Here is a 57,671-nt window from a genome sequence, read left to right on the forward strand (position 1 = left end):
CTACCGGCTCGCCAAGAATCTGAAAGGCTCGCGTTTCGACGTGCGCCACGTCGAGGTCGGCGACGCCGGCAAAGCGCGGCTGAAGAATGACCTTGCCATCGATTGCGTACCGGCGGACGCAGCACTCGACGGCGCCGATGTGGTCATTCTTGCCGTTCCGGATACGGCGATCGGCAAGGTCGCCGCCGGCATCGTCGACAAGCTCAAGCCAGGAACGATGGTCGTCGCTCTCGACGCCGCCGCCCCCTTTGCAGGCCATCTGCCGCAGCGCGAGGATCTCACTTATTTCGTCACCCATCCATGCCACCCGCCGATCTTCAACGACGAGACGGACATGCAGGCCAAGAAGGACCATTTCGGTGGCCTGTTTGCCAAGCAGCACATCGTCTCGGCCCTGATGCAGGGGCCGGAGACCGCCTATGCGCTCGGCGAGGAAATCGCCAAGGTCATCTGGGCACCCGTCATGCGCTCGCACCGCGTGACCGTCGAGCAGATGGCGATGCTGGAGCCGGGCCTTTCCGAGACGGTTTGCGCCTCGCTGCTCGTCGTCATGCGTCAGGCCATGGATGAATGTGTTTCCCGCGGCGTTCCGGCGGAAGCCGCCCGCGACTTCCTGCTCGGCCATATGAATGTTCTCGGTGCCGTGATCTTCAAGGAAGTCGACGGCGTCTTCTCCGACGCCTGCAACAAGGCAATCGAGTTCGGAATCCCCGCCCTGATGCGCGACGACTGGAAGAAGGTTTTCGAACCGCAGGAGATCGCCGAAAGCATCCGGCGTATTACCTGAGGAGATCCTGGGGAGGGCGTCAGTCCTCCCTTCATCACCTTGTCGGGAACGGTGTTTGTTTCGTATTTGGGAGGAGACCATGAAACTGAGTGACATTCATGCGAATGGCACAGGCTGGCTGAAATGACAGAGCTCGGGGGCGCGTTGATCGGTTGCGGCTTCTTCGCAATCAATCAGATGCACGCATGGCGAGACGTCAAAGGTGCCCATATCGTTGCGATCTGCGATCGCGATCCGGAGCGACTGAAGATCGTCGGCGAGCAGTTCGGCATCGAACGGCGCTATACGGATGCGGCCGCGCTCTTTGCCGACGGTGGCTTCGATTTCGTCGATATCGCGACGACGGTGCAGAGCCACCGTACCCTGGTCGAAATGGCAGCCGCGCACAAGATCCCGGCAATCTGCCAGAAACCCTTCGCAAAGACGCTTGATGATGCCAAGGCGATGGTCGATGCCTGCTCCCGAGCCGGTATTCCCCTCATGGTGCATGAGAATTTCCGCTGGCAGACACCCATTCAGGCCGTGAAGAACGTCCTGCTATCGGGCACGATCGGTGAGCCCTTCTGGGGCCGCTTTTCCTTCCGCTCAGGCTACGATGTCTTTTCCGGCCAACCCTATCTCGCCGAAGGCGAACGTTTCATCATCGAGGATCTCGGCATCCATACGCTCGATATCGCCCGCTTCATTCTCGGCGATGTCACTTCGCTCACAGCCCGCACGAAGCGGGTCAATCCGAAGATTAGGGGTGAGGATGTCGCGACCATCCTGTTAGACCACGAAAGCGGTGCGACATCGATCGTCGATGTCAGCTATGCTACCAGGCTCGCAATCGAACCCTTCCCGGAAACGCTGATCGAGCTCGACGGCCCGAAGGGAACGATCCGGCTTTCGCAAGGCTATCGCCTCGAAGTCAACGGCCCCGACGGCATGACCGTCTCTGATGCTTCGCCGCGGCTTTTATCCTGGGCTTCGCGCCCCTGGCACAACATCCAGGAGAGCGTGCTGGCGATCCAGCAGCACTGGGCCGACCGTCTGGCGGATGGCAGCGAGACCTCCACATCCGGGGCCGATAATCTCAAGACTTTCGCGCTTGTCGAGGCGGCCTATGAGAGTGCCGCCAGCGGTCGCGCCGTCGATATCCAGGCAATGCTGCGATGACGACCGGGATCGACCCGTTTCAGCTCTATGGAACGCGCGAGACGGACACGCCGCCGGTGCGGCTGACTGCCGGCAGGCTGGCTGTCGACTTCAAGGACGGCAATCTGCGTACCATCAAGTACGACGGCGCTGAAGTGCTGCGCGCGGTTTCCTATCTTGTCCGCGACCGCGATTGGGGCACTTACGCCCCGTCTATCAGCGACCTACAAATTGATCAGCGTCTGGACGCCTTCGCCGTCAGCTATGTCGCGCGCTGTGCCGGACCTGGCGACACGGAGCTTGCAATTGATGTGCGGATCACCGCTCAGGCGGGTGAACCTCTGATCTTCGAGGCCGAAGCCCTTTCTCGAACCGGCTTCGCGACGAACCGCTGCGGCTTCTGCATTCTCCATCCGATCGTCGGCGTCGCAGGCATGCCGGTTTCGATCGAGCATGTCGATGGCCCCAGCGAGGAGACGCAGTTTCCCGATCTCATCGCGCCGTGGCAGCCTTTCAAAGACATGCGCGCGATCACACACCGCGTGACCCCAAGCGTGACGGCAGAATGCCGCATGGAGGGCGACATCTTTGAAATGGAGGATCAGCGCAACTGGTCGGATGCGTCCTACAAGACTTATGTCCGTCCCCTCGCCTTGCCTTGGCCCTATCGCATATCGGTGGGTGAGCCCATTCGGCAGCGGATCGTTCTCAGTATCCGCGATAGGGGGCACCCATCGATCGCTCCAACATCGCGTTCCGCGGAAAATGGCTCCATCACACTTTCGAGCGGTAGCAGAAGCGGCGTCATGCCACCGATCGGGCTTATCATCACGCCGCAGGAAGCGAAGGCAACGCTTGCGGCCCGCGACAGGCTTGCCGAGATCGGCCCGCAGGAACTGCTGTTCCATTTCGATCCCGACGCCGGCCATGGTGCCGATGCCTTCAAATCCTTCGCTGCCGTCGCCGCGCTTCATTCCGGCGGCTCGACGCTGGAAATTGCATTACCCTGTCGACAAACACCGCTTGCCGAAGCAACGCAGATCGCGAGCCGGATGCAAGCGGCAGGTTTCAATCCCGATGCGATCGTCATTTCTCCTTCCGTCGACCGGCAATCGACACCACCGGGCAGCGAATGGCCGGAATGCCCACCGCTGGAAGAGGTCTATGCCGCCGCACATGCAGCCTTTCCCGGCATGCGTCTCGGCGGCGGCATGCTGAGCTATTTCACCGAGCTCAATCGCAAGCGGGTTCCAGCCGGTCCGCTCGATTTCATTACGCATTGCACCAATCCGATCGTGCATGCGGCTGATGATCTCAGCGTCATGCAGACGCTTGAAGCATTGCCGTTCATTACCCGCTCCGTGCGCGCCATCTACGGCAACAAGCCCTATCGCATCGGCCCTTCGACCATACCCATGCGCCAGAACCCCTATGGCAGCCGCACGATGGACAATCCGGATGGCGGACGCATCGCCATGGCCAACACCGATCCCCGGCACAGCGCCCGTTTCGGCGAAGCCTTCGCTTTCGGCTATGCCGCCCGCGTGCTCGATGTCGGATTGGAATGCCTGACGCTCTCCGCACTGACCGGACCTTTCGGCCTCATCGCCGGCAAGAGCGAACCGTCCCCGGCCGGCGCCACCCGCCCGATCTTCAACTCGGTCGCGACGCTGGCCCGCCTTGCCGGCAGCCAATGGCGCGAATGCATATCGTCCGAGCCGACCTCAGTGCTTGCTTTCGTCACCGCGCGAACCGGTGAGCGGCGGCAACTGCATCTGGTCAACGTCACCCCCGCACCGCGCCGGATCGAACTTGGACCCTTCCGTTCCGTTGACCAGCCCAAAAGCGATGCCCTCACGCTCGGAGCCTACGCGGTCACTTCGGCGACTTTGACGGATTGACGTGAACCCGCAGACGCGCATGTTAGTCCCAACAATCGCAGTGATTTGGGAGGACCGGCGTGAAGACGAAGAAACTGATCAACGAGGGTGCGGCCGCCGTCGACGAGATGCTGGCCGGCATTCTGGCAGCCCATCCCCGCCACCTTCGCGCTCTGGAAGGGTCGCCCCGTTCGATCGTCGCCAAGCATGGGCCGCGGCCCGGCAAGGTCGGCATGGTCATTGGCGGCGGCTCGGGACATGAGCCGAGCTTCCTTGGTTTCGTCGGCAAGGGACTTGCCGATGCAGCCGCGATCGGCAACGTCTTTGCCTCGCCGCCGCCCGACCCCATCATCGAATGCGCCAAGGCCGTCGACGGCGGCGTCGGCGTGCTGTTCCTCTATGGCAACTATGCCGGCGACGTCATGAATTTCGACATGGCGGCCGAGATGGTTGCCATGGATGATGTGGAGGTACGCACCGTCGTCACGACCGATGATATTGCTTCTGCCCCGCCGGAGCAGAAGGAGCGCCGGCGCGGTGTCGCCGGCAACGTCTTCGTCTTCAAGGCGGCAGGTGCGGCTTGCGATATGATGTATGGCTTCGACGAGGTCGAACGCGTTGCGCGATGGGCCAATGAGCGGACTTTTACGATGGGTGTCGCGCTTTCTCCCCCTGCTCCCTGCCGCAGACCCGGAAACCCAATTTCGAACTCGGGGCCGATGAAATGGAGATCGGCATGGGCATTCACGGCGAGCCGGGCGTTGCGCGCGGCCCGCTGAAGCCGGCGGATGAAGTAACGAGCGAGCTGGTTGGTAAGATCCTTCACGAAATGAAGCCCGCCCGCGGCGACCGCGTTGCCGTGCTCATCAATTCGCTGGGCTCGACGCCCCTCATGGAGCTCTACATCCTGATGCGCAAGGTGAAGATGATGCTCGATGAAGCGGGCCTAGTCATCCATTTGTCGCTGGTCGGCAATTACTGCACCTCGCTGGAAATGGCCGGCGCCTCGATCACGCTGATGCATCTCGATGACGAACTCCAGCGACTGATCGATCACCCCTGCGATTGCGCCATGTTCCGCTCCGGTGAGGCCCTGCAATGACGACTGTGACGGTTGAGGATCTGAAAGCGCTGTTTACCCGCATCGCCGAAGCGATGACGCGCGAAAAGGATCGCCTGTGCGAGCTGGACGGCTTAATCGGCGACGCCGACCATGGTATCGCCATGGAACTCGGATTTGCCGCTGCCGCCAAGGCAGTTTCAGGGCTGGATGCAACGACGGCCGATCCGACGCTCGTGTTCAACACGGCCGCCAAATCCTTTCTCAATGCTGTCGGCGCCTCTTCCGGACCGCTCTACGCAACCGCGCTGATGCGCGCCGGCGCATCAGCGAAGGGAAAGTCATCGCTGAACGACGACGATATGGTCGAGATCTTCACGGCTTTCGCCAAGGGGATTCAGGACAGAGGCAAGGCGGAGGTCGGCGAAAAGACGATGGTCGACGCATGGGCGCCTGCCGCGATAGCCTGCCGAGCCGCGCGTGACCGAGGCCAGCCGCTTGCCGCTTGCCTGACCGCCGCCTTGGAGGCTGGGAAAGCGGGAGCCGACGCAACCAAGGAGATGATCGCCGCCAAAGGCCGCTCGTCCCGGCTTGGCGATCGCGCCTTGGGACACATGGATCCTGGAGCCGCTTCGGCGGTGGTGATCATAGCGTGCCTTCATATTCATTTCACGTCATAATGATGATGAGCTCATCATACCAGTTGACATGCTGATATCTATTTGCCAAAACCGCCCTCAGCTTAGCTCGGAGGAGGATTGAAGATGGCTATCAGTTGGAAATATGCGCGTTGGTTCGGCGCGGCTACGATTGCCGCGGCAGCTCTGGTGGGGACCAATGCCGCCGCGGAAGACCTGACGCTGTGGACGCTGAACTTCGACAATGGCGGCGCCAACACCGCCCTCAAGAAGGTGGCAAGCGACTTCGAAGCCGCCAATCCCGGCACTCATATCCAGATCGTCCAGCGTGGGGTCGATGAACACAAGACCGCCCTTCGCGTGGCGGCCGGTTCCAGCAAGGGTCCGGATATCTATTTCAGCTGGGCCGGTCTCGGTCTTGGCGGCGAATATGTGAAGGCCGGCCTGTCGCTGCCGCTGGACAAATATTACACCCAGTACAAGTGGAGCGACGAACTGCTTCCTTCGGCGGCCGCCTTTGCCGACCTCTATCCGGGCGGCAAGCATGGCGTTCCCTTCACCTTCAAGGGTGAGGCCATCTACTACAACAAGAAGCTCTTCCAAAAGGCCGGTATCACTCAGGAGCCGAAGACCTACGAAGAGCTGCTCGCCGACGCGGAGAAGCTCAAGGCTGCCGGAATTCCTGCCTTCACCTTCGGCGGCTCCGTCAACTGGCATGTGATGCGCCTGATGGACGTACTGCTCGAAACCAAATGCGGCGCCGACAAGCATGACGCGCTAATGGCCATGAAGACCGACTGGAACAAGGAGCCTTGCGCCACCGACGCCTTCACCGAATTCGCCAAATGGACCAGCGATTATACGCTGAAACCCTTCATGGGGATCAGCAACCAGCAGTCTTACACGCTGTTTGTCGCCGGCCGCGCCGCGATGATGCTGGAAGGCGACTGGCTTGTCAGCCAGCTGAGCGGCAGCGGCGTCAATCTCGACGATTACGGCGTCGTGCCGTTCCCGACGAACACCAACCGGCTCTACGGCTTTGCCGAATACAACTACGTCAGCACCAAAAGCAAAAGCCCGGACCTTGCCGCCAAGTTCCTCGACTACTTCCTGTCGACCAAGGTCCAGCAGGATCTCGTCGGGCAGGTCAGCTCGATCTCGGTCAACAAGAACGTTCAGTATGCCAACCAAAAGCCGCTCGAAGCAAAATGGCTAGATATCTTCAAGACCTACGGCAAGGTCTACATGAACGGCGACCAGGCCTTCCCGCTCGATGTCACGACGGAGTATTTCCGGGTGATCAACGATGTCGCGGCCGGCAACATCAAGCCGGCGGATGCGGCCAAGCAGCTGCAGACCTTCATCTCGGGCCGCACCTAATCTTCGAGGGAGGCCGCCGCCCCGATCACCGATCGCGGCGGACGGCTTCCCTCACCTTCGTGCCATGCGCCAGCCGTCGCCGGGAGCAATCAGAATGTCACTCCGAAACCGAACCCATGATCCCCGCGTCCAGGCGCTGATCCTGCTCGCTCCGGCCATGCTGATCTATGTGATCTTCGCACTGTATCCGATGCTGAACGTGGTGGTTCTGAGCTTCCAGAAGTGGAACGGGCTTGCCCCGCAACGCCCCTTCGTCGGTCTTGCAAATTATCAATATATCTTCACGCAGGATCCCGTCTTCTGGGTCGCCTTCAGGAACACGGTTATCTGGACGATCATGTGCGTGATCTTCCCGCCGATGGTGGGGCTTCTGCTGGCGCTCAGCCTCAACCAGAAGCTCTTCGCCCGCAACACATTTCGCGCCATCTTCTATTTGCCCGTCATCATCGCGCCGATCGCGGTCGCGACCATGTGGAAGTGGATGTATGATCCGTTCTTCGGCCTCTTCACCGAGATCCTGACCTCGTTGGGGCTGCAGAGCTGGATACAGGACTGGCTCGGAGACAAGAGCGTTGCGCTCTACTCCGTCTTCGTCGCTTATCTCTGGCAGTCGGTCGGTTTCTCCATGGTCCTGTTTCTCGCCGGCCTGCAGAACGTCTCGCAGACGCTGGTCGAAGCTGCACGCATCGACGGCGCAGGTCGTTGGAACATCTTCAGATACGTCACGCTTCCCGCACTTCGCACGACGATCACCATCGTGCTGGTGCTGTCCGTAATCTCATCGCTCAAGGCTTTCGACATCGTTTATGGCCTGACCGGCGGTGGACCGGCGCAATCTACACAGATGCTGGCGCTCTGGGCTTTCACGCAGGCGATGCAGATCTTCGATTTTGGCCGCGGCGCTGCGATCTCCGTCGTCCTGCTGCTGATCACCATCGCCGTCGTCATCCCCTATCTGCGCTGGACGCAAAAGCATGAGGAGGCCGAGCAATGACGGCAACATCGGCGACCTCCATGTCCGACGGCTTCGAGACCGTTGCTGTCGCAAAGCCCAAACGTGACCCTATCCTGATCGCGTTATGGATCACGCTGCTCGTCGTCGCGCTGATCTGGCTGGCGCCCTTCATTTTCATCCTCTTCACCTCGCTGAAGACGCAAGCAGCGGTTACCAGCACGGGGGCTTTCATGCCGCCGACCAATCCTGCCTTCGAGAATTATTCGAACGCCTGGGGACGCGGCAATTTCGCCGGCGCCTTCCTCAACAGCGCCATCATCACCGTCATCAAGGTGCCGCTCGGCCTCATCCTGTCGGCCATGGCGGCCTATGCTCTCGCCAAGATCCGCTTGCGATTTAGCAAACTGTTGCTGCTTCTCGTCGTCTTCGGGACCATGATCCCCTTTCAAGTCATGCTGGCGCCGCTGTTCACGCTCGTCAATTCGCTTGGCCTGATCGACACCTATCCCGGCGTCATCCTCCCCTATATCGCCTTTGGCGTGCCCTATCAGGTCTTCATCCTGCACGGCTTCTTCAAAGGCATCCCGAAGGAGCTGTCCGAGGCCGCACTGATCGATGGCGCCAGCCACTTCACCATTTTCCGCCGGATATTTCTGCCGGTCTGCCTGCCAGTGCTCGCGGCCCTGCTGATCCTGGATTTCGTCTCGACATGGAATGAATTCGCCATGGCGCTGGTGCTGCTGCAGGACCAGCACATGTGGACGCTGCCGCTCGGGCTCATGTCCTTCCAGGGGCAGTTCTCCAACGATTACGGGCAGTTGAACGCGGCAATCGTCATGACCGTGCTGCCGGCAACCATCGTTTATCTGATCTTCCAGCGCTACTTCGTCTCCGGGCTCACCTCCGGCGCGGTCAAGGGCTGAACGGTCAAATCATCCATACATATCGAGGAGAACATCATGTCCAACGCGTCCGTCGAAAAATGGGGTGTCTTCGAGGCGGCCTTCAACGGCCCTTCGGGCGGCAATCCCTATCTCGATGTGGCATTCGATGCCGTCTTCAGCCAGCACAGCCGCGAGATCCGCGTGCCGGGCTTCTATGACGGCGACGGCGTCTATCGCGTTCGCTTCATGCCGGACAATGAAGGCGAATGGTCGTTCCGCACGCGTTCGAAGAGTACAGAACTCGATGGCAAGACCGGCTCGTTCGTCGCCACCAAGCCTTCGGAGGGCAATCATGGCCCGGTGCGCGTGCGCAACAAATTCCATTTCGCCTATGCCGACGGCAAGCCTTTCCTGTCCTTCGGTACCACCTGCTATGCCTGGACGCACCAGCCGCTCGACATGCAGGCGCAAACGCTCGAGACCTTGAAGCAGGCCCGTTTCAACAAGATCCGCATGGGTGTGTTCCCCAAGGACTATCCCTACAACGTCAACGAACCGCTTTACCCCTGCTTCGAAAAGGGTACTGATGGCAAAGAAGATTTCGACAGGCCTAACCCGGTCCTCTTCCGCCATTTCGAAAAGCAAGTCGGAGCCCTGTGCGATCTCGGCATCGAAGCCGACATCATCATGTTCCATCCCTATGACCGCTGGGGCTATGCCGACATGTCGGCCGAGCAGGATTTCCGCTACGTCGCCTATCTCGCCGCCCGTCTTGCCGCCTATCGGAATGTCTGGTGGGCGCTTGCCAACGAATATGATTTCCTTCTCGACACCAAGCCGATGTCGCAGTGGGACCGCTACTTCCACATTCTCGAAGAGAACGATCCCTACGGTCACCTGAAATCTATCCACAACGGCGAGCAGACGATGAATTTCGATCATCGCAAGCCTTGGGTCACGCATACCTGCATCCAGAACTGGGATGTGAAGCGGACCCAGGAATGGCGCGACGCCTACGGCAAGCCCGTCGTCAACGACGAGCCGGAGTATGAAGGCAACATCATCCAGTCCTGGGGCAATCTGACCGCGCAGGAACTGGTCCATCGCTTCTGGATCACCATGACACGCGGCGGCTATGCCGGCCACGGCGAAACCTATTCGCATCCGGAAGACCTCATCTGGTGGGCCAAGGGCGGCGAGCTTCGCGGCGAGGCATGGAAGCGCATCGGCTTCCTGCGCGAGCTGCTGGAACAGGACGTCGTCAACGGCCTCGAGCCGATGGCGGGTGCCGGCGAATGGCCATGGACGCGCGTCTCCGGCGCTCGTGATGGCGATGTCAGCTACATCTATCTCGGTGAACACCAGCCGATCATCTGGTCGACGGGCCTGCCGAAGGACGGCACGGACTATGACGTCGACATCATCGACACATGGGAAATGACGATCAGGCCGGCCAAGAAGGTGGAGGCGCCGATCCCTCACCCGACACGGCACGGCGCGATCGTGCGCGGCGGCAAGGCGGATGCGGCTTTCGGCGTGGAATTACCGGGCAAGCCTTGTCAGGCGCTGCGTATCCGGAAGAAGCATTGATCCAAGGGAAGAATTTCATGTCCGGATTGACCATCAAGAACGTCAGGAAGTCCTACGGCGCCGTCAATATCATCCATGGCGTCGATGTCGAAATCTCGGACGGCGAATTCGTCATTCTTGTCGGGCCGTCGGGCTGTGGCAAGTCGACGCTGCTGCGCATGATCGCGGGACTCGAAGATATTACCGGCGGCGAGATCTCGATCGGCGGACGGGTCGTCAACGACCTGCCGCCGAAGGATCGCGACATCGCCATGGTGTTCCAGAACTACGCGCTCTACCCGCAGATGACGGTCGCGGAGAACATGGGCTTTGCGCTGCAGCTTGCCGGCGCCAAGCGCGCCGAGATCGACCGGAAGGTCGGCGAGGCCGCGAATATCCTCGGGTTGCAGCCGCTGCTGGGTCGCAAGCCGGCACATCTTTCCGGCGGTCAGCGCCAGCGCGTCGCCATGGGCCGCGCCATCGTGCGCGATCCGAAGGTCTTCCTCTTCGACGAACCGCTCTCCAATCTCGATGCCAAGCTGCGCGTGAAGATGCGCGCCGAGATCAAGGCCCTGCATCAACGCCTGAAGACAACGATCGTCTATGTCACGCACGACCAGATCGAAGCGATGACCATGGCCGACAAGATCGTCGTGCTGCAAGGCGGCAAGGTGGAACAGGTCGGCTCGCCGCTGGAGCTTTACGATCGTCCGAAAAATGTTTTTGTCGCGGGTTTTCTCGGCTCGCCGGCGATGAACTTCCTCGAAGGCCGGATCACCGGCGGCGCGACGCCGGCGCTCACCCTGCCGTCCGGAACCCGCATCCCGCTGGCGCACGTCCCGGCCCAGGCAGACGCCCGAGACATCATCCTCGGCATCCGTCCGGAAGACATAGCCTTTGCGAGCGATGAGGGCATCGCCGCGACCGTGAGCGTGATCGAGCCGACCGGTTCCGAGACCCATGTCGCGCTTGAGCTGGAAGGCAGGGAAATCACGTGGGTGATGAGGGAACGCGCCGAGCTTACGCCCGGCCAAGTCGTGCAGATTTCCCTGAAGTCGCCGAACCTTCACTTCTTCGACAAGGTCACCCAGCAGCGCTTGTGAACTATCTGGGCCACTGCGCGCGCATCATCGCGACGTGCGCTTGCGGGCGTCGCTCATGACCAGGAAGACCCGTTTGATGAACGCATCGCCGTCGAATTGCCGCGCAGCGCCCTCGGCAACATGTTCGGGGCGATCGAATATGAAGGCTTCGAGATTGACGACGGGCAATTTCAATCTGGTTCGCACCTCGCCGATCATTGCCGTATGCGTGATCACCAGCTGACAACCGTTCGGCTCGAACCATTCCTGGATACCGGTCGCCGGCATGGACGCCACCGTCAGCCCCTGCTCCGACAGAACAGAACCGATGCGGGAAGCAACCTGCTGATTATCCAGACAGATCAGCACATCGGTTTGGGACTGGGACGACGAATAGTCTGAAAGCATCGGGCGGCCTCTCGTTCAAGCTGAGGCGAATATACCGATTCGGATGTAACGCGGTATTATAAGTTGTTACATTTTGTTGCAGGACAGTGGCTGCCCTGAAAAGCGGTGTTTGTCCGCGAAAAATTACGCGGCAAATTTTAAAAATATGCCGCAACATAACCACACACACGCGATCCCGGAAGGCTGGTTTCCTACGCTCATCGAGATGGAAACAAAAAGGGCCTGCTTTGCGAGAGAACCGCGATGAGGAATCAAGCTGTGCCACAGGCGTGCGCGGCACGCTGATGGGTACGCGCCGCTTTCTCACCAGACGCCTCTGCATCTATGGGTCAGCTGTCTTGCCTGCAATGCCGCCTTCAGCCTCATCGGGGCCGGCCCCCGTCAGTTCATAATCTTCAATCTGCTGACATTGCCGGCATTTTCGGCGAGATCTTTTCAAGACACGTCCCTTCGGGCCGCTGAAAGCCGTCCGTCTCGCCACAAAGCGAGCCAATCAGCGGCAGCCTGTAGACCGCTGATCGGATATCTGATGGACTTGCTCGTCGCATGCTACGCCATGACCGTGTTCGTCGACAATCTGGCGACGGGATCGAGTGTGCTCGGCAGCTTGCGCTGATGCCAGAGAATGCGGCCGGGCTATCTGGAAAAACGCTCCGGCCGGAAATCGGCCAGAAGCGGGTGGCGCTTGCCGGTCGCGATCTCGTCGGCAAGCAACTCGCCGGCAATCAGGCCGAGGGTCGCGCCGCTATGGCTGAAGGCGACGAAATAGCCCGGCAGCGCCTGCAGCTCTCCGAAGACCGGCTCGCCGTCGCCGGGAATGGGCTTGGGGCCGACGCCGTAATCGCCGATTTCGAGCTTAGGATTGCCCTCCAGCACCTTGGAGGCTTCCTGCAGCAGACCTTCGAGCGTCGAGAACTTGATGTCGTAACTGCCGTCCGCATTCACGATGACTTCCTCCTCGGACCATGCAGAATCCAGCGCGAAAGCACCATCCGGCGTGGGCCGGATGGCAACGCGGGGCGTATTGAGCACGGCCTTCAGCGCGTGATCGATCGGCTTCGTCCTGACCAGAAGCGCAATCGGCGTCCCATCGCCGATATGCTGGCCGGCCTCCGCGACGATCGCCGGCACCGCGCCGCCTGCAGCAAGCAGCACCGCATCGGCCTGCCAGCGGGTTCCGTTCGATGTGGTGACACCGCGGACACGGCCGTCCTCGACGTCGATCGTCGCGCGACCGGCATCGGTGACGATTTCGCCGCCCAGCGCCACAAATTCCTCGGCGAGAACGCCGATCAGCAACGGCAGATCGACCCAACCCTCGCCCGGATTGAAGATTGCGCCCTGCGGTGTCACCGAGCGCGCATCGACGCCCGGCGTCGTCCCGGCGATGTTTTCGGGGGCAAGCAATTGCGCGTGATAGCCAAGGTCACGCTCATAGTCGAAGACCGCGGCGATCTCGTTACCGGCATCGTCGGCATCCCAGGTCAGGCCGCCGTCGAAGCGCAGCCATGCGGCATCCGGATATTTGGCAGAAAGCGTGCGATAGCGATCGATACCGGCAAGACGCAGCCGATGATAGGCGTCGGAGCGACGACGCGACGAGTTGAGCCAGGCAAGCGAGCGGCCTGATGCACCGTTTGCCAGCGGGCCGTCGTTGATGATGGTCGTGCGAATACCGAGCCGCGCAAGATGAACCGCTGTTGAAACCCCGAAGATACCGCCGCCGACGACAATGACTTTCGAAGGACGAGTGGGAGCATGCATGTTGAGTAACCTTGTCTACAATGGATGTTGCGATCGAAAGGCTGCCGAAATTCTCGCCAGCCCTGCTTGTCAGAGAACCTCGGCGAGGAAGCGCTTCAGCCGCTCGCTTCGGGGATTGTCGAAGATCTGCCCAGGCGGGCCTGCCTCGACGATGCGGCCCTCGTCCATGAACACGACCTGATCGGCGACCTTGCGGGCAAATCCCATCTCGTGCGTGACGACAGCCATCGTCATGCCCTGACGTCCGAGATTGGCCATCAGATCGAGAACGCCCTTGACCAGTTCCGGATCGAGCGCGCTCGTGACCTCATCGAAGAGAATAACCTCGGGATCCATGGCGAGTGCGCGAGCGATCGCAACGCGCTGCTGCTGGCCGCCAGATAGGCTCGCCGGCCGGTGATCCTTGCGTCCGGCGAGACCGACCTCCGTGAGACGCATCTCGGCGATCCGACGTGCCTCGCCTTTCGGCATCCTCTTGATCTTGGTCAGCGACAGCATGACGTTTTCAAGCGCGGTATGATCGGGAAACAGATTGAAATGCTGGAACACCATGCCGACGCGACGACGCAGGCTTTCCGGCTTCATCGCCAGGATGCTTTCGCCGTCCAGCAGGATGTTGCCCCCCTTGGGTTCGACAAGCCTGTTAAGGCATCGCAGCAGTGTCGATTTGCCGGAGCCCGACGGGCCGATAATGCAAGTCACCGTGCCCTTGGCGATATCGAGGTCGACGCCCTTCAAGACATCGAGATCGCCATAGGACATGCTGAGATCGCTGACCTTGACGGCTCCCCCCGTGAAACGCGCCGCACCGGCACCGTTTGCGGGCTGCGTACCCGACGCTGCCGCCAGTTCAGTGACTTCGACAAGCCCGCTGGCGGCACCCGAGCCCTGACCCTGCCGCCCGAGGCGCAAACGCGCATCGATATAGTTGACAAGATGGGTGAGCGGGACGGTGATCACCAAATAGAAGACGCCTGCAAGTAGCAGCGGCGAGAGATTTCCGGTCACGACTGCCTGGTCCTGGCCGACGCGGAAGATCTCGCGCTCCGCCGCCAATAGCCCAAGAAAGTAGACCAGGCTCGAATCCTTAACGTTGCCGATGAACTGGTTGACGAGGGCCGGCAGGACGCGCCGCACGCCCTGCGGAATGATGATCAGCCGCATCCCTTGCCCGTAGCTCATGCTGAGCGCTCGGCAGGCCTCCATCTGGCCGCGTTCGACGCTTTGAATGCCGGAACGGAAAATCTCGCCGATATAGGCGCCTGCAATCAGGCTGAGCGCGATGATCCCTAACGGAAATGGCGATGGGCCGAAGAGGGCGCGGCCCATGCGTGCGAAGCCCTGACCGATGATCAGGATCGTCACGATTGCCGGCAGGCCGCGAAAGATGTCTGTATAAATGCGCGCCGGCAGGCGCAGCCATCGCGATTGCGAGATGCCCATCACCGCCAGCACCATCCCGATGACGACTCCGAGCACTGTGGAGGCCGCCGCCAGGATCAGCGTGTTCTTCAAACCGACGGTGATCATGCTCGGCAGGACTTCCGCCATCGCATCCCAATCAAGGAAGCTGCGGCGGAGATTTTCTAGCCAGTCCATTCAATTCCCCATGAAATTCTCGAGAGCAGGCGGATGCTCCGCCCGGCAGGCCGGGCGGAGCGCGGCCTTACTTCTTGGGAAGATACTGGTCCGGCATCGGCGAACCCGGGAACCACTTTTCGTAAAGCGTCTTCCAGGTGCCGTCCTGCATCGCGTCATGCAGCCCCTTGTTGAGCGCCACACGGAAGGCATCATTGCCCTTCTTGACGACGAAACCTGCCGGCGCGTCGAAGGACGGAATGTTCACGGCGATCTTCAGCGCGGGATAGCGTTCGCCATATTGCTTGGCGGCTTCATAATCGAGGAAATGCGCAGCGACGGTGCCGTTGTTGAGTGCCGCGACCGCCGAATTATTGTCCGGGAACTTGACCAGGTCCGTTCCGGTAAAATTCTTCGTTGCATAGATCTCCTGCAAGGTGCCCTGCACGACGCCGAGGCGCTTGCCCTTGAGGCCGTCGGCGTCCTTGATCGCGGCGTCGGAGGTCAGAACCGAAAGATAGCCGGCGAGGTAACCGTCGGAGAAATCCACCGTCTTCTTGCGTGCCTCGGTGGTTCCGATCGCCGCGACGGCGACGTCGAAACGCTCATTGGCAACCGATGGCAGCAGGGCCGAAAACTCCTGACCGGTGAAGGTCACCTTGTCCTTCGGAAAGCCCATGCGCGAGACGACGTTGAGGAACAGTTCGATATCGAAGCCGCTGAACTGACCGTCGGCCGTGGTAAAGGCATAGGGCTTGGAGTCGCCCATGGTGCCGACGCTGATGACGTTCGGATCGATGAGATTATAGGGATTGTCGGCCGCGACAGCCGGGCCGACGCTTGCCGCGACGAGATAGGCCAGCACGCCCGCGCGCAAGGGCGCCGCGATGGCTGAGAAGATGCCAGATATTTTCATGTTCGTTCTCCGCTCTGAAAGGATGCTCTTATCGGCATTCATGCATGCTCCGCCCACATCCCTGATCGACTATCAAAAGGGATATCTGGACAAGAGACCGGTCTCAAATATAAAGAGACCGGTCTCACCAGATATTTGTTAACTTGAGATTGACCTCCCGTCAACAACTCTTGTAGTCGTCATCCCATGGAAGAACCGCTTGCTTCGAAACGCTCCGTTACCGTCGCCGATGTCGCCAGGGCGGCGAAGGTCTCGAAGGCCACCGCAGCGCGTGTTCTGGGCGGCTACGGCGTAGTCAGCGACAAGATTCGCGCGCAGGTGACGGCGGCGGCCGCAGCGCTTGAGTATCGCCCCAACGAACTCGCCCGCAGCATGACGACGGGCAAATCCGGCATCATCGGCGTGGTCGTCGGCGATATCGAGAACGCCTTCTTCAGCCTCGCCGTGCGCGGCATCAGCGACGTCGCCCGAATGGCCGGCTTCAATGTCATCATCGCAAATTCCGGAGAAGAGCTGGAGGCGGAGAAATCGGCGGTGGATCTGCTGATCGGCAAGCGCGTCGATGGCCTCATCGTCACGCCGGCGCGATGCGACCGAATGGAACACCTGCGGGACATACGCCGCGTCGGAGTGCCGCTTGTGCTGTTTGACCGAAGCATTCCGGAGCTTGGCGTCGACTCCGTGACCGGCGATGACTTCGACGCGGCCGCCACCGCCACACGCTACCTGCTCGACGCCGGGCATCGCCATATCGCTTATATATCGGCCATGGACGCCGCTGACGAGCGGCTTACCGACAGCCGCGAACTTTCCAACTCCGCAGTGCGCGAGCGCGTGGAAGGGGTGCTGAAAGCGCAGGCTGCCGCGGGAATTGAAGACCCGCAGCGCTATGTGCGGCTCGGCGCCACCGATCAGGCGCGTACGGATGCAGTCGTCAAACACCTGTTGCAAGAAATGCCGGTGCCGACCGCGCTCGTCGCATCCGACAGTCTCGTCGGCCTCAGGGTATTCAAGTCGCTGCAAGCCCTCGGACTGTCCATACCCGCCGATATCTCGATGATTTCCTTCCTGGATGCCGATTGGACGACCGTCACCACGCCGCCAATCACCGTCGTCGACCAGCCGGTCTACGAGATGGGCAAGAAGGCAGCCGAAAGGCTGATTTCAAGACTGAACGGCAGGGATATGCCGGTCGAGCGCACTGCCGTCAAAACGAGCCTGATCAAGCGCGGATCGGTGGCCTCGCCGCCTCACAGCAGCGAGCAATAGCGCAGCGCATCATAAATGGCGGCATGGATATTGCGGCTCGCGATCGCATCGCCGATACGGATCAGGTCGAATGCACCCGCTTCGTTTTTCGCCGGCAGCGGCGCACGACGCGCAATCAAGGCCGGATAGTCGATTGCGCCGAGGTTGCGCGACAGCGGCTTCAGCTCAAGGTAAAGTTCGTCATTGGCGACGGTGCCATGCTCGACCACGACCTGGGAAACACGGCGCTCCCACAGCGTCTGTTCGGAAAAATCGGACCCCAGAACCGCAACCAGCGCATTGCCGTCGCGGCGCACCGATTTCAGCCGCGTATTGATGGTGACCCGGACATTTTTCTCGGCGAAGGTCTTCGCATAGGGCACATGGTTCATGCCGCCCATTTCCGGCGCGAAGAAACGCTCTGGCGAGACAAGCTCCAGTTCGGCGCCGCTATTGGCGATGACCTCGGCGGCCGACATGCCCGGATGCCCGCCATTGTCGTCGTAGAGCAGGACCTGCCCCTCGGGCTTCACGGCGCCGGCCAGAATGTCCCATGAAGACGTGACAAGGCCATCGCCACCGTCGAGTTCGGGCGACTGTGCAATGCCACCTGTCGCCACGACGACGAGATCGGGCTCGAATGCCATCACCTCATCCGCCCCGGCATAGACGTCGTAATGGATCGTGACGCCGAGCCGCTCCAATTCGGACAGCCGCCAATCGATGATCCCGATCATCTCCTTGCGGCGCGGATTGCGGGTGAGGAGATTGACCTGACCGCCGGCCTTCCCGCTTGCTTCGAGTACATCAACCGTATGGCCGCGCTCGGCGAGGACACGAGCCGCCTCCAGACCGGCTGGGCCGGCACCGATGACAACGGCCTTCCGCGACACCGCTGCCCGTTCGATCTGATGCGGCATCTCGGCCTCGCGGCCGGTCGCCGCATTGTGAATACAGAGCGCTTCGCCGCCTTCATAGATGCGATCGAGACAGTAGGTCGCGCCGACGCAAGGGCGGATGCGGGCTTCCTGCCCCGACATCACCTTGTTGACGATATGCGGGTCGGCAATATGGGCGCGTGTCATGCCGACCATATCGAGCTTGCCCTCCGCAATTGCATGGCGGGCCGTCGCGACATCGCCGATGCGGGCAGCGTGAAAGACCGGGAACTTGGTCGCCGCCCTCACCTCGCCGGCAAAATCCAGATGCGGCGCCGACGCCATTCCCTGGATAGGGATGACGTTGTTGAGCGCTGCGTCGCTGTCGATATGCCCGCGAATGATGTTGAGAAAATCGATGTTGCCGGAGGTGGCGAGACGCCGCGCGATCTCGACGCCCTCCTCCCGTGACAGTCCCTTCTCCCAATCCTCATCGGCCACAAGCCGGATACCGACGATGAAATCCTGTCCGACCGCCTTGCGGATCGCCTTGGTCATCATCATCGAAAAGCGCATGCGGTTTTCAAGCGAACCGCCGAACTCGTCCTCGCGCCTGTTCGTCGCCGGCGACCAGAAGCCGTCGGTCAGATGGCCGTAGGCCTCGATCTCGATGCCATCGAGGCCGGCAGCCTGCATGCGCTGGGCGGCGGCGGCGAAATCGGCGATGATCCGCTCAATATCCCAGTCTTCGGCAGCCTTTGGAAAGGCGCGATGCGCCGGCTCGCGGATCGGCGACGGCGCCAGCACCGGCAGCCAGTCTCCCTTGTTCCAACCGGTGCGGCGACCGAGATGGGTCAACTGGATCATCACGGCCGCACCGAATTCATGACAGTCGTCGGCAAGCTTCTTCAGCCATGGAACGATCTCGTCGCGATAAGCATGGAGATTGCCGAATGCCGGCGGCGAATCCGGCGAGACGACTGCGGAACCCGCCGTCATGGTCAGCGCGATGCCGCCCTTTGCTTTCTCCCGATGATAGAGCCTGTATCGATCCGTCGGCATCCCGTCTTCCGAATAAGCCGGCTCATGCGCCGTCGACATGATGCGGTTCTTCAGCGTGAGGTGCTTGAGTTGATAGGGCCGGAGCAAGGGATCGTTGGAGGTCATATCACTTTCATCGCTTTTGTGAAATCGAGGCTCAAGCTGCTATCTTTGCCGAGACGAGGGCCGATGGCTATAGCCTATTCGGCGGGCACACGAGCACGGCGCCCATGTCGCAGATCGACAGCCGTGTGCCAGACGATCGTCGCGAAGATGATCGCCCCGCCGATGAATGTGGCAACGGGCGGCGTCTCGGAGAAGAAAAGCCAGACCCAGAAAGGGGTCAGCACGATCTCCATCGAACTGATGAGGGCCGCATCGGCCGCGGGCATACGCCTAGACCCGAAAAGGAAGAGGACGAAGGCGAGTGCGAAATTCGTCGCCCCGAAGGCGGCCAGCAAAAGCCAGTTATAAACGTCCAGCGAGCTTGTCGAGGCGAAAGGCACGAAGATCAAGAATGTCAGGAGCCCGCCGACAACGCTCGACGGCAGGATCGGAATGCTGCGATCCATGCGCGGGATGACGATGATAAGGGCGAAAGTGATTGTCATGCCGAGCGCCAGCAGATCGCCGACACCGGTACCGCCACCGATCGAGGAGGCGACGATGACGGCAACACCGATCAGGCAGACGCCGCCGGCAATCAACGTCCGCTTCGCCACGCGCTCCTTCAGCATGATCCAGCTGAGAAACGCGGCGATAAATGGCGCCGTCGCATAGATCATGGTCACATTTGCGACCGTGGTCATGTAAAGCGCGCCGATGAAGCAGGCCTGACTTATCATCTGGCAGGCGAGCATCGCCAGGCCGGCCGGATGAAAGATCGAGGCCCATTGGCGCCGTGAAAACCCACCTTCGAGGAAAAAGCTGGGAATCAGCAGGAACAGGCCGCCAAACAACGATCGCCAGGCGATCGCCGTCCAAATGTCCGTGGTGAGAAGGCGTGCGTAGATGCCGCTGCAGCTCCACGCAAGCATTGCCGTAGCCACGAGTACAACGCCCCTCTCATAATCGCTGGCAAAAGCGGAGCGGGTCGGGAACTGGAATGTCATGTAATGGACTCAGAAAGGAAACCGAAGGAACGCCTCCTGTGTGCGCCGATATTTGACATCAGGCAAACGAATAGTAGAGATAGTAGCTATCAGAAATATTTGTGATCTCCGATGCACGACCCTATCGAAAGCGATTTGCTCCGAACCTTCCTCGTCATCAGCGAGACATCGAATTTTTCCGTGGCCGCGCAGCGTATCGGCCGCACGCAATCGGCCGTCAGCGCTCAGATCAAGCGCCTGGAGGAAACGATCGGCGAAACGTTGTTTGACAGAAATGCGCGAGGAGCGGTCCTGACCCGAGCGGGCAATCAGCTGCTTCCCTATGCCCAGAGGGTCATCGAGCTTCTGAACGAAGCGGCCGCGACCATCCGCACCAAGCCACTTGATGGACCAGTGCGGATCGGAATTCCGGAAGAGTATAGCCAGACCATTCTGCCTGCGGCACTTGCCGCCTTTGCCGTCAGACATCCGGCTGTCGAAGTGACCGTTTCCTGCGACTATACCGCCCGAAACCTTGCAGCCCTGGAGAAGGACGAACTTGATCTGGCTGTCGTCTTCGACTGGAGCAATCAGACGACGGGCGAAATTCTCTGCATCGATCCCACCGTCTGGGTAACCTCACTGGTACATCGCCTGCACGAAGCGACACCGCTGCCAATTGCAGTCTACCGGAATTCGACGTGGTGTCGCGATTTCGCTCTGCGATCCCTAGAGCAAACGGGGCTGCGCTATCGCATCGCCTTCGTCGCCGACACGAGTTCGGGCCTGAAGAATGCCGTCTTGGCCGGCCTTGCCGTTTCGACGCTGTCGCGCAGCAATATTCCGCATGGATGCAGGGAGCTGACGAGCGAAGACGGCTTTCCTCCCGTCGATTCCTCGCGCGTCGTGCTTCGCCGCAATCCCTATCATTCGAGCGAGGCAATCCAGGAGCTTGCCGAGAGGGTGCGCGAAGCCTTTCAGCCTATGTCGGCTCTGCCGCAGCCGTGATACGGCCGCGCAGCCTGCGGCGCGTACCGGATGGGCTTTCGGAAAAGCTCGCCCTGTAGCTGCGGGAGAATGCCGAGGCCGAATTGAAGCCGGTTGCTGCCGCGATCTCGGCAAAGGAATCCTTCGTCTCGATCACTTTGCGTCGCGCCGCGTTTAGTCGAAGTGCCAGATAGTGCACATGCGGCGGCGCGCCGATGCTGTCCTGGAAAAGCGCCTGCAGATGGCGTGCGCTGATGCCGACGCGGCGGGCCAGGCGCGCCAGAACCAACGGCTGCTCGATATGGTCTTCCATCAGGCGGATGGCCTGTGCGACCCGCGGATCACGCATGCGCAGACCCGCGGTCGATGGAGAAAGCTCTGCCGCGCCTTGTGTGGAAGCCGGCTCATAGATGAACAGGCGGCTGACCTCGAGCGCCAGCGAATAGCCCTGCCGTCGACGGATGATTTCGAGCATCAGATCGACGGTCGGCAAAGAGCCGGCCGTGGTGATACGCTTGCCGTCGATCACGAAGCGGTCCTTGACGGCCTTCACCTGCGGATAGGCAAGCGCGAAATCGTCGAAATCTTCCCAATGGACGGCGGCAGAGACATTGTCGAGAAGGCTCGCCTCGGCCAGCAGCCAGCTGCCGGATTCGATGCCCGCGATCATCGAACGATGGCGCGCGGTTTGCGACAATTGCATCTTCAGCGCCTGCGTGGCGCTGCGCCGCCAATTATAGCTGGCAAGCACGAAGAGCGGCGCCGTATCCGACATCGGCTTGAAACCGCCGGATGCCGGCACCGGAATGAGGCTTGTTGTTTCAACCGGCGAGCCGTCCAGCGTCAGCAGGCGCCAACGATAGATCTCTGCCCCGGAAATGCGATTGGCCCCGCGTAGCGGCTCGATCACCGAAGCGATCAGGATCAGGTTCGTTTCCGGCAGGACCAGCAGATCGATGTCGAGTGGCGTATCGGACGGGGTCAGCATAACCATTATCTCAAATTTCCGATAATGTATCGATAGATTCCGATAATGCAAAGCATGAAGATGTCGCATGCCGCGTAATGCTCTCAATACGAGGGAGAACAAAATGCCTCTTGCGATGAACCGAGATGTCTTCATCACCTGTGCCGTGACAGGCTCCGGCGATACGGTTTCGAAATCCAGCCATGTTCCGATCACCCCCAAGCAGATCGCGGATTCGGCAATCGACGCCGCCAAGGCTGGCGCCGCAATCGTTCACTGCCATGTCCGCGATCCGGAAACCGGCGCTGCCAGCCGCCGCAACGATCTCTACAAGGAGGTCACCGACCGGATCCGCTCGGCGGACGTCGACGTGGTGCTGAACCTGACTGCCGGCATGGGCGGCGACCTGATTTTCGGCGATGTCGAAAGCCCCCTGCCTCTGAATCCCAAGGGCACCGATATGGCAGGCGCAGCCGAACGTGTCAGCCATGTCGCCGAATGCCTGCCCGAAATCTGCACGCTCGATTGCGGCACCATGAACTTCAGCCTCGGCGACTATGTTATGACCAATACGCCCTCCATGCTGAGGGCCATGGCGAAGAAGATGACCGATCTCGGCGTGCGCCCCGAGATCGAGGCCTTCGACACCGGTCATCTCTGGTTTGCCAAACAGCTTGCCGAGGAGGGTCTTATTGAGGACCCGGTCCTCATCCAGCTCTGCATGGGCATCCCTTGGGGGGCGCCCGACGACCTCAACACCTTCATGGCGATGGTCAACAACGTTCCCACCAGCTGGACCTTCTCGGCCTTTTCCATCGGTCGTAACGCCATGGCCTACCCTGCGGCTGCTATCCTTGCCGGCGGCAACGTCCGCGTCGGCCTCGAAGACAATCTCTATGCCGGAAAAGGCATGCTCGCCACGAACGCACAGCTCGTCGAAAAGGCAGTGCAGGTGGTCGAAGGCATGGGCGCGCGCATCATCGGCCCCGAAGATGTCCGCAAGAAGCTGAAACTGACGAAGCGCTGAGGCTGCGATGACCAAGATCAACAAGGCAGCCTGCATCGGCGGCGGCGTCATCGGCGGCGGATGGATCGCCCGCTTTCTGCTGGCCGGCATCGACGTCGATGTCTACGATCCGCATCCCGAGGCAAGCCGCATCGTCGGCGAAGTGCTTGATAACGCCGAAAAAGCCTATGCGATGCTGACGGGCGCCCCTCTTCCGCCGCGCGGCAAACTGACGTTCCGCGAGACGCTGGAAGCGGCCGTCGCCGGTGCCGACTGGATCCAGGAAAGCGTGCCCGAGCGGCTGGACCTGAAGCGGAACGTGCTGACGCAGATCGACGCGGCGGCACGGCCGGATGCGTTGATCGGCTCCTCTACTTCGGGGCTGTTGCCGACCGATCTGCAGCGCGACATGCGTCATCCCGAGCGCCTCTTCGTCGCCCATCCGTATAATCCGGTCTATCTGCTGCCGCTGGTCGAGATCGTCGGCGGCGAAAAGACGAGTGCTGCGACGATCCAGGCCGCGATGGACAGGCTGCCGCCGATCGGCATGAAGGGTGTGCATATCGCCAAGGAGATCGAGGCTTTCGTCGGCGACCGCCTGTTGGAAGCTCTGTGGCGCGAGGCGCTCTGGCTGATCAAGGACGATATCTGCACCGTCGAGACGCTGGACGACGTCATCCGTTACTCCTTCGGCCTGCGCTGGGCGCAGATGGGCCTGTTCCAGACTTATCGCATCGCCGGCGGCGAAGCCGGCATGCGGCACTTCCTCGCGCAGTTCGGCCCGGCCCTGCAATGGAACTGGACCAAGCTGATGGATGTCGTCGATCTCGACGACGCCCTCGTCGAGAAGATCGGCCAGCAGTCGGACGAGCAGGCGAACGGATTGTCGATCCGCGAGCTGGAGCGCATCCGTGACGAAAACCTCGTCGGCATTCTGCAGAGCCTGAAAGGCGGCCACGGCGGCAAGGGCTGGGGCGCCGGCAAGCTGCTCAAGGATTTCGAACAGAGCCTCTGGGCGGCAGGCGGCGGCGAGAAGACGCCGCCTGACGTGGCAAGGCCGCTGCGCCTGATCGACACCAAGGTCAGCCCGGCATGGGTCGACTATAACGGCCACATGACCGAGCATCGCTATCTGCAGGTATTCGGCGACACGTCGGACGCGCTTCTGCGCCTGATCGGCGTCGATTTCGACTATGTCGAACGCGGCCACAGCTACTATACGGTGGAAACCCATATCCGCCATATCGGCGAGGCCAAGCTCGGACAGGCCATCCATTCGACCTGCCAGGTCCTCGCATCGGACGAGAAGCGGCTGCATGTTTTCCATAGGCTACACGACACGGCGAGCGGCGATGTGATCGCCACCGCGGAACACATGCTCCTGCATGTGGATGCCAAGGCGGGCAAGGCTGTTGCCGCACCGGAGGAGGTGCTGGTGAGACTAAGGCCGATCGCCGCCGCGCATGCAGCACTGCCAATGCCGGAGGGAGCCGGCCGCCATGTGGGACAAAAACGCTAGGAGGAAGCGATCGTGAATTTCGGACTCAGCGAAGAACAGGAAATGATCGTCAAGACGGTCCGGGACTTCGTGGAGACGGAGATCTATCCGCATGAGAACGAGGTCGAGCGCACCGGCATCGTGCCGCCGGATGTTGCCGAGGATATCAAACGCAAATGCATCGAGCTCGGCTTCTATGCCTGCGGCTTTCCCGAGGAGATCGGCGGCGCCGGCCTCGATCATCTGACCTTCACTCTTGTCGAGCGCGAGCTCGGCCGCGGTTCGATGGCACTGACGGTTTTCTTCGGCCGCCCCTCCGGCATCCTGATGGCTTGCGAGGGCGAGCAGCGGGAGCGCTATCTCCTGCCGGCGGTGCGTGGCGAACGGATCGACGCTCTCGCCATCACCGAACCGGACGCCGGCTCAGACATGCGCGGCATGAAATGCGCGGCACGACAGGATGGCGATGATTTCATCCTCAACGGCACCAAGCATTTCATATCGCATGCCGATGTCGCCGATTTCGTCATCGTCTTTGCCGCCACCGGCGAGGAAGAGACCTCGAAAGGCGTCAAGAAGAAGATCACGGCCTTTCTGGTCGACCGCGGCACGCCGGGCTTTGATATCGTGAAGGGTTATGACTCGGTCTCCCATCGCGGCTACCACAATGCCATTCTGAACTTTACCAATTGCCGTCTGCCGAAATCGCAGGTGCTCGGTGAGGTGCATCGCGGCTTCGATCTCGCCAATCAATGGCTGTACGGAACGCGGCTGACGGTTGCGGCGACCTGCGTCGGGCGGGCTCGCCGCGTCTTCGACCTGGCGCTGCCCTATGCCGCCGAGCGCAAGCAATTTGGCAAGCCGATCGGCGCCAATCAGGGTGTATCGTTCAAACTCGCCGACATGATCACCGAGATCGACGCCGCCGACCTCCTGACGCTGTCCGCCGCCTGGAAGCTGGATGCCGGCATCCCAGCCAATCGCGAGCTCGCCTCGGCAAAGCTCTATGCTTCCGAGATGTTGGCTCGCGTCACCGATGAAGCCATCCAGATCTTCGGCGGCATGGGGCTGATGGACGACCTGCCGCTCGCTCGCTTCTGGCGAGACGCCCGCGTCGAGCGCATCTGGGACGGAACCTCGGAAATCCAGCGGCACATCATCAGCCGCGACCTGCTTCGGCCGTTCGGAGCATGACGACATGACGCCACGCCCGCTCGACCGCCTCATCAGACCCAGAACGATCGCCGTCTTCGGCGGTCGCGAGGCGCGACGGGTCATCGAGCAGTGCGACCTGATGGGATTTGCCGGCGACATCTGGCCGGTGCATCCGACGCTGGAAAGCGTGCTTGGACGCCGCTGCTATCGCTCTGTGGAGGAGCTGCCGGATGGGCCGGATGCCGCCTTCGTCGGCGTCAACAGGATGCTGACCGTCGAGATCGTGCGAGCCCTCTCGGCGCGAGGTGGGGGCGGCGCGGTCTGTTACGCCTCCGGCTTCAGCGAGGCGGTTTCGGAGCTGGCGGATGGAGCGGAGTTGCAGCAAGCCCTCGTCGAAGCCGCCCGCGACATGCCGATCGTCGGTCCCAATTGCTATGGCATGATCAACGGCCTCGACGGCGCCCTGCTCTGGCCTGATCAGCATGGCATCGTGCGCAGCGAGCGCGGCGTTGCGATCCTCACCCAATCCTCCAACATCGCCATCAATCTCAGCATGCAACGGCGCGGCTTGCCCATCAGCTACCTGATGACGGCCGGCAACCAGGCGCAGATCGGGCTATCGGATCTTGCCCATGCCGTTCTCGACGACCCGCGCGTGACGGCAGTCGGCCTGCATATCGAGGGCTTCGGAAATATTCGTGCGCTTGAGGCTCTTGCCGCCCGCGCCCGAGAGCTGAAAAAACCGGTCGTCGCCCTGAAGGTCGGCAAATCCGAACAGGCGCAACGCGCCGCAATCTCGCATACGGCCTCGCTTGCAGGCAGCGATGCCGTTGCAGACGCCGTTTTCCATCGCCTCGGCATCGGTCGGGTGACAACGCTGCCGGAGCTTATCGAAACACTGAAGCTCCTGCATGTCGCAGGCCCGCTCGAAAGCGATGCGATCTCCTCGATGAGCTGTTCAGGCGGCGAGGCATCCCTGATGGCTGACGCAGCCGTCGGCCGGAACGTGGAATTTCGCGCCCTGAAACCCGGGCAGCTGCCGGCCTTGCGCGCGAGCCTCGGCGAGATGGTGACACTCTCGAACCCGCTCGACTATCACACCTTCGTCTGGGGCGATCTCTCCCGCCAGACGGATGCCTTCACCGCCATGTTCGAAGGCGGTTATGCCCTCAATCTGGTCGTGCTCGATTTTCCCCGGGAAGATCGCTGCGACGGTTCGGACTGGATGACGACCGTTTCTGCTGTCGCCGCTGCCGCCAAGCGAAGCGGCGCCCGGGCCGGCGTCCTCGCGACCTTGCCGGAAAATCTGCCGGAACCGATCGCCAAGCAGCTCATCGAAACCGGCATCGTGCCGCTCTGCGGCATCAGCGAAGCACTGGCGGCCGCCGATGTCGCGAGCGGGATCGCCAGAGTTTGGAAGAAGCCACGGCCATTGCCGTTGCTGGACCAGCCCGCAGACGCGGGCGAGATCGAAACCTTGAGCGAAGCGGCCGCGAAGGCGGAGCTTGCCGCTGCCGGCCTTACGGTTCCGCTCGGAAGAACGGCCGCTACAGCAAATGAGGCAGCCGAAACTGCGCAGCAAATTGGCTTCCCCGTCGCACTCAAGGCGCTCGGCATAGAGCACAAGTCCGAAGCGGGTGCCGTCAAGCTCAACCTATGGGATAAGAATGCAGTCAAAGATGCGGCCGAAGGCATGGCTCCCATCGCCCGCGGATATCTGGTCGAGCGGATGATCGAGCGCCCTGTCGCCGAGCTCATTGTCGGTGCGGTGCGCGATCCCGTCGTCGGCCTGACCTTGACGGTCGGCGCGGGCGGAATCCTCGTGGAATTGCTTGAAGATTCCGTTGTCCTGCCGCTTCCGGTGACGAAAGCGGAGGTTTTGGACAGGATTTCACGGCTGAAGGTCCGCAAGCTCATCGAAGGCTATCGTGGCAGTGCGGCAAGCAGTCTCGAAATCGTTGCCGACGCCGTCGTATCAGCGGCAGAATATGTCGTAAAGAACGCCGCGCTGCTCGAAGAACTGGACATTAATCCCTTGATGGTCTTGGGTGAATCACGCGGCGTCGTTGCCGCGGATGCCCTCATCCGGCGAAGGAGGTAGCAGAAGTTGCAAGACCCCATTCGCACCCGATGCGACGACGGTATCCTCGAGGTCGTCATCGACCGGCCGAAGGCGAATGCCATCGACCTGGCGACCAGCCGTACCATGGGGCTCATCTTCCGCGACTTCCGCGACAATCCGGATCTGCGCGTCGCCATCGTTTCGGGCGCCGGCGAAAAATTCTTTTCAGCCGGCTGGGATTTGAAGGCTGCCGCTGATGGTGACGCTGTCGACGGAGACTATGGTGTCGGCGGCTTTGGAGGCCTGCAGGAGCTGCGCGATCTCAACAAGCCGGTCATCTGTGCCGTCAACGGCATCTGTTGCGGCGGTGGCCTGGAGATCGCGCTTTCCGCCGATCTGATCATCGCGGCCGCTCACGCAACCTTCGCGCTGCCGGAAATCCGCTCCGGCACTGTCGCCGATGCCGCATCGATCAAATTGCCGAAGCGCATTCCCTATCACATCGCCATGGATATGCTGTTCACCGGCCGCTGGCTCAATGTCGAAGAGGCGCATCGCTGGGGTTTCGTCAACGAGATCGTCTTGGCCGACAAGCTGATGGACAGGGCTTGGGAACTTGCCCGTCTGCTTGCAAGCGGGCCGCCGCTCGTCTATGCGGCCATAAAGGAAATAGTTCGCGAAGCGGAGGGAACGACGTTTCAGACTGCCATGAACAAGATCACCAAACGGCAGTTTGCGACCGTCGACGCCCTCTATTCAAGCGAGGATCAATTGGAAGGCGCAAGGGCTTTCGCGGAGAAGCGGGCCCCCATCTGGAAAGGAAAGTGAAAAGCGGCGGCAACCGCAGCATTTTCCCGCATGATCGCGGGCAACAGGCTTCACGCGGAAGAGGAAACCGTGACGTGAAGTGCGCTGCCCGGGAATTCTGTCAACTCGGCAAAAAGAAGGAACAGGGGAATGAACGACTATACGAAATATCTGGCAAGCCGCGTGACTTCGGGCGGGCTCAGCCGCCGCGAATTCATGGGACGAGCAATGGCAGCCGGCGTAACCTTGGCACTCGCCGACCAGCTCTTTACCGAAAGTGCGATGGCGGCCGAGCCGAAGCGCGGCGGGCATCTGAAGCTCGGCCTCGAAGGCGGAGCTGCGACCGATTCCAAGGACCCGGCGAAATTCCTGTCTCAAGTCATGTTCTGCGTCGGCCGTTGCTGGGGCGACATGCTGGTGGAATCCCACCCGCTGACCGGCGCCGCCGTTCCGTCGCTTGCCGAATCCTGGGAGCCGTCGAAGGATGCCGCTACCTGGACCTTCAAGATCCGCAAGGGCGTGAAGTTCCACAACGGCAAGGATCTGACGATCGACGACGTCGTCGCCACCCTCAAGCGTCATACCGATGCGAAGTCGGAGTCGGGCGCGCTCGGCGTCATGAAGTCGATCAAGGAGATCAAGGCCGACGGCGGCAACCTCGTGTTGACGCTGACGGAAGGCAACGCCGACATGCCGTTGCTTCTCACCGACTATCATCTCGTCATCCAGCCGAATGGCGGCTATGACGATCCCCTCGCCTCGATCGGCACCGGCCCCTACAAGATGGTCAGCTTCGAACCCGGAGTGCGCGCCACGTTCGAGCGGAACAAGGACGACTGGCGCACCGACCGCGGCTATGTCGATTCAATCGAAATCATCGGCATGAACGATGCGACGGCACGCATCGCCGCCCTCTCCTCCGGCCAGGTGCACTACATCAACCGCGTCGACCCTAAGACGGTTGACCTGTTGAAGCGCGCACCGAATGTCGAGATCCTGGCGACGGCCGGCCGCGGCCACTACGTGTTCATCATGCATTGCACCACGGCGCCGTTCGACAACAACGACCTGCGTCTCGCGCTCAAATACGCCATGGACCGCGAAACCATGGTCAAGAAGATCCTCGGCGGCTATGGCAAGGTCGGCAACGATTTCCCGATCAACAACACTTATGCCCTGTTCCCCGAAGGCATCGAGCAGCGCACATACGACCCAGACAAGGCCTCCTTCCACTACAAGAAGTCCGGCCATAGCGGCTCGGTGCTGCTGCGCACCTCCGAAGTCGCTTTCCCGGGCGCCGTCGATGCAGCCGTCCTCTATCAGGAAAGCTGCAAGAAGGCGGGGATCGAGATCGAGGTCAAGCGCGAGCCGGGCGACGGCTATTGGACCAACGTCTGGAACGTCCAGCCCTTCTCCACATCCTATTGGGGCGGCCGCCCGACACAGGACCAGATGTATTCCACCGCCTACCTGTCGACCGCCGACTGGAACGATACCCGCTTTAAGCGCCCGGACTTCGACAAGCTTCTGCTTCAGGCCCGCTCCGAACTGGACGAAGCCAAGCGCAAGGAGCTCTACCGTGCCATGGCGATGATGGTGCGCGACGAAGGTGGTGTGATCCTGCCGATGTTCAACGATTTCGTGAACGCCTCCACCAAGAAGGTGAAGGGCTACGTCCACGATATCGGCAACGACATGTCGAACGGCTACGTCGCGACCCGCGTCTGGCTGGACACCTGATGCCCGAAGCCGGGCGACAACGCCCTCATCTCTGACGAAGCCGGGACCGCGGACACTCTTCGCGGTCCTCCCGACGTTTAGAGCAACTCCAGGAAAAGTGCGCAGCGGTTTTCCATCCGGAATTGCGTAAGACAACAAGAGCGCGAGGCATCGGCCATGTCCAATCCATCCCCCGGAACCGTTCTGCCCGGGCTGAGGTTCAAGCAGCGTTTTCCGTTGCTGTCCCTGATCATCGAGCGCTGCCTGCTCAGCATCGTCCTGCTGTTTGCGGTCTCCATCCTGATCTTCGGCGGGCTGGAAGCCCTGCCGGGCGATTTCGCGACCACCTATCTCGGCCAGTCGGCAACGCCGCAGGCGGTTGCCAACATTCGCGCCGATCTCGGCCTCAACCGGCCTGTCGTCACTCGCTATGTGGAATGGCTCGGCAACGCCGTGCAGGGCGACTTCGGCACCTCCTGGGCCAGCAAGAACTCCGTCAGTGAGCAGATTGGCAAGCGGCTCGGCAATTCGCTGTTTCTGGCCGGTTTCGCCGCGCTGATCTCGGTGCCGCTCGCCGTCGGCCTCGGCATGCTGGCGGTGCATTTCAGGAACCGCATGCCCGACAAGATCATCAATGTCGTTTCGCTGGCGGCGATCTCCCTGCCGGAATTCTTCATCGGCTACCTCCTTATCCTGTTCTTTGCCGTAAAATTCGGCGTGGCGACCTTTCCCGCCACCGTCTATGAAGGCATGGGCCTCATGGACCGGCTGCAGGCGATCGCCCTGCCGACGGCGACGCTGGTGCTCGTGGTGCTTGCTCACATGATGCGCATGACCCGCGCCGCCATCCTTTCGGTCATGTCGTCGGCCTATATGGAAACGGCTGAGCTCAAGGGGTTGTCTGCCTTCCGCGCCATCGTCAAGCACGCGGCCCCCAACGCGCTGGCCCCGATCATCAACGTCATCGCGCTGAACCTTGCCTATCTCATCGTCGGCGTCGTCGTCGTCGAGGTGGTCTTCGTCTATCCCGGCATGGGCCAGTACATGGTCGATGCGGTCACCGTGCGCGATATGCCTGTCGTCCAGGCCTGCGGGCTGATCTTTGCCGCCGTCTACATCCTCCTCAACATGACCGCCGATATTCTGGCGATCGTCGCCAACCCGCGCCTGAGGCATCCACGATGAGATTGAGAGAGATCCCCATCACCGCCTGGATCGGCATAGCCGGTATTCTGCTCGCCTTCTTCTGCGCGATTTTCGCGCCCTGGATCGCCCCCTATGGCGAGACCGAAGTCGTCGGCAATGTCTGGCAGGCCGCCGACGCGCAATATTTCTTCGGCCTCGACAATCTCGGCCGCGATATCCTGTCGCGTCTGATCTATGGCACACGCACGACGCTGTTCGTCGCGCTGACGGCGACGATCATCTCCTTCTCGCTCGGCATCGTCCTGAGCTTCACCGCCGCCGTCTCGCGCGGATTGATCGACACGATCTTCTCGCGCTTCAACGACCTGATGATGTCGATCCCGACGCTGATCTTCGCGCTCGTGGTGCTGGCGGTGCTGCCGCAGAACCTGATCGTGCTGATCCTCGTCATGGCCATCCTCGATTCCACCCGCGTCTATCGTCTCGGCCGTGCCGTGGCGCTCGATGTCGCGGTCATGGAGTTCGTCGAGGCCGCCAAGCTGCGCGGCGAAGGCAGGATCTGGATCATCTTCCGCGAGATCCTGCCGAACACGCTTTCGCCGCTGCTGGCGGAATTCGGCCTGCGCTTTGCCTTCTCGATCCTGTTCCTTTCCACCCTGTCCTTCCTCGGCCTCGGTATCCAGCCGCCGTCCGCCGACTGGGGCGGCATGGTCAAGGACAACAAGGACGGCATCATCTTCGGCATCTCTGCCGCTCTCGTACCGGGCTCCGCCATCGCGGCGCTCGCGGTCTGTGTCAATCTGGTGGTCGACTGGCTCTTGAAGCGCACCTCCAGCCTCAAGGGAGGGCGTGGCGATGCCTGAGCTTCTTTCCGTTCGCGATCTCAAGATCGAGGCAACCAGCTATCCGCCGGGCGAGCCACCGAAACGCGTGACCATCGTCGACGGCGTGTCCTTCGATCTCAAGAAGGGCAAGGTGCTCGGCCTGATCGGCGAATCCGGCGCCGGCAAGTCCACCATCGGTCTCTCCGCGCTGGCCTATGGTCGCGGCGGCGCCGAGATCACCGGCGGCCAGGTGCTGCTCGACGGCGTCGACATCCTGCCGCTCGGCAAATCCGGCATCCGCAAGATCCGCGGTGCCCGCGTCTGTTATGTCGCGCAATCGGCAGCGGCCGCCTTCAATCCGGCGCACAGGCTGGGCGATCAGGTGATTGAAGCCACCGTCAAACACCGGCTGATGACGAAGGACGAGGCCAGGAAGCGCGCGCTTTACCTCTTCCGTGTGCTTGGCCTGCCCAATCCGGAAACATTCGGCGAGCGCTATCCGCATCAGGTCTCCGGCGGCCAGCTTCAGCGCGCCATGACGGCCATGGCGCTTTGCTCCAACCCCGAACTGATCGTCTTCGACGAACCCACAACCGCGCTCGACGTGACGACGCAGATCGACGTGCTGGCAGCGATCAAGCACGCTATCGAGGAAACACATACGGCGGCGCTCTATATCACCCACGATCTCGCCGTCGTCGCCCAGATCTCCGACGACATCATGGTGCTGCGATACGGCAAGCAAGTGGAGTACGGCAGCGTGCAGCAGATCATCGAGGCGCCGCGACAGGACTATACCCGCGCCCTCGTCAACGTTCGCCAGATAGCGAGAGAGGAAACCGCCGATCAATCGGGAGCGCTTCTGAAAATCGAGAATATCAACGCGCAATATTCGAACGGTTTCAAGGTATTGCACGATGTTTCTCTACATGTACCAAAAGGTCAGACACTGGCTGTTGTCGGTGAATCCGGATCGGGGAAATCGACGCTCGCCCGCGTCATCACCGGCCTGCTGCCCCCGAGCGACGGACGGATTTCCTTCGACGGCAAGCCGCTGACACCAGCCTTGAAAAACCGCTCCCGCGAGGAATTGCGGCGGATACAGCTGATCTACCAGATGGCCGACACCGCCATGAATCCCCGCCAGACCGTGCGCGACATCATCGGCCGCCCGCTGACCTTTTATGACGGTCTGCACGGCGCGGCGAAGACGGCGCGCGTGAAGGAACTGCTCGACCAGATTGAGATGGGCACCGGTTTCGTCGACCGTTACCCGGCCGAGCTTTCCGGCGGCCAGAAGCAGCGCGTCGCAATCGCCCGTGCGCTTGCCGCCAAGCCCGAGCTCATCCTTTGCGACGAGCCGACCTCGGCGCTCGATCCACTCGTTGCCGATGGAATTCTGAAGCTGCTCTTGAGGTTGCAGAAGGAAGCCCAGCTCTCCTACATCTTCATCACGCATGATATCGCCATCGTGCGCGCCATCGCCGACAGCGTCGCTGTCATGCATCGCGGCAAGCTCGTTCGCTTCGGACCGAAATCACAGGCGCTGTCGCCGCCTTTCGACGATTACACGGACCTGCTGCTGAAATCCGTGCCCGAGATGGAAATCGGCTGGTTGGAGCGTGTCTTGACGACGCGAAAAATGGAGAGCGCCGGAAATTGAATGCTCGACATCTCAAGGCCTCCGCCCAATCTTAATCCTGCCTGCAATACCGGAATGAAACGCATGACCGACCGCAGCTTCGCCACCATCGAAAACCACTGGATCACCCTCAAGGACGGCACGCGCCTGGCGGCGCGCATCTGGATGCCGGACAATGCGGAAAACGATCCCGTGCCCGCCGTCTTCGAATTCCTGCCCTATCGCAAACGGGACGGAACGAGCCCTCGGGATGAATCGACCTACCCGGTTTTTGCGGCCGCCGGGATTGCAGGCGTGCGCGTCGATATAAGAGGCTCCGGCGAATCCGACGGCGTGATCGATGGCGAATATACCGAGCTCGAGCTTGCCAATGCCTGCGAACTGATCGCCTGGATCGCCGAACAACCCTGGTCCAACGGATCGGTCGGCATGATGGGCATTTCCTGGGGCGGCTTCAACTGCCTGCAGGTCGCCGCCTTGAAACCGCCGGCACTGAAGGCCGTCATATCGATCGCCTCCACCGTCGATCGCTACAACGACGACATCCACTACAAGAACGGCTGCCATCTCTCCGCGCAGCTCTCCTGGGCCGCGACTATGCTCGGCTATCAATCGCGTTCGCCCGATCCGGCCATCGTCGGCGAGCGCTGGCGGGAGATGTGGTTGGAGCGCCTGGAACACGAACCCTTCTTCATGGAGGAATGGCTTCAGCATCAACGCCGCGACGACTTCTGGCGGCATGGCTCCATCTGCGAGAATTTCGCGAAGTTCGATGTTCCGGCTATCGTCATTGCCGGCTGGGCGGACGGCTATCGCAATACGCCGTTGTTGGCTGTCGAAGGCCTCGGAAATAAGGCGAAGGCGCTGATCGGGCCGTGGGTCCACAAATATCCGCATTTCGCCTGGCCGAAGCCACGCGCCGATTTTCACGGCGAGGCCATCGCCTGGTGGAACCGCTGGCTGCGCGGCGACCAGAATGGAGCAGAAAGCATACCGCCAGTTCGCGCCTATATTCTCGATGCCATAAAACCCGCAACACGCCGCGATTTCGACCCTGGTTTCTGGATCGCCAAGTCCGAATGGCAAAAGCCTGATATGCAGTGCTTCTATGTCGAGCAGTTCGGCACGCTGATGGAAGGCATGCCGATCCCACATGCGCCGGAACATCCCATCTATCTGCGCTCGCCGCTCGACACGGGCACCGCCTCGGGCGAATGGTTCACCCTGAAGCCGGACGTGGAAATGGCGATCGATCAGCGTCTCGACGATGCCGGCTCGCTCACCTTCCAGACGGCGCCGCTTGTAGAGGATCACGATTATCTGGGACGCCCGGTACTGGCGTTGACGCTTCGATGCGACGCGGAAACGGCAAATCTCTGCGCAAGACTTGTCGATATCCATCCGGACGGCACGGCGACGCGCGTCTCCTTTGGCGTGTTCAATCTCGCCCATCGCAACAGCAATGCCGAGCCCGAACCACTGAGCAAGGGCGAGCGCACCAGGGTCACGCTGACGCTCGATGCCTGCGGCTACCGCTTCCGCAAGGGTCATCGCATCCGCCTGTCTCTGTCGACGGCCTACTGGCCGATGGTCCTGCCGCCGCCGGAAGATCCGGGTCTGACGATCGACCTCGCCTCCATCGGCCTCGGCCTGCCAAAGCTGGGGGCGCACGACGTCATCGACTTGAAGCAGCCCGATAATCCGGATCCGCTGCCGAAATACATCGAACATGCGCCGGCTTCGACGAAACGGCGGGTGATGCGCGACCTTTCGGCAGGTAAAACTCACTATGAAATTCATGAGGATACCGGACTTTTTGAACATCCCGGTACAGGTCTTTCCACGCGGCAGCTACGTGAAGAAGTGTGGTCGATCGCACCGGACGATCCGCTGTCGATGAAGGGCATTTCGACCTGGACATGCGACATGCAACGCCCCGACTGGTTCGTTAGGACGATCGCGACATCGGCGATATCCTGCACGGCAACGGACTGGATCGTCAGCGCTTCCGTCACCGCCTATGAAGGCGAGACGCAGATTTTCCGCAAAGTGTTCGAGGAGAAGCGCGTCCCGCGCGACCTGATGTAAATCAGCGCGTGCCTGCGAACCGGCTTGCCGCGGCGCATATGGCGGCAAAGCCGTCGCGGGCGCCGTCGCTCATATGTCTCGCCCGCAGCCAGGCATGCACCATCTGCGGCTCCTCGCGGAACCAGACCTCGACGCCCGCCTGCGCCAGCCTTGCCGCATAATTGCGGCCGTCGTCGCGCAACGGATCGAAATGCGCCACCGTGATGAAGGCGGGGGGAAGGCCGGCAACCGATTGCGAGGCAAGCGGCTCGGCAACGGGATTGCCTGATGGAGCCTGCAAGACGCTGCGGTAGTAGCCGACATCGGCGGTCGTCAGCCCCGGCGCGTCCGCCATCTCCTGGTAGGAACCGGAGACGAGATCGCCGCCGAGCGCGGGATAGATGAGGATCTGACCCGCAATCCCCGAAAGACCGTCGGCCTTCGCGCGGATGGCCAATCCAGCCGCGAGATTGCCGCCGGCGCTGTCACCGATCAGCACGACGGTCTTTCCCTCGGCAAGCAATTGCCCGAGAACGCTGAAGCAATCATCCGTCTGCGTCGGCCACCGATGCTCCGGCGCCAGACGATAGTCGACGGAGATAAGCTCTGCTCCGGCATGGTCGGCAATCTCGGCGCAAATCGCGTGGTGGCTTTCGAGCGAGCCGACGACGAAGCCGCCGCCGTGAAGATAGAGCAGGCAGGTTGCGGTGCGGATGTCGGCCGGAAGGTAGCGCCTGATCGGAATCGTTCCCGACACAAGCTCATCGCGCATGCGCATGCCATCAGGCAATGGTCGGTCGAAGCGAGCGCAGAGCGCGTCATACCATTGGCGTTGCTGTCCGATGGAAGCCGTCACTGCGTCCGGCGGATAAAAAGAATCGCAGATCTCCATGAACTGCAAGATACCCGCCTCGGTCGGCATCGGGCGCTGCGGAGAATCCATCTGAAATCCTCGTTCCGTTGGAATTGTCGAGCAATAGCACAATCCCGCCGCGGGCCGCTTATCCGCTTACGGCCAAAGCCGCCGCGACGGCGACATGCGGCTGGACGGCTCCACGGAAAGGCGAGCGATTGCACACAGCCCCTCATTGCCGGAAGATTCGTCAGAAACTGCACATTTTTCGCGCAAGTGCATGCACTATTGATTTCAGAAATTGCCGCTCAATCACATCACCAAATAAAATCAATGAGTTGTGATTTGGCACGCCACTTGCTTCGTTACCGTTGAGTTGGTGGCTAGGGTTCCGGCGCTCCATTGGGAGCGTGACTGGTCCGAGAGCTGCCACCGGTCGGGAGAGAAATCCCACCGGATGCACGGCGGGACAAAAGCCCGGGAGACCTCGTAAGCCAAGGGATTGGCGGCGCGATGGTCTTTGCCGATCCCTTTTGACGAAAAGCAAAAGGGGAATTTCTATGCAGACTTTTTCAAAGATCCTTTCCGTAACCGCTCTTTCGGTATCGCTGGCTCTCGGGCTCGGCTCCGCCGCCAGCGCAGCACCCAAGACCAGCTTCAAGGTCGCCTGGTCGATCTATGTCGGCTGGATGCCCTGGGGCTATGCCGCCGACCACGGCATCGTCAAGAAATGGGCCGACAAATACGGCATCAGCATCGACGTCACCCAGTTCAACGACTATGTCGAATCGATGAACCAGTACACGGCAGGCGCCTTCGATGCCGTGACGCTCACCAACATGGACGGCCTGTCGATCCCAGCGGCGGGCGGCGTCGACACGACTGCCGTCATCGTGGGCGACTTCTCCAACGGCAATGATGCCGTGATCCTCAAGGACAAGACAAGCCTTGCCGATATCAAGGGCCAGAACATCAATCTCGTCCAATATTCGGTCTCCCACTACCTGCTCGCCCGCGCGCTCGACAGCATCAAGCTGACCGAACGCGACGTGAAGGTGGTCAACACCTCGGACGCCGACATGGTCGCGGCCTACAAGACACCTGATGTCTCCGCCGTCGTGACCTGGAACCCCTTGGTCTCGACCATTCTTGAGGACCCCACCGCCAAGAAGGTGTTCGACAGTTCGCAGGTGCCGGGCGAGATCATCGACCTGATGGTCGCCAACAGCAACGTACTCAAGGACAACCCGAATTTCGGCAAGGCACTGGCCGGCATCTGGTATGAAACGGCGGCGCTGATGAAGGCCGACACGGCGGAAGGCAAGGCTGCCCGCGAGGCGATGGGCGCGGCCTCGGGCACGGATATCAAGGGCTTCGAGGCCCAGCTTGCAGCCACCAAGCTCTTCGACAAGCCCTCAGACGCCGTCGCCTTCACCGCATCGCCGAGCCTGCCGAAGACGATGGATCTCGTGCGCAACTTCCTGTTCCAGAAGGGCCTGCTCGGCAATGGCGCTGCTTCCGCCGATGTCATCGGCATCGAAATGCCCGATGGCAAGGTTCTCGGCGACAGCAAGAATGTCAAGTTGCGCTTCACCGAGAGCTACATGAAGCCAGCCGCCGACGCCTCGCTCTGAGCGAAAGATCCATCGGCGGCGCGATAGCGCCGCCCCGTTCCTTCATTCGCGGAGCATTGTTCATGCGTTGGATCAACACCAGGCCGAGCCCGGGCGCGCAGCTTGCCTTGACGCTGCTGCCCTTTGCGCTGCTGATCGTCGCCTATGCCATCGGTTCGGCCGCGCGGCTTGCCGAAAACGCCAACGACAAGCTGCTGCCCAATCTTGCCGGCTTTGCCGATGCGATCAACCGCATGGCCTTCATCGCCGACCCGCGCACGGGAGATTATCTGCTATGGTCCGATACGGGGGCGAGCCTCGTGCGGCTGCTATCCGGTCTCGGCATATCCACAGCGATCGCGCTTTGCTTGGGCATGCTCATCGGCATGTTGCCCTATCTCAGAGCCCTGCTCTCGCCTTTTGTCGCCGTCATCTCGATGGTGCCACCCTTGGCGCTTCTGCCGATCCTCTTCATCGCCATGGGCCTGGGAGAGACATCGAAGATCGCGCTGATCGTCATCGGCGTCACCCCGACGATGATACGCGATCTGGCACTGAAGGCGCTGGAATTGCCGCGCGAGCAGATCGTCAAGGCCGAAACGCTCGGCGGCTCCTCCTGGCAGATCGCTCTTCGCGTCGTGCTGCCGCAGATCCTGCCACGGCTGATCACCTGCCTAAAATTGCAGCTCGGCCCGGCCTGGTTGTTTCTGATCGCGGCTGAAGCGATCTCGTCGGATGCCGGCCTCGGCTACCGCATCTTCCTCGTTCGCCGATACCTGTCGATGGACGTGATCTTTCCCTATGTCGTCTGGATCACGCTGCTCGCCGTGCTCATGAACTATCTCCTCGATCGCATCCGCATTGCCGTCTTCCCGTGGTCGGAGCTGGAGAAGCAGGCATGAGCGCGCTCAGGATCGAAAAGGTCTGGAAGGAATATGGCGACCAGATCGTCCTTGAGGACGTGTCGCTGACCGTGGATTCGCGCGCCTTCGTCGCGCTGGTCGGCCCCTCCGGTTGCGGCAAGTCGACCTTTCTGCGCATGTTGCTGGGGCAGGAGCAGCCAACCAGGGGCAATATCCTTCTCGACGGCGTGGCGTTGCCGTCAGAGCCAGGTGCGGATCGCGGCGTGGTCTTTCAGCGCTATTCGGTCTTCCCGCATCTGACAGTGCTCGGCAATGTGCTGCTCGGAAAGGAACTCACCGCCGCCCGCTATAAGGCAAGGCTCCTTGGTGCAGCGCGCCGGAGCGCCCTCGATGAAGCTCGTCAGCTGATCGCCGAGGTTGGCTTGGCTGGCGCGGAGAACAAATATCCGGCCCAGCTTTCCGGCGGCATGCAGCAGCGCCTGGCACTTGCCCAGGCGCTCATCATGCGGCCGAAGGTCCTGTTGCTCGATGAGCCCTTCGGTGCGCTCGATCCCGGCATCCGCGCCGAAATCCATACGCTGATGAAGCGGCTGTGGCACGAGACGCAGATGACCGTCGTCATGGTGACCCATGACATGCGCGAAGCCTTCACGCTCGCCACCCGCGTCGTCGCCTTCGAGCGCCGCCGCGACCGGCCGGAAGAAAAGGAGCGCTACGGCGCGACCATCACCAAGGACATTTCCATCTGGCCGCCGCGCATCGCCGGCGCAGCCTCGATCTTCAGCCCCGACCGGGACGGCCCGGTCGCTTCCCCGGGGCACCGCCGGGACGACCTGGCACCACTGGGAGACATCTAGCCATGCAACACGTCAGACGTTCGCCGGAAGAAATCGCCGCCAATCGCGCACGCTATGAGGAACATCAAAGGAAAGGACTGGAGTTCGCGCCCAAGGCCTTGCCCGCGCCAAGCCCCCTTCCCGCCCCGCCTGTCGACGCAGTTCGCGTCATTCATCAGGAGGTCATACCGGGCGGCTGGTATTGGTCGACCCGCATCAAGCGCGGCGAGACGTTGCGCATCGCCCAGCAGCAGGGTTTCTCGACGGTAACGCTCGTCGCATGGAATGCGGCCGAAACAAGCGAGCGGCTGAACCTGCCCGACACCGTGAAAATGCAGTGGACCACCGCCCTTTCGAAAGGCCGGGTGATCTTCTCCGATATGGGCCGGGTGATGTTTTCCGTGATCGAGGATTCCTCCGGCGCTCATGATTGCCTTATGGGCGGCTCCACGGCCACGTCGAATCTCACGAAATATGGCGAGGGTACGCGCAACACCCGCGACAACCTCGTTTTGCTTGCGACCAAGGCCGGGCTTGAGCGGCGAGACATCCCGGCGGCGCTTTCGCTCTTTGCCCCCGTCCGCGTCGACCAGGACGGCAAGTTCCAATGGAGACCCGAGCTTCGTCATGAGGGCGACTACATCGAGCTTCGCGCCGAGATGGAAATCATCGTCGGCCTCTCCAATTGCCCGCATCCGCTCGACCCCAACCCCGACTACCGGCCCAATCCGGTAACGGTCACCCGCATCGCAGCAACCGAGCCACGCGCGGACGACATTTGCCGGACGGCAACCGCCGAAGCCGTGCGCGGCTTTGAAAACAACGCGCTGGCAGCGATCTGAGCGAGGAGCAATATCGTGACCCCATTCATCCAGACCGCATCCAGCCGCACCCTCGATAACGCCGCGCAGGATCACTTCATCCCGGCCGAAGCGCCCTTCTCAACCGTGATCCGCAAGGGCCAGACGCTGCGCATCGAGGATAGCTACGGCCAGCAGGCGATCGACACGCTATTCTACAACGCTGAAGACCACTCCGAGCGCTATTCCAGCCAGGACACGATGCGCGAGCAGGGTGCCGCCTATATCACCACAGGCACCCGGATCGTCTCCAATGAGGGGCGAGTGATGCTGACCATGAGCGCCGACAGTTGCGGGCGCCATGACACCTCGGCCGGCGCCTGCTCCTGCGAGAGCAACACGGTGCGCTTCGGCCATGGCACGAAGTATCTCCATGCCTGCCGCGACAATTTCGTTCTGGAGGTCTCCAAGCACGGCATGAGCAAGCGCGACGTCGTGCCCAACATCAATTTCTTCATGAACGTGCCGATCGAACCATCCGGCGAGATGACGATCGTCGACGGTATTTCCGCGCCTGGTGACTATGTCGAGCTGAAGGCCGAGATGGACGTGCTGCTCGTCATCTCCAACTGCCCGCAGATCAACAATCCCTGCAACGGTTTCGATCCGACGCCGATCCGGGTTCTCGTCTGGGACGGTGAGGCCTGAGATGTTCAAAAAGATATTGATCGCCAACCGAGGCGAAATCGCCGTCCGGATCATCCGGACATTGAAACGCATGGGCATCGCCTCCGTCGTCGTCTATTCCGACGCCGACCGGTTTTCCAAGGCATCGCTGATGGCCGACGAGGCCGTAAGGCTCGGTGCGGCAACCGCCTCCGAGAGCTATCTTAATGTCGATGCCGTCATCGCCGCCTGCAAAGCGACTGGCGCCGAGGCCGTCCATCCTGGCTACGGTTTCCTGTCGGAAAACATCGGTTTTGCCGAGCGGCTGGCCGCGGAGGGCATCGTCTTCATCGGCCCAACGCCGGAAAACATTGCCGCCTTCGGCCTGAAGCACACGGCGCGCGAGCTGGCGCGTGCCAGCGGCGTACCCCTGCTTCCGGGCAGCGGTCTTGTCGACACGAGCGAGGCGGCGCTAGCGGCCGCCGCGGAGATTGGCTACTCGGTCATGCTGAAATCGACAGCAGGCGGCGGCGGCATCGGCATGCAGCTCTGCGAGGATGCCGATAGTCTGAAGGCGGCTTTCGAAAGCGTGCAGCGCACGGCCAAGGCAAGTTTCGGCGACGCGCGCGTCTATCTCGAACGCTTCGTTTCCAAGGCCCGTCACGTCGAGGTGCAGATCTTCGGCGATGGCGAGGGACGGGTGATCGCGCTCGGCGAGCGCGACTGCTCGCTGCAGCGCCGGAACCAGAAGGTGATCGAGGAAACCCCCGCCCCCGGTCTTTCGCCCGCGGTGCGAGAGCGTCTGCACGCCGCGGCCGTGGCGCTGGGCACCTCCGCGCGCTACCAATCCGCCGGGACGGTGGAATTCATCTACGATCCGCTGCGCGAGGAATTCTACTTCCTCGAGGTCAATACCCGCCTGCAGGTCGAGCATCCGATCACGGAAGCCGTATACGGCGTCGATCTCGTCGAATGGATGATTCGCCAGGCGGCCGGCGAGGATGTGATCACCGGCAACGACCATCTGACTCCAAGCGGCGCTGCGATCGAGGCTCGCATCTATGCCGAGATGCCGCATGCCGGCTTCCGGCCCAGTGCCGGTCTGCTGACGGAAGTCGCCTTCCCGGCGAGTGCGCGCGTGGATGCCTGGATCGAGACCGGCACGGAAGTTACGCCCTTCTATGACCCAATGCTCGCCAAGGTGATCGTCACGGCCGAAGACCGACCTGCCGCGATCGAGAAGTTGAAGCACGCGCTTGCGGAAAGCGCCATCGCCGGCATTGAGACCAATCTCGACTATCTCAAGGCGATTGCGGGATCGGATCTGCTCTCAAGCGGCGATGTGGCGACGACTGCGCTCAAGGATTTCGCCTTCGTGCCCGACATCATAGAAGTTGTTGCGCCGGGCGCGCAGTCGAGCATACAGGAGCTACCCGGCCGGCTCGGCCTCTGGCATGTCGGCGTGCCGCCGAGCGGCCCGATGGACGAGCGCTCGTTCCGCCATGCCAATCGGCTCGTCGGCAACGCCGATGAGACGGCGGCGCTGGAACTCACCGTATCCGGCCCGATACTCAAGATCTTCTCGGACATCACCATTGCTCTCGCAGGCGCGCGCATGCCGATGAGCCTCGACGGCCTCCCTCTGCCGCATGACGAAGCCGTCACCATCAAGGCGGGACAAACGCTTGTGATCGGCGCGATAGAGGGTGCCGGCCAGCGCTCCTATCTCGCGGTTGCGGGCGGCTTAGCAGCCCCTGTCACCCTCGGTTCGAGAGCGACCTTCGGCCTCGGGAAATTCGGCGGCCACGCCATTGGCACGCTCCAGACCGGCCATGTGCTGCGGCTGGCCCGCGCACCGCAACTGCCCGCCAAAGCAGCTGAGGCACCGGCGCCGCTGACCCGCAACTGGCAGGTCGGCGTTCTCTATGGCCCACATGGCGCGCCGGACTTCTTTCTGGAAGACGACATCGAGACGCTGTTCTCGACCGAATACGAGGTGCATTTCAACAGCGCCCGCACCGGCGTGCGTCTGATCGGCCCAGCACCCAAATGGGCGCGCAGCGACGGTGGCGAAGCCGGCCTTCACCCCTCCAATCTCCATGATAATGCCTATGCTGTGGGAGCCATCGACTTTACCGGCGACATGCCGATCATTCTCGGACCCGATGGCCCGAGCCTCGGTGGCTTCGTCTGCCCTGCCGTCATCGCCCGCGACGAGCAATGGAAAATGGGTCAGTTCAAGCCCGGCGATAAAATCCGGTTTCATCCGACCGAGCGTGCGCAAGATCCTGTCGCCGGTCCCATGGTGCGGCGCATTGGTGATGAAGCTGGATCGGCGATCGTCGGCCAGAACGAGCATGGACCGGTTCCCGTCGTCTATCGCCGCCAAGGCGACGACAATCTGCTGGTCGAATATGGCGCGATGACCCTCGATATCGCGCTGCGCCTGCGGATACACCTGCTGATGCAGGCGATCATCGAGGTCCGTTTACCTGGGATCATCGACCTGACACCCGGCATCCGATCGCTGCAGATCCATTATGACGGCACCACGCTCACGCGAACGCGCCTGCTGGGCCTGCTTGCCGAGATCGAGGCGGCCCTCCCGGCAGCGCAGGAGGTCAAAGTCCCGAGCCGCATCGTGCATCTGCCGCTCTCCTGGAACGATCCGGATGCCGAACTCGCCATGCGCAAATATCAAGAACTTGTGCGGCCAAACGCGCCCTGGTGCCCATCGAATATCGAGTTCATCCGCCGGATCAACGGCTTGCCCGACGAGCAGGCCGTGCGCGACATCGTCTTCGATGCCAGCTATCTGGTGCTCGGCCTCGGCGACGTCTATCTCGGCGCACCGGTCGCGACCCCAATCGACCCGCGCCATCGGCTGGTGACGACGAAGTACAATCCGGCCCGCACCTGGACGCCGGAGAATGCCGTCGGCATAGGCGGCGCCTATATGTGCATCTATGGCATGGAGGGCCCGGGTGGCTATCAGCTTTTCGGCCGCACCATCCAGGTCTGGAACAGCTGGCGGCAGACACCGGTCTTTGCCCGAGGCAAGCCGTGGTTGCTGAACTTCTTCGACCAGATCCGCTTCTTTCCCGTCAGCCATGAGGAACTGGCGGAGGCACGTGCCGCCTTCCCGCATGGAGGCTATCCCGTCAAGATCGAGGAGACGGAATTTTCCTACGGTGCCTATGAAGCAGGCCTTGCCCGCGACGCAGCCACCATCGGCGCTTTTAAATCCAGGCAGCAGGCCGCCTTCGAAGCGGAACGCCAGCGCTGGAAGGAACTCGGCCTCGACAGTTTCACCGTCGACGAGGGAGCCGGCCCCGGATTGGGCGGCGACATACCTGAAGGCTGTTTCGGCATCGAAAGTGCCGTACCCGGCAACGTCTGGAAAATACTCGTCGAAGAGGGTCAGCCGGTTGCCGCCGGCGATACATTGGCCATCATCGAATCCATGAAAATGGAAATCAACGTCACCGCACATGCCGCCGGGCGCGTCCGCGATCTGCGCGCCGGCCCGGGGCACAACGTCAAAGCCGGCGATGTGCTCGTCATTCTGGAGGAAATCTGATGCTTCCCACCATTCTCGATCTCGCTTCGCTGAAAGCGGCCTATGCGGCAGGCCTGTCACCGCTCGACCTGGTGGAGGAGATCATCGCCAGACGGAAAGCGTCGGACGATCCGGCGATCTTCATCACCATGACGCCGGATGACGATCTGCGCGCGGCAGCCTGCGAGCTGTTGGCAAGAGTGCCCGAGCCGAACAGCCTGCCGCTCTGGGGCGTTCCCTTCGCGGTCAAGGACAACATCGACGTCGCAGGTCTGCCGACAACAGCCGCCTGCCCGGCCTTTGCCTATCATCCTGAAGAGGATGCGACCACGGTCGCCCGGCTGAAGGCCGCCGGCGCCATCGTCATCGGCAAGACCAATCTCGACCAATTCGCGACCGGCCTTAACGGCACGCGTTCGCCCTATGGCGCACCGCGTTCCGTATTCGACCGCAACTACGTTTCCGGCGGCTCCAGTTCCGGTTCGGCCGTCGCCGTCGCGGCTGGACTGGCGAGCTTTTCCCTTGGCACCGATACGGCAGGCTCGGGCCGCGTCCCCGCCGCCTTCAACAATCTCGTCGGCATCAAGCCGACGCCGGGACTGGTGCCCAATGTCGGCGTGGTGCCCGCCTGCCGCAGCGTCGATGTCGTCACCGTCTTTGCGGCGACAGTGGGAGACGGCACTACCGTGCGCAGGATCATGGAAGGCTATGACGCTCGCGATCCGTTCTCGCGGCGGGCCGCGCCGGCAAACCTGCCATCATCACGCCCGCGCATCGGCGTGCTCGACGGCGTGGAGCGCGAATTCTATGGCAACAAGGATGTCGAAGCTCTCTATGACGCCGCCATCGAGCGGGCTAAATCGCTGGGTGCAGAGATCGTACCCTTCGACTATGCGCCTTTCCGGCAAGCGGCCGAATTGCTCTACAACGGCCCCTGGGTCGCCGAGCGGCTGGCGGCGGTGAAGGATTTTCTGGAGACGAATGCCGGTGATTTCGATCCGACTGTGCGGACCATCATCGAAGGGGCAAAGGCCTATGACGCGGTCGCTGCCTTCGAAGGCCGGTACCGGTTGGAAGCCTTGCGACAGAAGACGAAGGTGGAATGGGAGAAGGTGGACTTCCTGATGCTGCCGACCTCGCCCACCACCTACACCGTCGAGGAGATGCGGGCCGATCCGATCGTCAAGAATGGCCACTTCGGTCGCTATACCAACTTCGCCAATCTGCTCGACTGCGCGGCGATCGCCATACCTGCCGGCTTTGACGCCAAGGACCATCTGCCCGCGGGCGTGATGCTCGTCGGCCCCGCCTTCACCGACGAAGCATTGGCGCCCTTCGCCGACGCCATGCATCGCGTCCTGAACGCTGGAATGGGCAAGGACCGCACGGCCGCGCTGCCCGCTGCAAGCCGCGTAGCCCCAGCTGCCGAAGACCTCGTTCCAATCGTGGTCGTCGGCGCGCATCTGACCGGCATGCCGCTCAACCATGAACTGACCCGGCCGGGCGGATGTAAGTTGAAAACCTGCCGGACGGATGGCAGCTACCGGCTCTTTGCGCTCCCCGGCACCGTCCCGCCAAAGCCGGGACTGGTGCGCGATCCGGGTTTTGCCGGCAAGGGTGTGGAAGTTGAGGTCTGGGCTCTGCCGCCTGCGGCATTCGCCCGGTTCGTCCAGAATATTCCGGCACCGCTGGGCGTCGGCAAGATCACGCTCGACGACGGAAGTTCCATCTCGGGGTTTCTCTGCGAGGTCCATGCCGTGGCCGACGCCCGAGATATCACCGAATTCGGCGGCTGGCGCGGCTATGTAAGCGCCGCTGACCCGGCATCTTGAGGAGGCAAGTCAAATGCCGGAATTGCTGATGAAGGCGTTGCGAACCATCCTCGAAGGTTTGATAGCGAGAACCGGTGCTATCGGTGGCAGCCGTCCTGACAGGCACGACCTCCAATCACAAAAAACTCGTGTTAGCGACTCCTGACTGATCTCGGCCACCGTGGATGACGAGTCGTCCACGGTGGCATCTACGATGCCATCAACGAGCGGATGCTCCGATCAGCCGATTGCAGCAGTTCGAAAGCGGCATAGCGACGTTCGTGCAGCACCTTGATGGCGCCGTGCGCCGGCGAGAACAATTTCGCCAGCCGTGACATGGCCGCCATCGCTTCCGCGAGCGAGCCATAATGTCCACCGGCCGTAGCGCCCAGCATGGCCGCCCCGAGAAGAACAGGCTCTTCAGTGTCGGCAACAGCGACAGGTGTGTTGGCTGTATCGGCCAGAAGCTGTCGCACAAGGCCGCTCTGGGCGGCACCGCCGCTCGCGACGATGAGATTGCACGCGATGCCATCCAGAGACAGCTTTTCGAGCAGCTGCCGCAGGCCGTAGCCGATGCCGCAAAGGCCGGCGACATAAAGCGCGACCAGATCGTCGATGCCGGTCTCCAGCGCCAGACCCGAGATGACGGCACGGGCGTCAGGATCAGCGAAGGGTGAGCGGTTGCCGAGGAATTCCGGCACCACCTGTATGGATTTGGCGAGCACGACCGCGTCAGACGCATTCTTGCAGGCTTCGCCTGCCTGACGATCGAGCCAGGCGACCAGCGAGAGGCCCTCCGCCTCGGCCCTCGCCCGCGCTTCGTCGGCTGCGGGATGCATGGTGACGAGATGGTCGATGGCGGCTCCAGCCGCCGACTGCCCGCCTTCCGTCAACCACAGGCCCGGCACCATAGCCGAATAATAGGGGCCCCAGACACCATCGACGAAAACCGCCGCCTCGCTTGAGGCCATCGAGCAGGCTGATGTGCCGAAGATGTAGGCGAGCCTGTTGCTGATATCGGCATTCCCCTTGGCGTCTTGGCCACCTAAGGTGCCGACGCCGCCGGCATGAGCGTCGATCAGGGATGCGCCGACGGGCGTGCCGGCTGCAAGGCCCAGATCACGGGCCGCAGCTTCGCTCAGACCGTTCCCCAGGGGAGTGCCGGGCTCGACGATGTCAGTGCCTATTCTGGCAAAATCCTCGTCAGCCAGTTCTCCGACGCCGATATCCCTGAAATATTGGGCGTCCCAGCGCTTTTCATGCGCGAGATAGGTCCATTTGCAGGTGACCGTGCAGATTGATCTCGTCAGTGAGCCCGTCGCGCGCCAGGTCAGATAATCGGCAAGATCGAAAAAATGATCGGCTGCTGCGAAAGATTGCGGCAGGTTTCGCTTGAGCCAGAGGAGCTTGGGGGTCTCCATCTCGGGCGAGATGCGGCCGCCGACATAGCGCAGCACGGCATGATTGCCGGCATTGATTTCCTCAGCTTCGCGGGCGGCGCGATGATCCATCCAGACGATGATATTGCGAGCGGGATCGCCGGACGGACCGACGGCCACCGGCGCGCCATCCGCCCTGACCGCGACAAGTGAGCAAGTCGCGTCGAAGCCGATGCCGGCAACATCGGTTGCCACTATGCCAGCAGTCGCGACAGCTTCCCTGACGCTGTCGCAAACGGCCTTCCAGATCTGCTCGCTCGACTGCTCGACGATGCTGCCGGCCTCGTGCCAGATGGTGATCTGGCGTTTGGCCGAGGCGAGCAGATGTCCCCGCGCGTCGAAGACGCCGGCGCGGGCGCTGCCGGTTCCGACGTCGATGCCGATGAAATAAGGTGCCGTCATCAGAGATCCGTACTTAAAGGCAGGATCACCAGATCCCGAATGACAATGTTACGTGGCCTCGATAGCATGAAGAGGACGGCTTCCGCCACTTCGGTCGCTTCCATAAGGCCGCCGGCGGCGATCGTCTCGTCCAGCTTCGCCTTCGGCCAATCGCTAATCAGCGCGGTCACCACGGGCCCTGGCGCGACTGCGCCGACACGGATGCCATGCTTGGCGACCTGGCGGCGTACGGTATGGACGAATGCCTGAACCGCATGTTTCGAGGCCGTATAGATCGGCTCCCAGACCACCGGCACCAGGCCGGCAATAGAACTGGTCATGATGATGTCGCCGGTCTTCCGCTCGACCATATGCGGCAGCACCATCCGGACGGAACGGAAGGCCGCGTTGATATTGAGATCCAGCATCCGATCCCAGGCATCGGGATCACCATCCACGACCTCGCCGCCAATATAGGCGCCGGCATTGGCGTGGAAGATGTCGAGTTTGCCGAATTTCTCCAGAATCTGCGGCATCATGGTGGCCACACTTGCAGGGTTCAGAAGGTCGATGACCACGGGATGGGCATTCGGTCCCAGGTCGGCGCAGAGGCTTTTCAGAGTATCCTCGGCTCTGTCGATGAGGGCGACGCTGGCGCCCTCGTTCAAAAGCGATTTGGCGCATTCCAGCCCGATCCCGGAGGCGGCCCCGGTGATGGCGGCGATTTTACCGGCAAAATCCTGTCTCATATCAATCCTTACTTTGTGATGAAATCAGCCACGACCATGCGAGGCGCGAGACCGGCGAGCCAGAGAGTCGACGATGACAGCGATGGCAAGGACTGCGCCGGTGATCATGTAGCGAAGCGCCGACGACAGATCGAGCATCGTAAGACCGCTCGCGATCGACTGGATGACGATGATGCCCAGTAGCGCCGAATAGGCGTTGCCACGGCCGCCGAAGAGGCTGGTGCCGCCAATGACGGCTGCGGCGATCGCATTCAGGTTAACGTCTCCGGTGCCGGCCTGCTGGCTGGCCGAGGCCAGACGCGCCGCGGCCAGCACACCGCCGAGGGCTGCAAACATGGCGCAGAGCACGAAGGCGCTCGTATAGATCATCCGCACGTTGATGCCGGCACGCCGCGCAGCCTCCCGGTTGCCGCCGACCGCTGACATCGACCGGCCCCATTGCGTGCGCGTCAGCGCGTAGTCCATCAAGATGACCAGCACCACGAACAAGGCGAACATCCAGGGAATGCCGCGATCCCGATTGAGGTAGAAGGCGACGAATTCAAGAGCCACGGTGATGGCGACGGCTTTGGCAACGAGGCCGCCGGCGGAAGGAGCCGACAAGTTCGCCTGCTTGCGGCGACGAACTACGGCGAAGCCGGAAAACAGCATCACCACGCCGGGGATGAGCGCAAACAGATAGGCGAGCGGACGCGGAATGACCAGGAGTTGGCCAAAGTTCACGATCGCCGAACCATAGGGCAGATTGATGGAGCCGGTGGCGCCGAGCAAATAGAGCTGCATGCCGAGTACGGCGAGCAATCCCGCCAGCGTCGAAACGAAGCTTGGCATGCCCAAACGGTTGAAGAGCAAAGCGTAGATCGTGCCGATCACACCACCGAAGACAAGCGCGGCGAGGATGGCGAGTACCACCGGCCAGCCTTCATTGACCCAGAGCATGCCGACCATGGCCGAGGCGAAGCCGCTGATCGATCCCACCGAAAGATCGATCTCGCCGACCATCAGCACACAGACGATGCCGAGCGAGATGATGCCGACCGTCGACGCGTCGAACAGCAGATTGGCGAGATTGTTGCTGGAGAGGAATGTCGGGTTGAGCGCGCCGAATACCGTCCAGATGATGACGAGGCCGACGACGACTGGCAGGGAGCCGAGATCTCCTGACCGTACCTTGTCGATGGACGAACGGATCGTGGCGGCGATGCCTGTTTCATGGCTGACGCGAACGTCGCTTCGGTCGAGCAACACGGCCGGCTGCTTCATGTCCTGGTTCATAGCTGGCCCCCTTCTCTTTGTTCCTGTTGGGCCTGACGCCGCCCGGCGCGCCGCGACACGGCATTTTCAGTTGCGCCGGTGATGGCGCTGACAAGTTCCTGGTTCGAGGTGTCGGGATAGAAGATGCCGTTGTTGCGGCCGAGGCGCAGCACGACGATACGGTCGGCCACGGCGCGCACGTCCTCCATGTTGTGGCTGATCATGAGCACGCCGAGCCCCTTGTCGCGGACGCGTTCGATCAGGTTCAGCACCTCCGCTGTTTGCGCCACGCCGAGCGCGGCTGTGGGCTCGTCCAGCATGATGAGCTTCGGCTCGAGCAACAGCGAGCGGGCGATGGCCACCGTCTGCCGTTGGCCGCCGGAAAGCGAGGCGATGGGAATGCGCACGCTCGGGATGCGCGCAGCAAGCTCATTGAGGAGTGTCCAGGCACGCACCTCCATCGCGGTCTCGTCGAGCTTCAGCGGGCTGAGCTCCCGGCCGAGGAAGATGTTCGCCACGACATCGAGGTTCTCGCACAGCGCCAGATCCTGAAAGACCGTGGCGATGCCGAGATCGAGGGCTGTGGCGGGATCGCTGAGCGTGACCGGCTTGCCTGCGAATGTGATCGTGCCGGCGCTCGGCTGGTGAACGCCGGCAAGGATTTTCACGAGCGTCGATTTGCCCGCGCCGTTATCGCCGACAAGCGCCACGACCTCGCCGGCATGTACATCGAGGTTAATGTCAGTCAGTGCCGAGACGGCGCCGAAATGTTTGGAGACACCTTGCAGGCTGAGCACCAGCTCGCCTGTCGGGGCTCTTTGACCGGAAGCGTCAATCATGTTTCGCCACTCTCTCGGTTTGCAGTGATGGTCGGTTCATTTCCGGCCGCCGAAGCGGCCGGAGCATATCGATGCGCTATAGTCAGCTGCCGATACCGAGCTTCTTGCAGCCATCCGCGTAGCGATCGGTGCAGAGCTGGTCGGGCGTCTGGATCGGCTTGCCGTTGACGGCCTTGTCGATAATTTCAGCCTTGAGATTGTCGGCCGTAACCAATACCGGCGTGAAGAGCTTCGTCGGCGTGTCGAAGAGTTTCGTGTCCGCCTTCGGCGTTTCGCCTGAGAGCAATTCTATCGCGACATTGGCAGCAGCCGCGGCGACGATCTCGCTCGGCTTGGAGATCGTGTTGTACTGATCGCCGGAAATGATGAGCTGCAGGCCGGCGATGGTGGCGTCATTGCCCGTGACCGGCGGCACCGGATCGAAGCCTGCTGCCTTGAAGGCCGCCACCGCAGCGCCGCCCGTGCCATCATTGGCCGCGACCACGCCGAGGATCTTCTTGCCAAAGCGGGTGATCTGGCCACTTGCCCATTGCTGTGCCTTCGGCGGCGCCCATTCCGGCGTGTCGAATTCGGCGAGCACGGGATAGCCGCCCTCGGCAAGACCGGCATGGATGCCCTTCTTGATGAGGCCGGCCGCCGCATCGGTCGGCGAACCGTTGATCTCGAGCAGGCCGCCGTCACCGGCCTTGACGTTCTTGGCCTTCAGGTGATCGACGAGCGATTTCGCGATCATCTTGCCGATCTCTTCGTTGTTGAAGGACACATAGTAATCGGCAGGGGTCGACGGGATCGGGCGGTCATAGGCGACGACGCGAACGCCCTGGCTCTGGGCCATCTTGACCAGCGAGGCAGCGGCGGTGGAGTCGACCGGGTCGAGCACGATTGCCTTGGCACCCTGCGAAATCGCCGAGTTGAATTGCTGCTGCTGGCGCGAAGCATCGCCATTGGCATTCTGGTAGATGACCTTGCAGCCGGCGCAGAGCTTCTTCATCTCCGCCTGGAAACCGGGAAAGTCATGCTCTTCGTAACGCGTCGAACTCTGGTCTGGCATCAGAAAGGCGACGGTTGCGTCGGTCACCTTGGCGGATTGCGCGAATGCGGACGTGCCGCTCAGAAGACCAACCGTGAGCGCGGCTGCGCCAGCGATTTTCAGTGCGAGATGGTTCATTGGAAATTCTCCGTTCCAAATGGTAATGGTTTCCCTCGATCATCGCGGCCCTAAGCACGCGATGCTCTTGTTCGACGTCCCCTGGCGACGGTCGTCCGACCGTGGCAGCGGCTATTTTTCGGACAAACGATCTCCTTCGGGCGACAGAGGTGCCCGTTCGCTTGGCCTGAATTGTTGTCTCTCCTCCCTGTCCTCCCCTTGGTTAGGCGGCCTCCACCGCACGAGCATGCTGTGCCAACAGTGATCTGAACCGTGAGGGCGCCATGCCCTTCTGATCCAGAAAACGGCGATTGAAATTCGAGATATTGTTGAAGCCGGCGGCAAAGCAGATGTCGGTGATCGACATATCCGCCTTGCTCATCAGCAGGTGACAGGCGAAGTTGACCCGCAGTCGGTTGACATATTGCACCAGCGCCATGCCGGTGTGGCGGCGAAAGCTGCGCGAAAAAGCGCTCGGGCTCTGGCCCGTCAACTCGGCGAGGTCACATTCGCTGAATGGCTCGGTCAGATGCGCATTGATATAGGACAGCGCCTGATTGACGCCCGCAGACATGAAGCCAGACGGATCCGGCTGGTAACCGGCGCTGGCAAGCGAGCGCGTATCCGAGGCACTGCTCATGGCGTCGAGAATGTTCATGAAAAGCTCGATACGGCGGATGCCGGTCGCCTCAACCAACTCACCAAGGATTGGGCCGACGATTGCGGCGGTCTCGGGCGTGAAGAGCGCACCACGGCGACTCGTTTCCAATATGCCTGCGCAAGCGGACAGTTCCGGGAAGACCCTGCTCGCATCGGCAAAGAAGGATTCGGAAAATTGCAGGACGCGGCAGCGCAGAGGAAGGGTGACGCCGACCGGGACGTCGCTCACCCAATTATGCGGTAGGTTCGGCCCCGTCAGCACCAGATTGCCCGGCTCGAACTCGCCGATGAAATCGCCGACAAAGTATTGCCCGGTGGTCGCCACGACATGATGGATTTCATACTCGGGGTGAAAATGCCAGCGAACCGTGCGGTACGGATAGCCATGCTCCCAGGCCTTGAAGGACTCGCCGCTGCCGATCGCAACAACTTCCAAATCGGGGTTCATCAGCCAGCCTCCTTTCGCCCGCCCGTGCTCAATCCGGTTGCGGGGCCTCCTCCCAGAGGCCATCACGTGTGGTAAATCTACGCCTCGTATTCGCCCCCCGCTACTACGCCCTGAACGCTCGGCCGATACTTTTTTGACATGAATGGCCCCTTCGTTGGCCAAATGTGCAGTGCAGTATGACAAACCGCAATGCGAGGGGCGTGGCGATATTATGAAGCGACTTCAATCCAGATCATCGCGGATGCATGCCTTGAATTGTCCCGGCACGACTTCGCGCAACTCGGGCACTGTTGCTGCACATGCATCAAGAGCATGCGGACAACGCGTTCGGAAGACGCAGCCGCTGGGCGGGTTTGCCGGGCTGGGAATGTCGCCCTTCAGGATCTGGCGGTCGCGCCGGGCATCCGGATCGGGGGACGGAATGGCTGATAGGAGCGCGCGCGTATAGGGATGGCTGGGGCGGGCATAGAGATCGGCGCCCGCGGCGATCTCCATGATCCGCCCGAGATAGAGTACGATGACCCGATCGCAGACATATTCGACGACGGCGAGATCATGCGAGATGAACAGCATGGTCAGGCCGAGCCGCTGCTGCAGGCCGCGCAACAGATTGATCACCTGGGCCTGGATAGAGACATCCAGCGCCGAGACGGGTTCGTCGGCCACGAGAAACTCCGGTCCGAGCGCAAGCGCGCGTGCGATGCCGATCCTCTGTCGCTGGCCGCCGGAAAACTCATGCGCATAGCGATTGATCGCCTCTGCCGGCAGATCCACCTGCTCGAGCGCTGCCCGCGCCCTGTCGAGCCGATCCAGGCGATGGCCGATACGCTGTATCTTCAGGCCTTCGGTCAGGATCTCGCCGATCGTCATGCGTGGCGACAGGCTGGCGAAGGGATCCTGGAAGATATACTGCATGCGTGGCCGCATGCGTCGCAACGCTCCCGCACGAAGACCGGTGATCTCGGTGCCATCGAAACGGACACTGCCGGCGGTGGGCTCGACGAGCCTGAGGACGGAGCGCCCTATCGTCGTCTTGCCGCTACCAGATTCACCCACGAGCCCCACGACCTCCCCCTTGCCGATATCGAAGGAGATATCGCGAAGGACGGCAAGCTTTGCGCCTCGGGAGACATAGTCCTTGGCAAGGCGGCGCACGGAGAGAAGCGGTTCGGTCATCTAGATCTCCCGCCAGCGGATACAGCGGCTCGCATGCCCGGCACCAACGGTCTCCAGAGCCGGCACTGCTTCGGCGCAGGCGGCAATGGCGTGAGAACAGCGCGGTGCGAAGGCGCAGCCTGCAGGCATCCTGGTCAGTCCCGGCACGATACCCGGAATGGCGGCCAGCTGTTCGCCGGCTTGCCGCATCCGCGTTGCCTCGCCGAGGCGCGGCATGGAGGCAAGCAGCCCCTGCGTATAAGGATGCCTTGGATCGCGAAACACTGTTCCGACCGGTCCTTCCTCGACAATCCGGCCGGCATACATGACGGCGACGCGATGGGCGATTTCGGCCACCACACCGAGATTGTGGGTGACGAAAAGGATCGCCATGCCGCGCTCCCGTTGCAGCCGCTGCATGAGTTCGAGGATCTGCGCCTGGATCGTGACGTCGAGAGCCGTTGTCGGCTCGTCTGCGATCAGCAGCACCGGGTCGCAGGCGAGCGCCATGGCGATGGTCGCCCGCTGCCGCATGCCGCCGGAAAGCTCATGCGGATACTGCCGCACCCGCCGCTCCGCATCGGGGATGCCGACGCTCTCCAACAGCGCGACAGCCTTGCGCATCGCCGTCCTGCGGTCAGCCTTGCGATAGATGCGGATCGGTTCGGCGATCTGGTCGCCGATGGTCAGCACCGGGTTGAGGCTCGACATCGGCTCCTGAAACACCATGCCGATATCATCGCCGCGTATCGCGCCCATATGCCTGTCGTCCAGGGTGGCGAGATCGCTGACGACGCCTTGCTTGTTCCGCAACCTGATACTTCCGGCGGCAATGACGCCGACATTGCGCGTCAGCAGCCGCATGACTGAAAGACTGGTGACCGACTTGCCGGAACCGGATTCCCCGACCAGCGCCAGGGTCTCTCCAGCGCCAATGGTCAGGTCGACATCCCGCACCGCCGTCAACTCGCCGCCGCGGGTACGGAAGACGGTCCTCAGCCCCTTGATGTCGAGAACGGGTTCGGCGGCCGGCGTCATCATATCTGGAGCAGCCCCGTTTCCCGCAGGATCCCATCGATCCTGGCCGCCTCTTCCGCATTGAGCGGTGCGCGCGGACGCGGCATGATGGCGGTATCGATGATGCCGAGGCTTTTCATCGCTGCCTTGAAAGCGCCGATGCCGGACGCGCCGCCGCTGACGCGGCCCTGCGCCACCCAGACAATCTCGAACAGGCGGCAAAGCCGCTCCTGTTCGCGCCGCGCCGCGACCCAATCGCCTCGCTGTGCCGCATCCCAGAGGCGGACGTAGCCATGCGGATCGACATTGGCGATACCGGGAACCACACCATGCGCTCCCATCAGCAAGGCATTGTCGACGACGATCTCGGAGCCGGTCATCAGGAAGACGTCCTTGTGATCGGCGAGATCGAGGAGCGCGTAGCGGAAGTTGCCGTCGTCGCCGCTGGAATCCTTCAGCCCGATGATGGTGCCTTCCTTGGCAAGGGTCACCACCGTCTGGCGCAGCAGCTTCACATGCACGCAGACGGGAATGTCATAGGCGACAAGCGGCACGTCGACGGCATCGCGGATATAGCGGAAATGGTCGAGGATCTCGGATTGGCTGGTGACCGTGTAAAACGGCGCCGTCACGACGACGGCATCCGCCCCGGCAGCCCTGGCGATCTGCGAATGGGCGATCACGCGGTCGGTGGTCGCGTCGATAGTGCCGACCAGCAACGGAACGCGGCCATTCACGACCTTGGCCGAATGTTCGATGATCTCCCGCCGTGTCTTCTCGTCATGGAAGACGACTTCGCTCGTCGAGCCCAGCACGAAGACGCCATGGCAACCGGCCTCGATCAGATGCTCCAGAACCCGCGTATAGGATTTGTAATCCACCGTGAAATCATCATTCAGCGGCGTTACGACGGGGGGCACCACACCCTTGAATTTGCTCATTGTCTCTTTCTTTCCTGGTTCAATGAAGCTCGGCGCGCGGATCGAAGGCATCCCTCAATCCATCACCGATGAAATTGATGGCAAGGACGGCAAGAATCAGCGCGGCGCCGGGAAACAGCCATTGCCAGGGATATTGTTCGAGGACGGCGGTGGAGCGGGCGGCATTCAGCATGTTGCCCCAGCTTGCTGCCGGCGGGGCAATGCCAAGCCCGAGAAAGGAGAGCCCCGCCTCCAGCAGGATCGCATTGGCAACCTGGGTCGTCGCGTAAACCACGAGAATATCGATACAGTTCGGCATGCCATGGCGCAGCAGAAGGTGCGGCAGCCCGGCGCCCATGCCGCGCGCGGCCGTCACGAAATCGCGTTCGCGCAATTCGAGCAGCCTTGAGCGCACCATGCGCGCAAGCAGCGGCCAGGACAGCAGCGATATGACCGTGATCGTCGGCAGGATGCCGGTGCCGGTG

46 protein-coding genes, 1 pseudogene and 1 riboswitch (1 of these 48 running past the window's edge) are annotated in these 57,671 nt (G+C 61.8%); of the genes and pseudogenes, 29 read left to right on the forward strand and 18 right to left on the reverse strand.

Annotation, left to right across the window (positions count from 1 at the left end; translation table 11 throughout):
* The 10 genes and pseudogenes from GA0061101_RS33005 to GA0061101_RS33050 all read left to right on the forward strand — a co-directional run.
* A partial coding sequence (locus GA0061101_RS33005; RefSeq protein WP_141694149.1) for a phosphogluconate dehydrogenase C-terminal domain-containing protein occupies nt 1-787 on the forward strand: 787 nt, incomplete at its 5' end.
* Between the two features lie 123 nt (nt 788-910).
* Entirely contained in the window at nt 911-1,945 is a 1,035-nt protein-coding gene (locus GA0061101_RS33010; protein ID WP_037197429.1) for a Gfo/Idh/MocA family protein, read from the forward strand.
* Nucleotides 1,942-3,825: a D-apionate lactonase gene (gene apnL / locus GA0061101_RS33015; RefSeq protein WP_037197428.1), complete on the forward strand. Its 1,884-nt coding sequence runs from the start codon at nt 1,942-1,944 to the stop codon at nt 3,823-3,825. The genes GA0061101_RS33010 and apnL overlap by 4 nt, the downstream gene beginning before the upstream one ends.
* Before the next feature lie 59 nt (nt 3,826-3,884).
* A pseudogene (locus tag GA0061101_RS33020) lies at nt 3,885-4,906 on the forward strand (dihydroxyacetone kinase subunit DhaK).
* Nucleotides 4,903-5,544 carry a dihydroxyacetone kinase subunit DhaL gene (gene dhaL, locus GA0061101_RS33025; RefSeq protein WP_037197427.1) on the forward strand — a complete coding sequence of 214 codons (642 nt, stop codon included), beginning with the start codon at nt 4,903-4,905 and terminating at the stop codon, nt 5,542-5,544. The pseudogene GA0061101_RS33020 and the gene dhaL overlap by 4 nt, the downstream one beginning before the upstream one ends.
* An 84-nt stretch (nt 5,545-5,628) precedes the next feature.
* Nucleotides 5,629-6,882 carry an ABC transporter substrate-binding protein gene (locus GA0061101_RS33030; RefSeq protein WP_037197425.1) on the forward strand — a complete coding sequence of 418 codons (1,254 nt, stop codon included), beginning with the start codon at nt 5,629-5,631 and terminating at the stop codon, nt 6,880-6,882.
* A 94-nt stretch (nt 6,883-6,976) separates the two neighbouring features.
* Nucleotides 6,977-7,876, forward strand: coding sequence for a carbohydrate ABC transporter permease (locus GA0061101_RS33035; protein ID WP_037197423.1), 900 nt, complete (start codon nt 6,977-6,979; stop codon nt 7,874-7,876).
* Between the two features lie 20 nt (nt 7,877-7,896).
* Nucleotides 7,897-8,760: a carbohydrate ABC transporter permease gene (locus GA0061101_RS33040; RefSeq protein ID WP_197072761.1), complete on the forward strand. Its 864-nt coding sequence runs from the start codon at nt 7,897-7,899 to the stop codon at nt 8,758-8,760.
* A 36-nt stretch (nt 8,761-8,796) separates the two neighbouring features.
* Complete coding sequence (locus GA0061101_RS33045) at nt 8,797-10,311, forward strand: DUF5060 domain-containing protein (RefSeq protein WP_037197421.1); 1,515 nt, start codon at nt 8,797-8,799, stop codon at nt 10,309-10,311.
* 17 nt (nt 10,312-10,328) lie between these two features.
* Nucleotides 10,329-11,393: an ABC transporter ATP-binding protein gene (locus GA0061101_RS33050; protein ID WP_037197420.1), complete on the forward strand. Its 1,065-nt coding sequence runs from the start codon at nt 10,329-10,331 to the stop codon at nt 11,391-11,393.
* 24 nt (nt 11,394-11,417) lie between these two features.
* On the opposite strand, the gene GA0061101_RS33055 is transcribed toward GA0061101_RS33050, so the two are convergent.
* From GA0061101_RS33055 to GA0061101_RS33070, 4 genes are all read right to left on the reverse strand, one after another.
* Nucleotides 11,418-11,780, reverse strand: coding sequence for a hypothetical protein (locus GA0061101_RS33055; RefSeq protein ID WP_037197418.1), 363 nt, complete (start codon nt 11,778-11,780; stop codon nt 11,418-11,420).
* 636 nt (nt 11,781-12,416) lie between these two features.
* A complete protein-coding gene (locus GA0061101_RS33060) occupies nt 12,417-13,544 on the reverse strand; it encodes an NAD(P)/FAD-dependent oxidoreductase (RefSeq protein WP_037197416.1) in 1,128 nt (375 codons plus the stop codon).
* 69 nt (nt 13,545-13,613) lie between these two features.
* A complete protein-coding gene (locus GA0061101_RS40840; RefSeq protein ID WP_037197415.1) occupies nt 13,614-15,143 on the reverse strand; it encodes an amino acid ABC transporter permease/ATP-binding protein in 1,530 nt (509 codons plus the stop codon).
* 67 nt (nt 15,144-15,210) lie between these two features.
* Nucleotides 15,211-16,038, reverse strand: a complete 828-nt coding sequence (locus tag GA0061101_RS33070; RefSeq protein WP_047561427.1) for an ABC transporter substrate-binding protein — start codon at nt 16,036-16,038, stop codon at nt 15,211-15,213.
* A 186-nt stretch (nt 16,039-16,224) separates the two neighbouring features.
* Here GA0061101_RS33070 and GA0061101_RS33075 point away from each other — a divergent pair, with 186 nt between their 5' ends.
* On the forward strand, nt 16,225-17,307 hold the full coding sequence (locus GA0061101_RS33075; protein ID WP_037197411.1) for a LacI family DNA-binding transcriptional regulator: 1,083 nt from the start codon (nt 16,225-16,227) through the stop codon (nt 17,305-17,307).
* On the opposite strand, the gene GA0061101_RS33080 is transcribed toward GA0061101_RS33075, so the two are convergent.
* Nucleotides 17,289-19,331, reverse strand: a complete 2,043-nt coding sequence (locus GA0061101_RS33080; protein WP_037197410.1) for an NADH:flavin oxidoreductase — start codon at nt 19,329-19,331, stop codon at nt 17,289-17,291. The genes GA0061101_RS33075 and GA0061101_RS33080 overlap by 19 nt on opposite strands.
* 74 nt (nt 19,332-19,405) lie before the next feature.
* Nucleotides 19,406-20,317 (reverse strand): DMT family transporter, encoded by a 912-nt coding sequence (locus GA0061101_RS33085; RefSeq protein WP_037197408.1) that lies wholly within the window; start codon nt 20,315-20,317, stop codon nt 19,406-19,408.
* Between the two features lie 111 nt (nt 20,318-20,428).
* Here GA0061101_RS33085 and GA0061101_RS33090 point away from each other — a divergent pair, with 111 nt between their 5' ends.
* Complete coding sequence (locus GA0061101_RS33090; protein ID WP_037197405.1) at nt 20,429-21,304, forward strand: LysR substrate-binding domain-containing protein; 876 nt, start codon at nt 20,429-20,431, stop codon at nt 21,302-21,304.
* Here the strand turns inward: GA0061101_RS33090 and GA0061101_RS33095 are convergent.
* Entirely contained in the window at nt 21,279-22,271 is a 993-nt protein-coding gene (locus GA0061101_RS33095) for a GlxA family transcriptional regulator (RefSeq protein WP_037197560.1), read from the reverse strand. The two genes, GA0061101_RS33090 and GA0061101_RS33095, sit on opposite strands and share 26 nt — an antisense overlap.
* Before the next feature lie 103 nt (nt 22,272-22,374).
* Here GA0061101_RS33095 and bcoG point away from each other — a divergent pair, with 103 nt between their 5' ends.
* The 10 genes from bcoG (at nt 22,375) to GA0061101_RS33145 (ending at nt 36,197) form a co-directional block, all read left to right on the forward strand.
* Nucleotides 22,375-23,277, forward strand: coding sequence for a 3-dehydrocarnitine:acetyl-CoA trimethylamine transferase BcoG (gene bcoG / locus GA0061101_RS33100; RefSeq protein ID WP_037197404.1), 903 nt, complete (start codon nt 22,375-22,377; stop codon nt 23,275-23,277).
* A 7-nt stretch (nt 23,278-23,284) separates the two neighbouring features.
* Nucleotides 23,285-24,775: a carnitine 3-dehydrogenase gene (locus GA0061101_RS33105; RefSeq protein WP_037197402.1), complete on the forward strand. Its 1,491-nt coding sequence runs from the start codon at nt 23,285-23,287 to the stop codon at nt 24,773-24,775.
* A 12-nt stretch (nt 24,776-24,787) separates the two neighbouring features.
* Nucleotides 24,788-25,948 carry an acyl-CoA dehydrogenase family protein gene (locus GA0061101_RS33110; RefSeq protein ID WP_092576685.1) on the forward strand — a complete coding sequence of 387 codons (1,161 nt, stop codon included), beginning with the start codon at nt 24,788-24,790 and terminating at the stop codon, nt 25,946-25,948.
* A gap of 4 nt (nt 25,949-25,952) precedes the next feature.
* Nucleotides 25,953-28,010 (forward strand): acetate--CoA ligase family protein, encoded by a 2,058-nt coding sequence (locus tag GA0061101_RS33115; protein WP_037197399.1) that lies wholly within the window; start codon nt 25,953-25,955, stop codon nt 28,008-28,010.
* Nucleotides 28,011-28,016: 6 nt separating this feature from the next.
* Nucleotides 28,017-28,799, forward strand: coding sequence for a carnitinyl-CoA dehydratase (locus GA0061101_RS33120; protein ID WP_037197398.1), 783 nt, complete (start codon nt 28,017-28,019; stop codon nt 28,797-28,799).
* A gap of 129 nt (nt 28,800-28,928) precedes the next feature.
* A complete protein-coding gene (locus GA0061101_RS33125) occupies nt 28,929-30,518 on the forward strand; it encodes an ABC transporter substrate-binding protein (RefSeq protein ID WP_037197397.1) in 1,590 nt (529 codons plus the stop codon).
* Between the two features lie 156 nt (nt 30,519-30,674).
* Nucleotides 30,675-31,682 (forward strand): ABC transporter permease, encoded by a 1,008-nt coding sequence (locus GA0061101_RS33130; RefSeq protein WP_037197396.1) that lies wholly within the window; start codon nt 30,675-30,677, stop codon nt 31,680-31,682.
* Nucleotides 31,679-32,506 carry an ABC transporter permease gene (locus GA0061101_RS33135; RefSeq protein ID WP_037197394.1) on the forward strand — a complete coding sequence of 276 codons (828 nt, stop codon included), beginning with the start codon at nt 31,679-31,681 and terminating at the stop codon, nt 32,504-32,506. The genes GA0061101_RS33130 and GA0061101_RS33135 overlap by 4 nt, the downstream gene beginning before the upstream one ends.
* Complete coding sequence (locus GA0061101_RS33140) at nt 32,499-34,130, forward strand: ABC transporter ATP-binding protein (RefSeq protein ID WP_037197392.1); 1,632 nt, start codon at nt 32,499-32,501, stop codon at nt 34,128-34,130. Before GA0061101_RS33135 ends, GA0061101_RS33140 begins: the two co-directional genes overlap by 8 nt.
* Nucleotides 34,131-34,193: 63 nt before the next feature.
* Nucleotides 34,194-36,197, forward strand: coding sequence for a CocE/NonD family hydrolase (locus tag GA0061101_RS33145; protein ID WP_092576701.1), 2,004 nt, complete (start codon nt 34,194-34,196; stop codon nt 36,195-36,197).
* Between the two features lies 1 nt (nt 36,198).
* Here GA0061101_RS33145 and GA0061101_RS33150 read toward each other — a convergent pair whose 3' ends face one another.
* Entirely contained in the window at nt 36,199-37,119 is a 921-nt protein-coding gene (locus tag GA0061101_RS33150; RefSeq protein WP_037197390.1) for an alpha/beta hydrolase, read from the reverse strand.
* Between the two features lie 282 nt (nt 37,120-37,401).
* Nucleotides 37,402-37,515: riboswitch (guanidine-I (ykkC/yxkD leader) on the forward strand.
* A gap of 74 nt (nt 37,516-37,589) precedes the next feature.
* Between GA0061101_RS33150 and GA0061101_RS33155 the strand changes: the two genes are divergently transcribed.
* From GA0061101_RS33155 to atzF, 7 genes are all read left to right on the forward strand, one after another.
* A complete protein-coding gene (locus GA0061101_RS33155) occupies nt 37,590-38,663 on the forward strand; it encodes a putative urea ABC transporter substrate-binding protein (protein WP_092576688.1) in 1,074 nt (357 codons plus the stop codon).
* A gap of 62 nt (nt 38,664-38,725) precedes the next feature.
* Complete coding sequence (locus GA0061101_RS33160) at nt 38,726-39,544, forward strand: ABC transporter permease (RefSeq protein WP_037197388.1); 819 nt, start codon at nt 38,726-38,728, stop codon at nt 39,542-39,544.
* Nucleotides 39,541-40,362: an ABC transporter ATP-binding protein gene (locus GA0061101_RS33165; RefSeq protein ID WP_037197386.1), complete on the forward strand. Its 822-nt coding sequence runs from the start codon at nt 39,541-39,543 to the stop codon at nt 40,360-40,362. The genes GA0061101_RS33160 and GA0061101_RS33165 overlap by 4 nt, the downstream gene beginning before the upstream one ends.
* A 2-nt stretch (nt 40,363-40,364) precedes the next feature.
* Nucleotides 40,365-41,183 (forward strand): urea amidolyase associated protein UAAP1, encoded by an 819-nt coding sequence (locus GA0061101_RS33170; protein WP_037197385.1) that lies wholly within the window; start codon nt 40,365-40,367, stop codon nt 41,181-41,183.
* Nucleotides 41,184-41,198: 15 nt separating this feature from the next.
* Nucleotides 41,199-41,849 (forward strand): urea amidolyase associated protein UAAP2, encoded by a 651-nt coding sequence (locus GA0061101_RS33175; RefSeq protein ID WP_037197384.1) that lies wholly within the window; start codon nt 41,199-41,201, stop codon nt 41,847-41,849.
* A gap of 1 nt (nt 41,850) precedes the next feature.
* Nucleotides 41,851-45,387: an urea carboxylase gene (gene uca / locus GA0061101_RS33180; RefSeq protein ID WP_092576690.1), complete on the forward strand. Its 3,537-nt coding sequence runs from the start codon at nt 41,851-41,853 to the stop codon at nt 45,385-45,387.
* Nucleotides 45,387-47,198, forward strand: coding sequence for an allophanate hydrolase (gene atzF, locus GA0061101_RS33185; protein WP_037197382.1), 1,812 nt, complete (start codon nt 45,387-45,389; stop codon nt 47,196-47,198). Before uca ends, atzF begins: the two co-directional genes overlap by 1 nt.
* Nucleotides 47,199-47,386: 188 nt before the next feature.
* Here atzF and GA0061101_RS33190 read toward each other — a convergent pair whose 3' ends face one another.
* The 10 genes from GA0061101_RS33190 to GA0061101_RS33235 form a co-directional block, all read right to left on the reverse strand.
* A complete protein-coding gene (locus GA0061101_RS33190; protein WP_037197381.1) occupies nt 47,387-49,018 on the reverse strand; it encodes an FGGY-family carbohydrate kinase in 1,632 nt (543 codons plus the stop codon).
* Nucleotides 49,018-49,746, reverse strand: coding sequence for an SDR family oxidoreductase (locus GA0061101_RS33195; protein WP_037197379.1), 729 nt, complete (start codon nt 49,744-49,746; stop codon nt 49,018-49,020). Before GA0061101_RS33195 ends, GA0061101_RS33190 begins: the two co-directional genes overlap by 1 nt.
* A gap of 24 nt (nt 49,747-49,770) precedes the next feature.
* Entirely contained in the window at nt 49,771-51,021 is a 1,251-nt protein-coding gene (locus tag GA0061101_RS33200; protein ID WP_037197378.1) for a sugar ABC transporter permease, read from the reverse strand.
* Nucleotides 51,018-51,839, reverse strand: coding sequence for an ATP-binding cassette domain-containing protein (locus GA0061101_RS33205; protein ID WP_037197377.1), 822 nt, complete (start codon nt 51,837-51,839; stop codon nt 51,018-51,020). The genes GA0061101_RS33200 and GA0061101_RS33205 overlap by 4 nt, the downstream gene beginning before the upstream one ends.
* An 82-nt stretch (nt 51,840-51,921) precedes the next feature.
* Complete coding sequence (locus GA0061101_RS33210; protein ID WP_037197376.1) at nt 51,922-53,007, reverse strand: ABC transporter substrate-binding protein; 1,086 nt, start codon at nt 53,005-53,007, stop codon at nt 51,922-51,924.
* Between the two features lie 202 nt (nt 53,008-53,209).
* The gene (locus GA0061101_RS33215; RefSeq protein WP_037197375.1) at nt 53,210-54,094 is read right to left on the reverse strand and encodes an AraC family transcriptional regulator; all 885 of its coding nucleotides are present in this window, start codon (nt 54,092-54,094) and stop codon (nt 53,210-53,212) included.
* A gap of 222 nt (nt 54,095-54,316) precedes the next feature.
* Nucleotides 54,317-55,270: an ABC transporter ATP-binding protein gene (locus GA0061101_RS33220; RefSeq protein WP_037197374.1), complete on the reverse strand. Its 954-nt coding sequence runs from the start codon at nt 55,268-55,270 to the stop codon at nt 54,317-54,319.
* Complete coding sequence (locus GA0061101_RS33225; RefSeq protein ID WP_037197558.1) at nt 55,271-56,287, reverse strand: ABC transporter ATP-binding protein; 1,017 nt, start codon at nt 56,285-56,287, stop codon at nt 55,271-55,273.
* Entirely contained in the window at nt 56,287-57,207 is a 921-nt protein-coding gene (locus GA0061101_RS33230; protein WP_037197373.1) for a dihydrodipicolinate synthase family protein, read from the reverse strand. Before GA0061101_RS33230 ends, GA0061101_RS33225 begins: the two co-directional genes overlap by 1 nt.
* A 19-nt stretch (nt 57,208-57,226) precedes the next feature.
* Nucleotides 57,227-57,671, reverse strand: partial view of an ABC transporter permease gene (locus GA0061101_RS33235; protein WP_037197372.1) — the 3' portion only. The gene runs 431 nt beyond the window's last position; only the last 445 of its 876 coding nucleotides appear in the window; its start codon lies beyond the right edge, outside the window — the gene reads right to left on this strand; its stop codon occupies nt 57,227-57,229.

Origin of the sequence: Martinezella lusitana (genome assembly GCF_900094565.1) — a bacterium.
Classification (GTDB): Bacteria; Pseudomonadota; Alphaproteobacteria; order Rhizobiales; family Rhizobiaceae; genus Rhizobium; species Rhizobium lusitanum.

Coding starts and splice junctions, on each gene's coding strand:
- GA0061101_RS33230 (WP_037197373.1), bottom strand. CDS start 57,207: ATGAGCAAATTCAAGGGTGTGGTGCCCCCCGTCGTAACGCCGCTGAAT.
- GA0061101_RS40840 (WP_037197415.1), bottom strand. CDS start 15,143: ATGGACTGGCTAGAAAATCTCCGCCGCAGCTTCCTTGATTGGGATGCG.
- GA0061101_RS33155 (WP_092576688.1), top strand. CDS start 37,590: ATGCAGACTTTTTCAAAGATCCTTTCCGTAACCGCTCTTTCGGTATCG.
- GA0061101_RS33090 (WP_037197405.1), top strand. CDS start 20,429: ATGCACGACCCTATCGAAAGCGATTTGCTCCGAACCTTCCTCGTCATC.
- GA0061101_RS33220 (WP_037197374.1), bottom strand. CDS start 55,270: ATGACCGAACCGCTTCTCTCCGTGCGCCGCCTTGCCAAGGACTATGTC.
- GA0061101_RS33165 (WP_037197386.1), top strand. CDS start 39,541: ATGAGCGCGCTCAGGATCGAAAAGGTCTGGAAGGAATATGGCGACCAG.
- GA0061101_RS33030 (WP_037197425.1), top strand. CDS start 5,629: ATGGCTATCAGTTGGAAATATGCGCGTTGGTTCGGCGCGGCTACGATT.
- bcoG (WP_037197404.1), top strand. CDS start 22,375: ATGCCTCTTGCGATGAACCGAGATGTCTTCATCACCTGTGCCGTGACA.
- GA0061101_RS33010 (WP_037197429.1), top strand. CDS start 911: ATGACAGAGCTCGGGGGCGCGTTGATCGGTTGCGGCTTCTTCGCAATC.
- GA0061101_RS33055 (WP_037197418.1), bottom strand. CDS start 11,780: ATGCTTTCAGACTATTCGTCGTCCCAGTCCCAAACCGATGTGCTGATC.
- GA0061101_RS33085 (WP_037197408.1), bottom strand. CDS start 20,317: ATGACATTCCAGTTCCCGACCCGCTCCGCTTTTGCCAGCGATTATGAG.
- GA0061101_RS33205 (WP_037197377.1), bottom strand. CDS start 51,839: ATGATTGACGCTTCCGGTCAAAGAGCCCCGACAGGCGAGCTGGTGCTC.
- GA0061101_RS33160 (WP_037197388.1), top strand. CDS start 38,726: ATGCGTTGGATCAACACCAGGCCGAGCCCGGGCGCGCAGCTTGCCTTG.
- GA0061101_RS33125 (WP_037197397.1), top strand. CDS start 28,929: ATGAACGACTATACGAAATATCTGGCAAGCCGCGTGACTTCGGGCGGG.
- GA0061101_RS33200 (WP_037197378.1), bottom strand. CDS start 51,021: ATGAACCAGGACATGAAGCAGCCGGCCGTGTTGCTCGACCGAAGCGAC.
- apnL (WP_037197428.1), top strand. CDS start 1,942: ATGACGACCGGGATCGACCCGTTTCAGCTCTATGGAACGCGCGAGACG.
- GA0061101_RS33210 (WP_037197376.1), bottom strand. CDS start 53,007: ATGAACCATCTCGCACTGAAAATCGCTGGCGCAGCCGCGCTCACGGTT.
- GA0061101_RS33135 (WP_037197394.1), top strand. CDS start 31,679: ATGAGATTGAGAGAGATCCCCATCACCGCCTGGATCGGCATAGCCGGT.
- GA0061101_RS33145 (WP_092576701.1), top strand. CDS start 34,194: ATGACCGACCGCAGCTTCGCCACCATCGAAAACCACTGGATCACCCTC.
- GA0061101_RS33170 (WP_037197385.1), top strand. CDS start 40,365: ATGCAACACGTCAGACGTTCGCCGGAAGAAATCGCCGCCAATCGCGCA.
- GA0061101_RS33060 (WP_037197416.1), bottom strand. CDS start 13,544: ATGCATGCTCCCACTCGTCCTTCGAAAGTCATTGTCGTCGGCGGCGGT.
- GA0061101_RS33150 (WP_037197390.1), bottom strand. CDS start 37,119: ATGGATTCTCCGCAGCGCCCGATGCCGACCGAGGCGGGTATCTTGCAG.
- uca (WP_092576690.1), top strand. CDS start 41,851: ATGTTCAAAAAGATATTGATCGCCAACCGAGGCGAAATCGCCGTCCGG.
- GA0061101_RS33215 (WP_037197375.1), bottom strand. CDS start 54,094: ATGAACCCCGATTTGGAAGTTGTTGCGATCGGCAGCGGCGAGTCCTTC.
- GA0061101_RS33140 (WP_037197392.1), top strand. CDS start 32,499: ATGCCTGAGCTTCTTTCCGTTCGCGATCTCAAGATCGAGGCAACCAGC.
- GA0061101_RS33070 (WP_047561427.1), bottom strand. CDS start 16,038: ATGAAAATATCTGGCATCTTCTCAGCCATCGCGGCGCCCTTGCGCGCG.
- GA0061101_RS33045 (WP_037197421.1), top strand. CDS start 8,797: ATGTCCAACGCGTCCGTCGAAAAATGGGGTGTCTTCGAGGCGGCCTTC.
- GA0061101_RS33095 (WP_037197560.1), bottom strand. CDS start 22,271: ATGCTGACCCCGTCCGATACGCCACTCGACATCGATCTGCTGGTCCTG.
- dhaL (WP_037197427.1), top strand. CDS start 4,903: ATGACGACTGTGACGGTTGAGGATCTGAAAGCGCTGTTTACCCGCATC.
- GA0061101_RS33075 (WP_037197411.1), top strand. CDS start 16,225: ATGGAAGAACCGCTTGCTTCGAAACGCTCCGTTACCGTCGCCGATGTC.
- GA0061101_RS33050 (WP_037197420.1), top strand. CDS start 10,329: ATGTCCGGATTGACCATCAAGAACGTCAGGAAGTCCTACGGCGCCGTC.
- GA0061101_RS33105 (WP_037197402.1), top strand. CDS start 23,285: ATGACCAAGATCAACAAGGCAGCCTGCATCGGCGGCGGCGTCATCGGC.
- GA0061101_RS33130 (WP_037197396.1), top strand. CDS start 30,675: ATGTCCAATCCATCCCCCGGAACCGTTCTGCCCGGGCTGAGGTTCAAG.
- GA0061101_RS33225 (WP_037197558.1), bottom strand. CDS start 56,287: ATGACGCCGGCCGCCGAACCCGTTCTCGACATCAAGGGGCTGAGGACC.
- GA0061101_RS33190 (WP_037197381.1), bottom strand. CDS start 49,018: ATGACGGCACCTTATTTCATCGGCATCGACGTCGGAACCGGCAGCGCC.
- GA0061101_RS33080 (WP_037197410.1), bottom strand. CDS start 19,331: ATGACCTCCAACGATCCCTTGCTCCGGCCCTATCAACTCAAGCACCTC.
- GA0061101_RS33035 (WP_037197423.1), top strand. CDS start 6,977: ATGTCACTCCGAAACCGAACCCATGATCCCCGCGTCCAGGCGCTGATC.
- atzF (WP_037197382.1), top strand. CDS start 45,387: ATGCTTCCCACCATTCTCGATCTCGCTTCGCTGAAAGCGGCCTATGCG.
- GA0061101_RS33040 (WP_197072761.1), top strand. CDS start 7,897: ATGTCCGACGGCTTCGAGACCGTTGCTGTCGCAAAGCCCAAACGTGAC.
- GA0061101_RS33195 (WP_037197379.1), bottom strand. CDS start 49,746: ATGAGACAGGATTTTGCCGGTAAAATCGCCGCCATCACCGGGGCCGCC.
- GA0061101_RS33115 (WP_037197399.1), top strand. CDS start 25,953: ATGACGCCACGCCCGCTCGACCGCCTCATCAGACCCAGAACGATCGCC.